The sequence below is a fragment of the Streptomyces sp. C genome, from assembly GCF_000158895.1.
In the GTDB taxonomy this organism is placed as follows: Bacteria; Actinomycetota; Actinomycetes; order Streptomycetales; family Streptomycetaceae; genus Streptomyces; species Streptomyces racemochromogenes.
In genome coordinates, this window is the sequence record NZ_GG657751.1 from 56,840 (window position 1) to 99,825 (window position 42,986).

The following is a 42,986-nucleotide window of genomic DNA, read 5'->3' on the forward strand; positions in this document are numbered from 1 at the left end:
CTGGAGACGATCGCCGACGCCGACACCGTCGTGATGCTGGACGGAGGACTGATCGTCGAACAGGGCATACCCGCCGAACTGCTGGCACGGCCGGGGAAGTTCGCCACGTTCTGGCAATCCCGGCGTACGACGGAAGACGACCGGGCCACGACCCTGGCTGACGTACCGCAAGGAGACGAGCTCCGATGATCCGCATGCTGCTGCGCGTGCTGGGCCGCGAATACGCCCGGCCGGTGCGTCGCACCGTGGCCCTGATGACCACGACCGCGGTGGTCGAGGGCCTGTCCTACGCCCTGCTGGTTCCCGTGCTGCGAGCCCTTTTCGGCAGTACGCCCGAAGACGCCCGCCTCTGGCTGATCGCGTTCGGGGCCGCGGTCGCGGGCTACGCGGTTCTGCGTTACGCCGGCGACCGGTCCGGTTTCCACGCCGGGACCACGCTGTTGCGCGGCACGTACCACCGTCTCGGCGATCACCTGGCGCGGCTGCCCCTCGGCTGGTACGACGCGGGCCGCGTCGGAGAGCTGTCCGTGCTGGCCGGCCGCGGCGTCCTCCAGGCGATGAGCGTGATCGCACACCTGCTGGGCCCGTTCATCTCCGCCTGCGTGACCCCCCTGACGATCGTCGCCGTGATGCTGGCCTTCAACTGGCAGATCGGTGTGGCCGCGGCAGCCGCCGTACCGATCGTGGCGGTGATCCAGGCCCGGACCGGCCGCTCGACGGCCGCCGCCGACGCCGAGCGGCACCAACGCGACCACGAGGCAACCGGACGGGTCATCGAGTACCTCCAGGCGCAGCCGGTGCTGCGCGCCGGAGGCCGGACCGTGGAACGCTTCAGGCTGCTCGACGACTCGCTGCGGGACGTCGAGCGCGCGTCCAGGCGCTCCGCGCTGTCGGCGCTGCCCGGCGTGGTGGGGTTGACGCTCGTGGTGCAGATGACGTTCACCGTCGTGCTGGCCCTGGGCGCCTATCTCGCGCTCGGCGGGGACATCGGTGCGGCGGAGGTCCTGTCGATCCTGGTGCTGGCCGCCCGCTGCGCGGATCCGTTGCTGTCCCTGTCGGACATCGGAGGCCAGATCCGCGGCGCGCGTTACGAACTGGCCCGACTCGAGGCGGTGTTGCTTACCGAGCCGCTACCGGAAGCTCCCGAACCGGTCCAGCCGGTACGGCATGACGTGGAGTTCGAGTCCGTCTCCTTCCGGCGCGGCGAGCGCACGGTGATCGACGGCCTGTCGTTGTCCTTGCCGCAGGGACAGCGGCTGGCCGTGGTCGGGCCCTCGGGTTCCGGCAAGAGCACGTTCCTGCAGTTGCTCGCGCGGTTCCATGACGTGGACGCGGGCGCCGTGCGTGTGGGCGGTGTGGATGTGCGTGCCGTCGACCCGCGGGTGTTGATGGAGCGGTTCGCCATCGTCTTCCAGGACGTCTACCTCTTCGACGGCACGATCGAGGAGAACGTGCGTCTGGGCCGCCCCGACGCCGACGAGGCCGAGGTCCGGGCGGCGGCGACGGCGGCCCGGTTGGACGAGGTGATCGAGCGTCTGCCCGGTGGATGGTCCACGCGTGTCGGCGAGGGCGGGGCGCTGCTCTCGGGTGGTGAACGCCAGCGCGTGTCGATCGCGCGGGCACTGCTGAAGGACGCGCCCGTGGTGCTGCTGGACGAGGTGACCTCGGCACTGGACCCGGTGAACGAGGCAGCCGTCCACGAAGGCATCGAACGCCTGATGGCCGGCCGCACGGTGGTGATGGTCGCGCACCGGATGCGCACCGTCCGACGCGCCGATCGCGTCGTCTTCCTGGACGGCGGCCGGATCGTGGAGGAAGGCAGCCACGACGAACTGCTGCGCCTCGGCGGCCGCTACGCCGCCTTCTGGGACGTCTCCCTGACGCCGGGCGGCGCGTGACGAGCCGGACCACAGCGGTCGGACCGTGCCGACGGCCCTGCCGGAGCAGGTCCGTCGGCCGTCCCCGGGCTGGAAGGCGCTGACCGTGCTCAGGCGGGCCACCGCCCCGTACGCAGTCGATCCGGCACGCACGACGACCAGCCTGGTGCTCGGCCGGTCCGGTGACGGGCTGACCACCAAGGCCCACCTCGCCTGCGACGGCCGTGGCTGCCCCCGGCCGTCATCGTCGCGCCCGGCAACGTCAACGATTCCACCGTCTTCGACGACGTAATGGACGCCTTGAGGGTGCACCCGTCCGGCGCCGGACGGCCTTGCCGCAGGCCCGACGCGGCCATCGCGGACAAGACGTACTCGTCTCAAGGGAACGCCCGCTCTTCGCCCCCGGGACCGGGGAGCGCGGTCCCGCTGTCGGCGTCCGGGAAGACGTTCATCTCACCGAACACACCTCGATCGCCCTTCGTCGTGAGGGGCCGTGGCCCGCTCCTGACGCCTCGGGGTGTACGGGGCTCCCCCGCACGGGGGAGAGCCGGTGCATCCTCCGGACTGACGATCTGGGACGCACCGGTGCTCACACTCGTTCCATGAGCGACACGAAAGCCCACGGGAACACGAGTCAGGAACCGCAGGCCCGCGCGGAACCGAACAGCCGGACCGGAGCCGAGGTCACAGCAAGTCTGGGCAACACTGCCCGCCCAGTCGCCCGCTGGGCTGAGCGGGCCGCGCACGCGATCCCGCTGCTGATGCTGCCCGTGTGCCTGTGGCGGCTGGCCTTCGCCTTCCACTTCCCGATGGGACTGCGGGACGACGGCCCCTTCCCGGACTCCCTGTGGCTCAGCGTCCCGTACGTTTTCGGGCTCAGCATCCTGTCGGAGCTTGCGGCGCTGTCCTGTTTCGCCCTCGTGCGTGGCTGGGGCGAGGTGGTGCCGGACCGGGTACCGCTGATCGGCGGCCGCCCGATCCATCCCGCCGCGGTGCTCGTCCCGGCGGTGCTGGCGTCCCTGGGCGCGCTCGTCCTGCTCGTCGACTGGGTCCTCGGCACGTTCGGCCTCGCGGGCGTGCCCGCACCGCACTTCGTGAACGGATGGTGGGCGTTGCTGGCTGCGGTGACCAGCGGCCTGTTCGTCCTGTGGGGACCGCTGCTGACGGCCCTGACCTGGCAGTACTACATCCGACGCTGCCGCTGACCGCACGCGTCGGCGAGGTGGGGTACCCCCGGCGGCGTTCCCGCACCCCGGGCGGTGCCCGGCGACACGGGGGCATCGAGAGCGGCACCGCCGCCCCTGGCCGAGACCGCCGCCCGGCCCCGTGCAGGCCGGGCCCCAGGGCGCCCCGCGTGGGTTCAGCTGCCAGGGAGCATGCTCTGGGGGGCCTGGAGCCGCTCGGTGCAGTGATGATCCGGCAGCGATTCCGGATTCGAGCACCGCACGATCGTCCCGCAGTCCGCGCACTCCAGCTCGCCCGTTCACAAGCCACTGCCGGAGTGGTTCCAGGCGGGCGGAGGGTGGGGTGAGGTCGCCCAAGGCTTGCCCTGACGCTCGGGCTTCTTCGTCCTGCACCCCCCGCACGGGATACGCCCGCCCGGTGCCATGGCAGTGGCGGCGCGATCCGTCGCCTCCGAAGGAGCCATGCGCGTTGATGTTGTCGACGGCATCGTGCAGGAGCCGGGCGAGGGGCTGCCCCAAGCCGGCGATGCATCAACGGGTCTGCCGCACGATCGGGTGACATCTGATCTGGCTTGCCCTGTGGGGCAGGTGGGAAGGATGTCGCTGTGCCCAAGCCCTATCCGGAAGAGTTCCGCCAAGACGTCGTGCGGGTTGCGAGGAGTCGTGGTCCGGGCGTGACGGTCGAGCAGGTGGCCACCGACTTCGGCGTCCACCCGATGACGTTGTGGAAATGGATGCGCCGGGCGGACATCGACGACGGTTCCAAGCCCGGAACCTCCAGCCAGGAGAGCGCGGACCTACGGGAAGCACGTCGGCGGATCAAGCTGCTGGAACAGGAGAACGAGGTCCTGCGCCGGGCCGCGGCCCATCTGTCGCAGGCGCATCTGCCGGGAAAAGGATCTACCCGCTCGTGAAAGAGCTGGCCGTGGAGGGGGTGCCCGTCACGGTGACGTGCCGGGTGCTCAGGCTCGCCAGACAGCCCTACTACCGCTGGCTCGACAAGCCGGTGCCCGAAGCCGTTCCCGAGGAGGCGTATCGCGCGAACGCGCTGTTCAGTGCCCACCGTGAGGACCCGGAGTTCGGCTACCGCTTCCTGGCCGACGAAGCACGCGATGCCGGGGCCGCGATGGCGGACCGGACCGCGTGGCGGATCTGCCGGGACAACCGCTGGTGGAGCGTGTTCGGCAAAAAGCGCGGCCGGGGCAAGAAGGCCGGCCCGCCGGTGCACGACGATCTCGTGAGCCGCAACTTCACCGCGAGTGGCCCGAACCGGCTGTGGCTTGCCGACATCACCGAACATGCCACCGGCGACGGCAAGCTGTATCTCTGCGCGATCAAGGATGTCTTCAGCAACAGAATCGTGGGCTACTCCATCGACGCGCGGATGAAGTCCCGCCTGGCCGTGACCGCCCTGGACAACGCCGTGGCCCGACGTGAACATGTCGACGACTGCATCCTGCACCGACTGCAGGAGCAGCGCGCTCAGCCCGCCCACGAACATCGACGCGTCGCCGTGCACGCGGCGGATCGGCTCCCCTGGCTCGAACCACCTCGGGCCGGGCGTGCCGTGAATGCGCGCCCGGTTCTCCGGGCCGGACGGACCGGCGACACGGCTGAAGAGGGCGTCGCCGAGCCGCGCGCGGACCCCCGGCGCGAACGGTCGGCCCGTTCCTCCCCATCCGTCCATGTTCCGATTGTCGCCCGCCCGGTACCTGCCGGGAAGTCCCGCGCCTTTCCCCGCCGGGGGCTGACCTGGTGGAGTCCCGACTCCGCCGGTGGTGGGGTGGCGCCGTAGCGGACGAGGCGGGACGGATGGCCCAGCCCCGCAGCCCGCGGGCCGCGGGCCGCAGGCCGCGAGCGGACGGGCCAGGACGGGGAACGCGGCGCACAAGGCGAGGTAGCCGACCGTCCCTCCGATCATGTGGCCGGGGCCTGGCCGCTCGTCACGGTCGTGCCGGGTGCCCCTGTGGGAAAACCCGCCCCGGGATCGACCGGGGCCCCCCGTGCCGCCGCCGCAGCGTCGATCGTCTCCCGGGCGCAGCGGAGACGGCCGGTGTGCGCTGGATCGCCCTTTGCGATCAGTTGCGCCTGGCCGGGATTTGGAGCCGACGGGTGGGGTAGGCGACCGCCACTTGATCGTCACCGACGGAAGGAACCCACCATGCTGATGGCGCACCCGGCCGTGCTTCCTGGGCTCATCGATCGCTACTGGGCTCTGGCCGTACTCGACGCAGCCGCCGATGACGAGTCACCCGTTCGGAAGGAGCTCGAGGACGCCGAGCGCGCGTTGTGCGTGGCGACCGGCACTGCCGACGTGCACGCGGCGTTGTTCTCGGCGCGCCATCGCCTTCCGGGAGCTCGCGTCCTTGACGATTCCGCTCTTGCCTCCACCTGAGCCGGCGGGTCCTCTCTCGCGGAGAGCCGGCGAAGGATCCGCGTCCGGAGCCGTCCAGCGTCGTCGGCTCACGCGAAAGGGTCGGCCGTCAACGACGGCCGACCCTTTGAGCGAGCCGCGCGTCAACACGGTTTCGCTGTGAAAGCCCCGGTCATTCGGTTGCAGACCAACAGCCTCACCCCGCAGAACACCGAGCGCGAGACCCCGGTCCAGGGACCGGCCCGCCTCAACCTCCCCCACGTGCTGCTCGGGGCGACCTGCCCCGACCTGACTCCTTCGGGTCGGGGCACGGCCGCGTCCGTCGCGTGCACGCCGGTCCGTCCGGCCCCGCAGCGGCCGTGCGACCGGGGGTCAGTTGGCCAGTTGCGCGATCGGACCGCTCAGGTCGCCGGTGACGACGAGCGCGAAGTCCTGGGGCCCGGCCAGCAGATTGCGGGCGAAGACCTGGACGAGGTACGTGCCGGCCGAGGGCGAGTCGATGCGGACGACCTCGACGTTGTTGGTGCAGTCGCTCCCGAGCAGCCGGTTGGGCAGCCCCGTGTTCCCCACGTGCTTGGTGCCGTCGGGAGCCTGCACGATCACGCTGATGTCGTTCTGGAGACCGCGGCCGGGCAGGTCCGTGTACGCGAGGCAGAGCCGGAAGGGCGTGGCCGGTCCCGCCGTCACGTGGAAGCGCTTGCGCTCCCCTGTGCGCCGGAACTGCTTGGCCGGCTTCTGCCACGTGTCGACGAACTCCAGCTCGAAGCCCGCCGCCCCGTCGTGGGGAAGGGTTGTGGGCATGTGGATGGCGCCGAAGCCCTGGTGGTAGTACGGATCCTTGGCCGATGAATCAGGCCCGGAGAGCGTACGCGCGCCGTTGATCAGGGTGGCCTTGACGAGGGCGGCGCTGGGCTCGGCACTGCGCTGGTCGGCGTAGTACTGGCGTACGAGTGCGGCGCAACCCGAGACGAGGGGGGTCGCCATGCTGGTCCCGCCCATGTAGGCGTATCGGGGGTTCTGGGGGTGCGGAGGGCCCCAGAAGTGGTTCGAGGGGGCGAGGGAGGACCGGGTGGACAGGATGTCGGTACCGGGGGCGAGGACCTCCGGCTTGATGCGGAAGTCGTCGCAGGGGCCGCGGCTGCTGAAGGCGGCGAGGGATTCCGGGTCACCGGAGACGCGTTCGGCACCGATGGGCGGGTCGGGGTAGTCGCCCGGCCACAAGCTGTTGTAGGTGGCCTGGGAGAAGCCGCCGCTCGTACGGTCGCTGCGGCTGGCCCCTACGGTGAGGGCGTTCTTGCAGGAACCGGGAGAGCCGATGGACGCCCAGTCGACGAAGCCCTTGGGCGAGTTCAGGCGTACGCCGGCGGTTCCTTCGTTGCCGGCGGCGATGACGACGAGCATGTCGCGCCGCTGGTGGACGTACGAGTCGACGTCGTCGGAGTCGATGGTGTACGCGGATTCGGTGGCGGCGCCCCAGCTGTTGCTGTGGATGCGGGCGCCGGCCTGGTAGGCGGGCTCGAAGAGGTCGGCGAGGGAGAGGGGAAGTCCGCCGAGGTTTCCCGCCGCGTCCATGATCGATTGGAAGTAGAGCTTCGCTTCGGGAGCGGCGCCGCGGATCCGGCCCTGGGAGGCGGAGCCGTCTCCCAGTACGGAGCCCGCGACATGGGTCCCGTGCCCGTCCGGATCGTCGCTGTCGCCGGGGCGGCCGAGCGCGACGACGCCGACGATGCGGCCCTGGAAATCGGGGTGCGTCTGGTCGAGTCCGGTGTCGGCGACCGCCACGATCTGCCCCTTGCCGGTGAACGGCACGCCGCTGCCGCCCGCTCCGTCGGAGACGATGCCCATCAGGCGGACGGCGAGGTCGTTGCACAGCTTCGGCGGGACGTACTCGACCATGTCGAGCACGTCGGGGAGTTGGGGGATCTCCATCTCCAGCGGGGACCCCTCGGGGAGCTTGAGCCGGAGGCGGTGCGAGGCGGAGGCGATCAGACGCAGGCTGGAGGAGTCCTGGTGGTCCTCGAGCCATGCCATGACCGACTCGCGGGCGGCGGGCGTCTCTGCCAGGCGCAGGTCCCAGATGCGGCCGTCGGTGGCCGCCCTCGGTTCGCCGGCGGTGGGCGGGGCCGGCGATTCGCCCGCGCGGAGCCGGACGGGGGCCGCCACCTGGGGACCGTAGCGGTCGACGGAGACCACGAAGTCGAGGTCGGCCAGTTGGCTCGCCTGGGATTCAGTGGCGACCGCCACGTAGGCGTTGACCGGGACGCTGCGCTGGAGCTCCACGCCGGTGGAGGCGATCTCGTCCCGGTACCGCTCGACGAGCGGTTCGCCGAGCTGGACGATCCACGAGGCGCGGTCGCCGGGTGCGACGGCCAGGGCCTCCGCGTCGCCGTTCCCGTCGGGGAAGGCGGATCTGCCGGTCACGCGCCCGCGGGCCATGGCCGACGTCTCGCCGCGGACGTCGTCCAGTCTGTCGACGGTGAGTCCGGCGCCCTCTAGCTGGGGAATGGCACTTTCGGCGATGTCTCCGATGACGTAGCTGTCGGTGGCGGTGGGGTTGACGAGGAGGTCCAGCGCGGCCTGTTCCTCGTGCTCGTGCATGAAGTATGCGATGACCCGCATGGCGGTTCCGTTCCTGGGCGCGTTCGCACGCCCGAGCAGGAAGCTGGGTGAAGGGGAACTGGCGCGGATCCACGCGGAGGACGTGGCGGCTGCACCGGGCACCGGACGTCCGAGCCCAATCTAACTGCGGAGAGTGACGAGGGGGTGGGGGGACACGCCTCCGTCCGGGGATTTGAGCGCAGGGTGCCGGAGGTATCGATTCAGCACCCCCGGCTGGACGTGGCGAACTCGCCGTACGTGGGCGCCCCCGGGCTGGCGGCGGCGCTGCTCGTACGGGCCGGGGCTCCTGGCAGTGGGCTTGAGGCTTGAGGAGGGGTGCGGAGCGCGTCGGGTCACGGCGGGGAACCGGGCCGTCTCTTTCGGATCTTGCCCAGCACCGCGCCGCCGCCGGGGCCTGGCGAGGCCCCGGCGGCGGCCATCCGATCGGTGGCGGTGGCCGGTGGCCGGGGTCGGTGGTCGGGGTCGGTGGTCGTGGGCTGCCCGCTCAGGCCGGCTGGTGGTGCCGTGGCAGTCTCGATGCCGCCAGTGCGCTGATCAGGGCCCCGGCCGAGACGAGCAGCGCGGTCACGAAGACGGCGTGCGCGGAGGAGCCGGGCGCCTGGCCGTCGGTCGCGCCGAGATGCACGCTGCCGTACGCCGCGACGCCGAGGACCTGCGCGATCTGCGCCGCTGTCGTCATCACGCCGCTGGCGTCCGCCGCGTCGGTCGGCTTGACCTGAGCCAGCGCCACGGTGAGCAGCGGGCTGGTGATGTAGCCCATCCCGAGGCCGACGACGAGCTGCAGTGCCGGGAGCGCGGTGCCGCCATGGCCGCCCGAGCGCATGCCGAAGCCGATGGCCGCGTAGCCGGCGGCGGCGAGGACGCACGCGGTGGCGATCATCCACCGGCGGAGCCGCTCGGGCACTTTCTGCCAGGTGAGACTACCGGTCGCGACGCCGATGGCGAGCGGCGCGAACGTCAGACCGGTACGGGTTGCGGACTCGCCGAGCCCTGACTGCATGTGCTGCGAGAAGGCGAACAGGAAGCCCGCGTACCCGGCCATCGCGAAGAAGTTCGCGGACGCCGCCGGTACCAGGCCGGGCGTCCTCGGCACCCGGCCGCGCCGGGTGCGCCGCGGGCAGCAGGGCGTCGAGGGCCCGCTGGAACACGTCGGCGACCAGGCCGTGCGGGACGGTCACCGGCCGGCCGTCCGAGGCGGCCAGCAGGTGGGCCAGGCCCGGCCCGCTGCCGCCTCCCATTGCGGGCTCCAGACCACCAGCGGTCCAGTCCGAGCAGCGAGCTCCGGCTGCTGATCGGCACGCACGAGGGCGTGGCCTTCCCCTCCGGCAGGAGCTCCGCCCAGGAGAGGATGGCGGTGTCGGGGTCGTCGACGGGCGGGCGGTGCACGGCGTCCGGCGCCAGCCCTCCGCCACCCCGAGCGGGCTCAGGAACCCGAGGCCGCACGCAGGCATCCATCCAGCGCTCGATGTCGTGGTGCGTGGCCTGGTCCCAGAACTGACTCCCCGCGGGCGAGGTCCAGTTCACGGGCGACACCCTGTTCGAGGTCGTCAAGAAGCATGCACCCCGCCCGGCCTTACGGCGCGGCCAGGGCTGCACCCTGCGCGTCAGCGTCACCCCCGCGGTCCACCACCAGCCCTCATCCGCTGCCGGTCCCCCGGCGGCACCTCGGGCGCCCCTTCAATCGCAGCTCAGCGCAAGTCGCGCCGCGAGTACGAGAACCGCGTCACCATCACCCCTTGATCGTGCCGGTCGGCCTACCCCCGAGAAGGGCGGGACCCGGCCGTCTGGGGGCTGCAACCCAGGGGTGTTCAGCGGGTTGCGGCACTGTCGATCGGATGCCGTGCACCGCGATTCGGCGGCGGCTGGGACCACGAGGAGCACACGGCTCGAAGAGCTGCGCGACCGCGAGCGCGATCGCCACCTGCGTCACCGAGCAGCATTACGGCGATCTCCTGTGCCTCGGGCGCCGGCGCCCGAGGCAGGGCGGGCAAGCCGTTCCCGCGGGCGGCTTGCGCAGGGCTCGCCCAGGCTGTCAGGCCTGCCGCTACTTCAGAAGGGTGCGGAACTCTTCGAAGTCGAGGACCCCGTCGTGGTTCGCGTCGGCCGTCATGGCCTTCCTGACCTCTTCCGCGAGGTGTCCCTGCGCCCCCTCGGCCTTGAACCCCTCCGCCAGTTCGACGATGCTGATCCGCCCGTCGCCGTCCGTATCGATCTCGGCGAACAGCGCCCTGAGCTCGGTCTCGTTCATGACATACCCCTCTCGCGTTCACAGGCCCCGAAGGCCCACCCCACCACCCTGCCACACCGTCAACATCAGGCTGACGGAAGGTGGTCGTTCCGGGCTCTCCAGCCGGAACGCCTCGGCGACCGAAAGCGCGGCCCGGTCCCCCGCACCATGACCGTCCCCGACGGGAGGCCAGTGCGGGTAGGCAGACCGTCGTGGTAGTTACCGCCGTGAACACGGCCTGGACGGCAGGGTCCCGTGTAGCTGACGCAACACCCCGACCTGGTTCCGGCAGCGAGGGGTCGGCCTCGTGCGCCCGGTCGTCGATCGAGGCTCCTTCGACCTGGAGGAAGAAGCCCCTGCCGGTGGCTCCGGGCCGGTCGCCGCGGACGGTCAGCAGGTCCAGCGCGGCCTCGGTGGATTCGGCCAGGGTGGGGGTGCCGGCGGGCCGGGCGGGGTTCGCGGGCGTGCAGCGCCCGGGCGCGGTGCCGCCGGTGGAGGCCGCCGACCCGGTCCATTCGACCGGCACGTAGTCGGGTGCGAACAGTCCGAGGACGGGTCGGCCGGGTCGGGCCGCCGCCAGTTCCGTCCGGTCGCGCACCAGCGGGTACCCGGCCGCGTGGGCCTGTTCCAGCACGGTGCGGCCGCGGTACGGGCCGTCCGTGACGGCCTGGGCGAAGTGCTCGGCCCCGCCGCCGAGCAGCACGTCGGGGCGGGCGGCGACGGTCTGCTCCGCCGCGGAGCCCGCGCCACCCGCGGCCCGGGTGTCCGCGGGGCAGGCGGCCATGTCCGCGGGACCTTGCAGGAGCGGTCGGTGAGGTGTGCGGTGCGGCGGGGGTCGCGTCGACGACCGAGGCGGTGGTGACGCTGTCCGTGGCGTACCCCTGGCGGCGTGCCTTCTCCAGGAGGGTGGGCAGCGGCCGGTCGGTGTCGGGGGTCTTGGACACGCGTCCGTTGACCGTGCGCCGGCCGGTGGCCCAGGCGGTGGCGCCTGCCGCAGAGTCCGTGACGTAGACCGGCCGGCCGCGTTCGTCGAGTCGCTTGCTCCTGGTGCCCTCGGTGCGCTCCCGCGCACTTTCAGTCAGGACCGGCCGACCGCCTGGCAGGCGGGCGTTCCGGGGCTGGGGCGCGCGGCGGGCCGGTCAGCGCAGAGAGGGGGCTCACACGGGGTAACTGGATGGCAAGGTGGTGAGCCTGATCGTCACTCGGGGTAGCGAAGGGGGCGACGGATCCAGGACCAGGTCCGTACGCGCCGACCGCAAGGAGCAGTTCCGATGAGCTCGACCGTCGCACGTCTTCGCACCGCCGTCCGTGTCGTGGCCCCGGCGGTGGCCGCACTCGCGCTGACGATGGCCCACGCCAGCCCCGCGTCCGCGAGCCCCGCGCTCGTGGCGATCGTCAACGGCCGGCTCACGTTCACTGCTCTGCCCGGGGAGACGAACAACGTCACCTTCGACACCTTCAGCGGGGGAACGCTCCGCGTCACTGACACGACGAGCAATCTCGTCGCGGGCGCGGGGTGCACGGGACCGGTCACACGGTGCTCTGCGCGGGCGAGGGCGTGACCCGGATCGTCGCGGACCTCGGCGACCGCAACGACACGGCCCAGAACGACACCGACCTCCCCAGCGACCTGGTGGGCGGGCTGGGCAACGACATCCTCGTCGGCGGCGACGGCCCCGACCGGCTCACCGACTCCGACGGCTGGACCACCGCGACGGTGATCACCGTGACCATGGTCGGGCGCGGTGGCAACGACACCGTCATCAGCCGCAACGGCGGCTTCGACCGGATCAGCTGCGGTCCCGGCTTCGACGTCCTGGTCGCCGACCGGGCTCCCCGCGACTCCCTCGTCCTGCCCAACACCTGCGAGTTCGTCCAGCGCTTCTGAGCAGGCCGCCCCCACGCCGTGTCCCTGGCGGCGGGGCTGGCTGCGGACGCTCTGGGTCAGTTGGTGAGTGTCACGCAGGGCAGCCCGACGCTCTGCCCGCCCCGGAAGCCTTCCGCGCACAGCCGGGTGCCTGCCGGGAAATGGCGCTGGGGGTACGCCTGGTCGCGGTAGGTGCGGAACTTGGCGACGTCTTCGACCTTGGTGTTGGCGCTCCAGCCGTTGGTGGTCCACACGCGTGCGGAGATCCGGTTCGGCTGGTTGGTGTTGGTGACCGACACCTCCACCCTGCCCAGGTATGTTCCGGAGTCGTAGGTTTCGATGCAGACGGAGTGGTTGCACCACTTGCCGTCGGCTACCGCGGAGGGGCCGGCCGTGAGGACGCCGCCGAAGGCCGCAGCAATGGTGGCAACACCCGTGATGATCTTTCGGAATGTGGTCATGACTGCGATAACGACCAGGCCAGGCTCTTGTAACCGCCTCTCGATCGCGCGACTGGCCAGGTAGTCCCGCGGTGCCGAGCTGCCGCCCAGCGGAATCCCCCGGCCGAAGCACCCGCCGGGCCGGCTCAGGACGGTCAGCACCTCGTAGCCGTCCTCGCGGGCCCGGCGTGGATCACGCCGGGCCCGCGGTCCGGTCACGGTACTGGCTTGTGCCGTCCTCAGGATGCCGGATCGTCATAGGCCGGGCGGCGAGGAGGCCGGGCCGCCTCCCGTGGGCGGGCTACTGCCTGTCGACGGCGTCGGTTACGCCCTTCCAGCCGTCCAGGTCGGCGATCCGTGCCTCCAATGCGGGGCGCATGCCCGTCGCGCTGGAGGCGCCGAGGGCCAGGCGGAGCGGAGGGTTGGGGCTGTCGACCGCGGTCCGGATGCCGGCGGCGATCCGCGCGGCGGCGGAGAACGCGGACGGCGGCAGCTCCCCGATGCTTTTGTGGACCTCGCGCACGGTCTGGTCGTAGTCGCCGAGGCCGGCCGCGACGTCGAGGTTGGCCAGGAAGGGGGTCGCGGTCATCCCGGGCTGGATGATCGTGACCTTGATGCCGAGTGGTGCGACCTCGGCCACGAGCGCGTCCGACAGCCCCTCGACCGCGTACTTGGTGGCGGCCAGCAGACCCACGCCGGGATGGGCGGACTGCCCGTAGACCGACGAGCCCTGCAGGACGTGCCCGGACCGCTGGGCGCGGAGCACCGGCAGCGTCGCGCGGAGCACGTTGAGCACGCCGAAGACGTTGGTGTCGAACACGGCGCGGACCTGGGCGTCGGACGCCTCCTCAACGGCTCCGAACAGTCCGTATCCCGCGTTGTTGGCGACGACGTCGATGCGGCCGAACCGTGCGAGCGTGCTGTCCACCGCGTCCCGGACGGCCCGCTCGTCACGTACGTCCGCTCGGAGGAGAAGCAGGCGCTCGCCATGCGCTCGGGCCAGTTCGTCCAGGGAGGAGGTGTCCCGGGCGATGGCGGAGACCGAGTCGCCGTTCTCCAGTGCCTGGAGCGTCAGTTCGCGGCCGATGCCGGACGTCGCGCCGGTGATCAGCCATGTGCGGAGGGGGGCCTGGTGATTGGTTGTCATGTTGCGACCGTAAGTCGTTAGGTCGCAACCAGTCAACCTGATCGGTGAGGGAGGTTGCCGACTAGCCGGATTAGCGCCTTTGACGCTGATGTACTGTGGGAGGATGATCAATGCGCCATCCGGATCCCCGACACCCAGCCCGCGCACCGTCACGCCGACCGTGGAGACCGTCCTCGCGTTCGTGAACACGCGCGCGGACGGATCGGGTCGCCAGGAGCGGTTCGAGGACGGGGACTCGTTCGCGGCGTGGCTGACGGAGCATGACGAGTTCGGCGGCGAGACCCTGGTGACCGACGCCGACGCCGCGGTCGCGCGCGAGCTGCGCGATGCCCTGGTCACCCTGCTGCTCGCTCACTCGGGCGACGAGGAAAGCCTGGGCGAGCCGCTGCTGCGTGCCGAACGGCACCTGCGACGCGTGGGGTCGCTCTACCCGCTGGCGACGGTGGTCACGGCCGGCGGTGTGGAACTGACCTCGCCGCAAACGGGAGTGCCGCGCGTGATCGGAACCGTACTGGCCGCGGTGACGACGTTCGCGCAGACCAGCGACTGGGGGCGCATCAAGGCGTGCCGGAACCCGCCCTGCCATTTCGGGTTCCTCGACCGCACCCGCAACGGGGGCGGGCTGTACTGCAGTACCGGCTGCGGCTCCCAGGTGTCCATGCGCAAACACCGCCGGCGACAGCGCCATGGCAGCGGTACGCCGTCCGAGGCATGACCCCTCTTGCAGACCCCGCTCTCAGCGCGGACGTGTCGGTCCGGGTCTGAAGTCGTTCCCGGGCCTTGGCCAGGTCCGGGGTCGTCGGGTCCTCCCGGAGGAGGAGGCCGGACCGGGCCGCAGGTCCCGGACCAGGGGTGGACGGGACCTGCGTCCTCGTGCCCTTGGGCGATGTGCCGTACCAGGGCGGGTTCCTAGCCTCGGGGCATGCGATCACACGAAGCGGACGATGCTCAAGGAGACCCCGTGACCACTGTCAGCCCCGCCGCACGCCGTGCCCTGGCCGTGGGCCTCGCCCTGGCCGCCTGCCTCACGTCCTCCCCCGTCCTGGCCGCGGCCGCCGAAACCCCCGCCCGGGACAGCTCCGGGGCCGGACTGGACCGGTACTACCGCCAGTACCTCGACTGGGGCAGCTGCGTCAAGGGTCCCGACGACACCACGGGCCGCGACCTGGACCGGGCAGGCGTGCAGTGTGCGGACGTGACCGTGCCCCTGGACTACGCCGACCCCCGGGGGCGCACGATCACCGTGGCGATCTCCCGGCTGAAGGCCACCGACACCCGCCACCGCATCGGCGCGATCCTCCTCAACAACGGCGGTCCGGGCGGTCCCGCGCTGCAGTCCCCGCCGCAGGCCCGTGCGTCGATGAAGGAGGTCGGCACGCGCTACGACATCGTCGGCTTCGACCCGCGCTTCATCGGGCGCAGCACCGCGCTGGACTGCGGCTTGCCCGTCGGCATGACCTGGCTGTCCGCCGGCACCGGCCGGGCCGGTTTCGACCGTCAGGTCGCCCTGCAGAAGAGCGTGGCGGACAAGTGCCGGGCCGCCGACGCCGCGGTGCTCCCGCACATCACCACCCGCAATACGGCCCGCGACATGGACGTCATCCGCGGCACGCTCGGCGAGCGGCAGATCTCCTTCCTGGGCTACTCGTACGGCACCTACCTGGGCACGGTCTACACGCAGATGTTCCCCGGCCGCCACGACCGGATGGTGCTGGACGGGGCGATCAACCCGAGCGACTACCGCCCCCGGCTGCTGAAGGGCACCGAGCGTGAGAACGAGAAGGCGCTGTCCGACTGGGCGGCCTGGGCCGCGGAGCACCACGACACCTACGGCCTCGGCCGCAGCCGCGCCGAGGTGCTCGCCGCCGTCGACCGCGTCGTCGCGGCGGCCGCGCGCGGTCCGCTGACCATCGGCGCCGGCACCGACGCCTTCCGGATCGACGACAGCCAGGTGCCGCTCCTCCTCTTCTCGGGCATCGCGGACGACACCGCCCCGGCGCGGGCGTCGTTCGGCGAGCTGGTCTCCACACTGGCCAAAGCCGCGGAGGGCCGGCCGACGACGGTGCCACCGGCGCTCGTCCCGGAGCTCCGGTACGTGCTGCGCGGTGAGGGCGAGCCCACCGGCGCGCAGTCCGCGGTCATCTGCGGGGACGTGGCCGCCGCGCGCGATCCCGAGCTCTACTGGCGGGACATCGAGCGCAACCGCGCCGCGCACCCGCTGTTCGGCGCTCTGACCAACAACATCAACCCGTGCGCCTTCTGGGACCCGCCGCGCGAAGAGCCCACCCGGGTGCGGCGCGATGCCCCCGCGCTGATCGTCGCCGCCACCGGTGACCCGCGTACGACGTACAAGGGAAGCGTCGAGCTGCGCAAGCAGCTGCCGAGCTCCAGGCTGGTCACCCTCGAGGGCGCCAACCGGCACGCCCTCTTCGGGCGCTACGGCAACGCCTGCGTGGACGACCAGGTCAACCGGTACCTGGCCACCGGCAAGCTGCCGGCGAGGGACCGTACCTGTGTCAAGCAGGCGGGGTAGCGGCCCACGGGGCCCGTTGGCAGCGGCCGGCCCCAGACGGCTACTCCGCTCGGCGCGCGCCCTGGTCGAGGTGACGCAGGGCGACGGCCGCGTGGACGGCGGCCCCGGCCGCCATGGTCTCCTCGTCGAAGACGACCCGGTTCGAATGGCAGTCATCGGCAGCATCGGGGGGCGTGCCCGGCGGGCGGGCGCCGAGGAAGGCCATGACGCCCGGCACCCGTTGCAGGACGTAGGAGAAGTCCTCCGCGCCCATGAAAGGAGCCGGCAACCGCGCCACCGCGCCCCGGCCCAGGACGGACTCGGCAGCGCCGGTGACCGTCGCCGTCATGGCGGGATCGTTGAGGACGGGCGGGTAGCCCTCGGTCAGGTCGGTCTCCGCGTGCGCGCCGTGGACTGCGGCGATCCCCGAGGCGAGGCGACGGACCGCAGTACGTACGGCCTGCCGGGCGTCGGGGGTCAGGGTGCGCATGGTGCCGTGGAGTTCGGCCCGCTCGGGGATGACGTTCGAGGCGGTACCCGACTCGAAGCGGGTGATGGTGACCACCGCGGGCTCGCACGCGTCCACCGTGGCCGGCACCAGGCCCTGCAACGCCTGGGTGATGGCGCACGCCACCGGGATCGGGTTGAGCGCCAGATGCGGTGCGGAAGCGTGTCCCCCGCGTCCCCGGACGGTGATGCGGATCCGGTCCGACGCCGCGAACATCGCTCCGGGGCGCAGGTGGAGCGTGCCGGTGGGGAAGCGGGTGGTGACGTGGAGGGCGAACGCCGCGCTGACGCCGTCGAGGACGCCTTCGTCGATCATGCGCAGGGCTCCTCCCCCGCTCTCCTCCGCCGGCTGGAACATGAACACCACCCGGCCGGCCAGCTGCTCCCGGCGGGCGGCGAGCAGCCGGCACGCGCCGTAGAGCATCGCGGTGTGCAGATCGTGCCCGCAGGCGTGCATCGCCCCGGCCACCGTGGACGCGTACGGCAGGCCGGTCTCCTCGGTCAGGGGCAGGGCGTCCATGTCGCCGCGCAGCAGGACCGTCGGCCCGGGGGCTGTTCCTTCCAGGACCGCGGTGACCGAGCTGAGTGCGGTGCCGGGCGCCACCGACACCGGAAGCCCCTCAAGCGCCGTGAGCACGGCTTGCTGCGTGCGCGGCAGGTTCGGCCCCAGCTCCGGAACCCGGTGCAGCGCGCGGCGCACCGCCGTCATGTGCGGCAGCAGGCTCTTCGCCTCTTCCAGCAGTCCGGTCACCGTGATGAGTCCTCTTGGGGGGAAGTCGGGGGAGGTTCTTCTCCATGGCTGCCACGCCTGGACCACACACTGTTCTCCCGGCGGTCGTGAGTGGCGCTGGAATGCCCGACCCCGGAACAGCCCGCCGCGGACGGCGTCGCTGGGGCCAGGGGCCTGGGTAGTAGCCGCCCCTTGACCGTGCGAGGAGACGGTAGTCGCGTACCGGCGCGGCCCGGCGCGGCCCGACGCGGCCCGACGCGGCCGCCGTCCGTTGCCCTGCCCGCCCACAGCGCGCACTCCTTCCGCCACCTCGCCGCGGGCGACTCTGGTGCATCGCAGAGCACGCCGACCATCACGAGGGCACCAACAGCCGCGTCCACACCCGAGCAGCCCTGCTGCTCCCGGCGCGTACCCCGCGCCGGGAGCAGTAGGGCTGCCGCCCCCGCGGGGCAGTGCCTTCGGCCGCTGGTCAGACGCTGCCGCGCCAGGCACCCGTCTCCTGGCCGCGGTCCTCGATGAAGTGCTTGAACCGCTTCAGGTCGCCCTTGACCTGCCGGTCGACGAAGCCGAACTTGTCACCGATGTTCTCCGCCATCCCCTCCGGATCGAAGTCCATCATCAGCGTCACTTCCGTATGCGCCGGATCGATCGGCCGGAACGTCACCAGCCCCGACTGCTCCGTCTCACCTCCCACCGTCACCCAGGCGACCTTCATGTCCGGGATCTGCTCGGTGATCTCAGCGTCGAACTCCCGCTGGACGCCGCCCACCTTCGTCACCCAGTGCGTGAGTGTGTCGCTGCGCTGTTCGATCCGCTCCACGCCCTCCATGAACTGCGGGAACGACTCGAACTGCGTCCACTGGTTGTAGGCGGTCGTCACCGGCACGTCAACCTCGATCGACTCCTTGACCTGCGACATCAGATAGCTCCTTCCAGCTACGGCACGCCGCCGGCGGACGCCGGCGGCCAGGACATCCCTGCCCCGCAACCGCCCCTGCCCCGCCCCGCCCAGCCGACACCACCCGCCCGGGGAACGTTCTCCTGGCGTGTCCCGGGCAACCAGCCCACCGACCGAGCGCGCCCGAGACGGAGCCGCTACAGGCAGACGGCTCGGGGAGAGCAACCAAGGGACACGGCCGGGCGTTGATCCCGCATGACCACCCCACACGAAAACATCACCCCCCTGAGCGGCCCGGTCCTCCTGTCCCAGGGATGTCTCGATGCCCTGCACCATCTGAAGGAGAAGAGGGACGTCAACACGGCGCTCCTGCGTCTGGAGGACGACGTCCTGGCGGCGGAGGCGGAGGCGAACTGGACCCATGACGAACTCCTCCAGGCCCTGCCCGCGGCCGAGCCACGCCTGGTCGTGCACGAACTGTCCTTCGCCACCCCCACCGGCACCCGCAGACACGAACCCCTCCTGATCCTGTGGATGCCCCCGCCCGCCGGCACGCGGGAAGAGGCCTACACCGCGGCCTACACCACCCTGCAAGAAGCCCTCACCGAGGTCCGCGTACACCTGACCGCCCGCCACCGCGACCAGCTCGCCTACCTCCGCCTCGTCCACCTCGCCGACTGAACTCCGGCAGCAGGCCCCGCGCGTTGGACACCCGCCCCGGGGAAGCGCCGGGCCAGGACGGGAAGGGGCGCGCGGGCCCGGCCCGCGGGCGGCGAGCTCCAGCAGGTGCCACGCCGGGGCTGTCTGGCGCTGCTGTTGAAAAGGCGTGGCTGCCCGTCAGTCGTGATGCGACAATCCGTCCGCATCTTGATCCCATCCGCGCTTCGGAGGTCCGCATGGACATCGTCTCGCTGCTGCCGCTGACCACGCCCCGCTTGTCGCTGCGGCTGTTCACTCCCGGCGACGCCGACGACCTGTACGCCTACCAGAGCCTGCCGAGCGTGGCACGTTACCTGTACCGGCCTGCGCACACGCGGGAGCGCAGCCGGCAGGTTGCGGCCGAGCGCGCGGCGCACTCGGTTTGGCGCGCCGACGGGGACAAGCTGGCGCTCGCCGTGTGCCGACGCGATGAGCGCGGCGTCCTCGGCGAGGTGACGCTCACCCTGGCCGATGCCCGCGCCGCCCAGGCCGAGATCGGCTGGACTCTCGACCCACGTCACCAGGGGCACGGCTATGCGACCGAGGCGGCCGGGGCACTGGCGGGGTTCGCCTTCGACAGGCTGGGCGTGCACCGGCTCTACGCACGGCTGGACGTGGAGAACACCGGGTCTGTGCGGGTCTGTGAGCGCCTCGGGATGCGTCGGGAGGCGCACCTGGTCGAGAACGACCTCGACGGGGACCGCTGGGGCAGCGAGTACGTCTACGCGGCGCTGGCAGCGGACATTGGCGGTCAGTCAGGCAGTTGAGCCGGACGCCGCCTGCTTCGACAAGCAGCCGCCCGACGGCGAACCCACGCTGCGCGATGTCTTCGGGAAACGGCAGGCCGTGGCCACCGGCGAACGCCCGCATGGGGGTGCCTGCTGCTGGTCAAGGATGATGTGGGGATGACTGATCAGGTTGCCGTCGTGATTCCGGCGCAGGTGTTCGACGAGGAGCGCATACCCGACCTCGTTGGCGACTCCGCGATGGCCGAGCGCTTTACCGTGGGTGGTGCCAGCGTCGTCATGGGTCCTTCAGGGATGCTGATCATCGCGGAAGTGGGTGACGACCCGTCCAGGAGCGGTGTGTGGAACGCGGAGGAGGTCCGTCTGTTCGGGCCCGCCCCGGCACCGGTGACCGACCGACTCATGGGGGCGCCCTGGGGCGCGGGCGAGAGCTCGTTGCCGATCCACATCGCGGTCCGTCTGGAGGAACAGGTCCTGTACCTGGGCAGTGCTCAGGTGAGCCAGGTCGGCACGTCCGACGGTGTGCTGACCGACTGCGAACTGCTCCTTGAATCGCCGCTGACCAGGGACCTTCTGGACAGGGTGCGTCCGCCCCGTCCGCCCCTTCCCCCGCTGGACCTGCCCGGCGTGGAGTGGCTCAGGCATGTGAACGGCGACCGTGCCGCAGCCCTGGACGAGTTCGTCACGGGCTGGTACCCCGCCGTCGCCGAATCGCCGTCCACTCACCCGGTGTCCCCTCTGCCTGGCGGCCTGAGACAGCTCTACCGGCTCGCGGAGAAACGGCCAGAGGTACTGGGAGTCCAGAACAGGATCCTGCCCGCACCGGACCTGCACACCGACCACCTCGGGGAGATGCTCGTCTTCGGCGTCGAGAACCAAGGAGGCTTCTCCTGGTCGCTCCAGTGGACGCTTGACGAGCACGAAGCCGATCCGACCATCTGGTTCCGTGAGTTCGACGAGGAGCCCATTGCCGAGAAGGAGCCACTCAGTGGCTTCCTGATCCAGTTCTCCCTCTTCGAGGCTTCCATGGGCGCCGGCTACCTGGCCCTGCCCCCCAGACTCACGGCACCACAGGTTGACCGACTGACCCAAGCACTGCACCTTGTGCCCCTCCGGCCTTTCCTGCCCTGGGCCTCCACGCACTTCTACGTGGCCCCCGGCCTCGTCATGCACGTCAGCACCGAGGACGGAGAGGAATTCGAGGCCTGGGCCGGCGCTACCGACCGGAGCGCCCTGGCCCCGCTGGCCGACGTTCCCATCGACTGGAGGCGCTTCGACGGCTGACCGTCACGGGAGCGCTCGCTCCGCAGTCGGTCCGCACAGTCCAGCGCGCCCGTCACAAGCCACTTCCGGTACTCCTGCTCCTCCTCGGGCCCCTGCCTCGTCGCGGCCGGCGGGTCGGGGACCTCCACCAGGTGCGTTTCCTGCTCGCCCGCGTGGAACAGCTCCGCCTCCACCGTCGCGGGCTCGCCGCTGCGGCGTTGGAGGGGTGCTGGGCATGCGGTGTCGAGGCGGTCACGGGGCCGGCGCCAGGGTCAGCGGTCGCGACGTGCTCCTGTCGCCAGCCGCTCCGGAGCCTGACTGCCGTCCTCCTGGGTGTGGACGACGGCGCCGGTGACGGTGAACGCGATGTCCAGACTGCGGCACATCCGCTGCGTGCGAGCCATGGCGCTGAGCGTGGCGGGACCCGGTTCACCGGCGGGCAGTTCGAGGACGACCTGCTCCGGGTGGTGGGTGGTGACGAGCGCTTCGATCTGGAAGGCCACCGCCGCCCGGTTGGTGATGTCCAGGCCGTGGAGGACCTTCACCGTGAGGGTGCCGCGGTCGAGAGCATGGGTGATCAACATCCACAAGCCTCCAAAGAGCCCGGGCGGGACGCGAAGCCCACCACACCTACCTCCAGCATGCAGGCGTGCGGGTCGTCGGCGCACGAACCACGCAGGGGCACGCCCAAGCCGGCCCGGGAACCGAGCCGGGAACCGAGCCGGGAACCGAGCGGGCATCGTCGACGTCGGGCCGAACGACTGCGTCGCTGGTCACGGTCGTGGTTCAGCGGGCGGCCAGGAGCCGGTGGATGGGCGTCCAGTCCATGTGCTCCTCCTCGGTACCCGGGGGGACGAGGGTGTAGGTGATCTGCAGCCACGCGATCAGCTGCGTCCGGTCGAGACTGAGCAGGGCGTGATCAGGATGGGGGCCGAGGCGCAGCCACAGCCGGCCACCGTCGACCGGGTCGGGCCAGCCGACGACGTCGCTGCTGCCGACGAGTGAACGGGTGGCGGCGGCCAGCAGGTCGCGTCCCAGGACCCAGATGATGTCCTGCCGGCAGTGGAAGACGGCTTTCACACACAAGGGGTCGTCCGACCGATAGGTGAAGGTCACCGGCACCGTGAGCGGGTGAGAAGGGTGGGGGAGGTACTGGCGGGCGAACGTGGACCAGCGGGCATCGCGGCGGGCCGCGCCGGGGCGAGGGGTGATCTCCACGGGATCCAATCCTGGGCGGGAGCGTGGTGGGCGATGCCCCCCGTCTGCCCCCTGCGAGCGCTCTGACGCGTCGCTGCTGTCCGCCGACCGGGTGGAACACCGCAGCCAGACCATCCGCGACCCGGTGTGGATCTCGTAGCTTGATCATTCCGCAGGGGGCCGGCCGTTTCGTCGCTGTGCTGGGGTGCGGGGCGCACGGCAGTGGTCCGCACGGGGCACCGGGCGCAGATGAGCGAGCGCTGTCGGCGCCGCGGGAGTCTGTGCAACACACCGCCGCGGGCCGGGCGCGGTATGCGCGCGATGTCGTCGCACCGCCGTACCCACTCGTCGCCGGTTACCGCCTTGAGACTATGTTGGCTGTGGGTGACGGCGCCGACCAGTAGCAGGGCCAGTAGTCAGGTCACAGCGCGCGGGCCTGAAGCCGTAGCCGACGGTCACGTCCTGGACGTGTCCCCCAGCAGCGCCAGGATCGTCCGGGCCGCAGCCCGGCACCGCCTTCCCGGCACCCACCCTGGACGGCCTGGCGGACCGGCTCCGGACGGCCGGCCGCCCCGCCGACGCTAGGCGTACTCGGGACGGGTGAGAAGTGCCGTGCGCGGTACTCGCCGCAGGGCGAGGGCCGGTGCTTCACCCGGCCCTGGAGACCGCGAGCCGCCTGGTAGAGCGGTGACCGGGGGTTGACGCTGGCGGAATCCACGCTTCGGGTGCAGGCTGAGGGCCCCGGGGGAGGAGGGTGCCGTGCTCGTCGTCAACGCCGTCTCGGCGGCAGGGGCGTGGCTGCTGTTGCTGATCGCCGCCGTCCTGCGCCTTCGCCCGGGCCGCGGCCCGCTGGACCTGCGGCTCTCCCCCGTCGAGACCGGCCTGCTGCGCGGCGGTGCGCGGGGTGCGGCCCAGTGCGGGCTGATCGAGCTGTACCTGGCCGGTTCGGTCGAGGCCGGATGGCGGCGGACCGTGGAGCCCGGCAGGGCCCGGCTGCCGCGCGGCTGCTCCGAGGTGGCCCGCGCCCAGTTCCACGTACTGTACAAACCCCTCCACCCGCGCCGCCTCCAGAACACGGAGCGGGTACGGCGGGCCGTCCGCGGGGTGTCGGAAGAGCTGGAGCGGGCCGGGCTGGTGGTGTCCCGCAGGCGGGTGCGGGCCGTACGGAGCCTGCTGCTGCCGGTCTTCGCGGCCGCGCCGCTCGCCGCCGCGGCGGGCGGGCCGGACACGGCGGTGTGGCTGGCGCTCGGTCTCCTCGCCGACGCGGGCGCGGTTGCCTTGTGGGTAGGGCCCCGCCGCACCCTGCGCGGGGCGGCACTGCTCGCCCGGCTGCGCCGCGACCACGCGGGAGTCCGCACGGCGACCCGGAGCCGGCCGGACGAGCTCCTGCTGAGCATCGCCCTGTTCGGCGCCCCGGCCCTCCGCGCCCAGCTCCCCCGGTTCACGGAGGAGAGCGGCCTGCTGACCCGCCCGCCGGGAACGCCGATGAACCGGGGCGGCGGAGGCTCAGGCGAAGCGTTCGCGAGCTGCGGGGGCTAGAGCCTGTCTGACAAATGATCATCGGGCGGTTCGCGGCGCCACAACATCACAGCTGCCAGGACGATTCCATCCCAACAGAGCTTGGTGCGCAGACTGGCCGGACGCCCTGCCGTCCGCGGTCCCGGCGCGCTACGGTTCGGAGTGTTGCGGTGACCGATGACGCTCAGGGGGCTGGCGTGCAATGGCATACGAAACGCGCGTGGTGGGGGACGGCCGTTGCAATCGGCTTGGCGGCCGGGCTGGCCAGCTGTTCCAGCGGGGAGGCACAGGGCCCCTCACGGCAACCGACTGCGGCGGCGGGCGCGCCGACTGCGAAGCCGAGCGCGCAGCCATCCCCAAGTGGCCGGCTTGATCTGATGATGCCCACGGCAGAGGAACTGCCCGCAGGCTGGCGGCTCTCCGGGGAGGACTCTGTTGGCTGGCGGGACGCCGCCCCGGCCATAGACGATGGGGGGCTGCTGACGTGCGGTGCCCTGCCCCAAGAGGCCGCCGAGCGCTCCAGCGGGCCGTACCAGCTGGTTCTGAGTGTGGGCAACGAGGACGGCGGTGACGGCGCGCACTTCCGTCTGAGCCTGAACAACGAGGAACAGGCCAAACGGAATCTGGGCCTCGTCCGCAAGCTGTTGAATTGCTGGAATCCGAAGGACGCCGGAGTCGGAGATGAGAGCCTGAGCTTCACAGCCGAGCGGTTCACGCATGTCGTGCTGCGCGTGGGCGGCATAGAAGCGCAGATCGACACGCCGAAGGAAGGCGCGAGCCCGTCGGCGGAGGCGTGGGCGGACGTGATGGCACGACGGATCCGCTCGGTGTTGGCGGGCGACCATCCGACAGGGCGGATCACGACGGGCTAAGGCGTGTCGGACAAATGATCACCTCGCTGGTTCGCGGAGCCAGAGGATCAGTGAGGCCAGGACGATTCCGGCGCGGTAGCGGTTGGCGAGCTTGTCGAACCTGGTCGCGATCGCACGGAACTGCTTGAGGCGTGCGAAGCAGCGTTCGACCACGTTGCGGTCGCGGTAGACCTCCTTGTCGAAGGCGGGCGGCCGGCCGCCGAGGCGCCCCCGGCGCCGGCGGTTGGCCGCTTGGTCGCGGCGCTCGGGGATCGTGACGGCGATGCCCCGACGCCGCAGCAGGTGCCGGATCGCCCGGCTGGAGTAGGCCTTGTCGCCCAGGACTCGGATCGGTGTCGTGCGCGGGCGGCCGGAGTGGGCCCGCGGAACACGGATCCCGTCGAGGACGTCGGCGAACGCGGTGGCGTCGTTGACGTTGCCGGGCGTGAGCACGATGGACAGGGGCAGGCCCCGGCCGTCGACGGCGAGGTGGACCTTGGTGGTCAGCCCGCCTCGGGACCGGCCGAGGGCTTGGCGCGTCTGCGAGCGGCCCGGATCTTCCAGTTCGTCGCGGTTTGCGTCCCCCTTTTGCGTGCGTCGGCGGCGTGCTGGTGGGCTCGGTTGACGGTGGAGTCGACAGCTACGGTCCACTCCACCCGGCCCACCGCGTCGTCGCGGACCTGGACGTGCTCCAACAGCCTTGCCCACGTGCCGTCCGCCTCCCAGCGGGCGAACCGCTCGTAGACGGTCTGCCACGGCCCGTACCGCTCAGGCAGGTCACGCCACGGAGCACCGGTCCGCAACCGCCACAGCACACCATTGACCACCTGCCGGTGATCACGCCACGGCCGACCACGCCCGTCCACCAGCGGCAACAAGGGCGCTATCCGCTCCCACGCCGCATTCGTCAACTCACCTCGATCCGACACAAGATCAATTATCAGACAGGCCTTAGGCCGATTCTGTCGGATCATCTGCTCGTTGGTTGATGCGTTTCGTTGGCTGACGCCGTCTGCTCCGAGCGGGGGGTGAGGTTGTCAGTGGTGGTTCGTAGGCTGCCCGGGTGAACGTCGATGATCTTTCCTGGCAGTCGCTGACCCTGGGCGGCGTCTCCCCGCGACTGGTGCGCGCCCTTCTCGACCTCGGCCGGCTGGAGTTGCTGGTCCAGGCGGCCCGCGAGGGCGGGGACTGGCACTGCGCGGAGGCCGCCGCGCGGGCCTTGTGCGCGGCCGGCGAGTTCGAGCGGGCGCTGGCGCTGACGGGCCCGTTCGCGGACATCGGCTGGAGGCCCGCCCAGTGGGTCACCGCCGAGGTGATGATCCAGCAGGGCCGGGCGGAAGAGGCGCTCGCGGCGGTGCGACCGGACGGATCCGGCCTGGGCGACGGCCACGTCTGCGCCCGCTACGCCGAGCTGGCGGTCATGGCCGACCGGGTCGACGAGGCCGTCGACGTGCTCGCACCCCACCTCGGCGAGCCCTGGCTGCTGAGGCACCTGGTCGAGGTGACCGAAGGCCGGGACGGGGACGACCGGGTGCTGGACCTGCTCGCCCGCGCGGAGGAGCGGGCCGGCCGGCTGCCGGAGGCCCTTGCGCTCCTCCGCTCGTCCAGCCACAGCCGGGCCGCCTCCGAGCTGACCTACATGCTGGTCAGGCACGGCCGCCCGGCCGAGGCCCTGGCCGCCGTCCCCTCGATCGCCGAACAACGCGCGGCCATGGAGCGGCAGCCCCGGACGGACGACCCCTGGGCCGGTGCGGCCGGCATCTCCGCCGAGCCGCCGCCGCTCTAGGGAGGGATGGTCTACCGCATCAAGTACCGATCCCAGACGAGGAAGATGCCCTGCCCCCTGATGGGGGTCGGGCGCGTGTGCCTGACCCCCATGAGGCAAGTGCCGGCGAGGTGCCTGGCCGGCCTGGGCCGTTCGGGCGCCCTGGGGACCGATGGTGGGGAAGCGCGTCCACCGCGGTTGCCCGAGGGCGAGCCCCGAAGGTCAGGCCAGGTTGATGTTCTCGGCCTGGGGGCCCTTCTGGCCCTGCGTGACGTCGAACGTCACGGCCTGGCCCTCCTGGAGCTCACGGTAGCCCGTCGAGTTGATCGCCGAGTAGTGGGCGAAGACGTCCGGGCCGCCGCCGTCCTGGGCGATGAAGCCGAAGCCCTTCTCCGCGTTGAACCACTTCACAGTTCCGGTAGCCATGTTCATGCCTTCCAGTCGACGGACGCCTCCCGCCCTATGCGGAAGACGGAGGTGATCGCCCTGGTTCCTGCGGCACAGCACAGCAAAACACCCACGCCGAAGGCGTGGGCAAGGGAACTTCCGAACCACGACAGCTGACACAGACGATACCGTCGGCAACGGCTTGTCACCAGAGGAATCGAGCCGGTGCGTCCTGGCGGAGCGGGTCGGGGGCCGTCTCAGGCCGCAGCGTCCGGGCCGGCCGAATCGGCGGCGCGACGGTACTCGGCGTTGAGGCGCTGGGCCTCTTCGAGCTGGTCCTCGAGGATGATGATGCGGCAGGCGGCCTCGATGGGGGTGCCCTGGTCGACGAGTTCCCGGGCGCGGGCGGCGATGCGCAGCTGGTAGCGGGAGTAGCGGCGGTGGCCGCCGGCGGAGCGGAGCGGCGTGATGAGGCGGGCCTCGCCGATCGCGCGGAGGAAGCCCTGGGTCGTGCCGAGCATCTCGGCGGCCCGGCCCATGGTGTAGGCGGGATAGTCGTCGTCGTCCAGGTGGCCGCCCAGCGGGCCGGCCGGGTTGTCTGCTGTCATGGAACCTCTCTCATAAAGCGGGTGAACGCGTTGAGGGGCCCTGGCGCCATAGCGCCAGGGCCCCGAAGGAACAGCTACACCATCTGCCGGCCCTGATGCTGCGCCGGCTTTCCGTTGCCGCTCGCCCGACCTGAACGGCGTCGGGAGTGCGGGGATCGCGGTTGCTTGACCGGAGACCACCTCACTATCGATGTCCTGCGGTACCCGGGCTCTGCTTTCCGCCCGGGCGATCCTGATGGCGCTCGGCTCCTCCGTTCTTTCCCTCTCGGACAAATCACTTACGGGTACTGCTGGGTACTGCCGGGTACTGCACCACTGCGTCAACTGCTCGCGGCGGCCCCTGATGACTGCGGGCCACCCGGTGCGGCCGTCAGCCCCGTCGCCGGGAACCGCTCCGGCTTCGACGCTCCACGGCCGCACCGTCCTGCAACTGCGGGTACTGCTGCCCGCCAGTTCATCTCTGCCGGGCCCTTCGTTCTCTCTGGCTACGAGAGAAACCATACCTAGACCACCGGGGAATGTCTACTCCGGCCGTCATAGATTTTGGGTGGGCGGCACAGAAGGTAATCGGAGGTCCGCGCGCCAGGGCTCGTCCGGGTCTGATCCTCGCCGGGGAGGCTCAGTGGGTGCTCGCGCGTCGGCGCCGGCGGAGCACGACGGCTCCGCCCGCGAGGGCGAGTGCGGCGCCGGAACCGCCGGCGAGGAGCAGGGTGGCGGACGGGGCGTCACCCTCCGCGCCCTGGAGGCTGTAGCCGCTGGAGTAGCCGGCGGTGTCGTACTCCGAGCCGGGCAGCTTGTCGGCGTAGCGGGCCTTGACCAGTTTCTGGTAGTCGGTGAGTGACACCGATGCCTGGCCGCCGAGTCCTTGCCGGGCCTGGTCGTTGAGGGGTTCGACGGTGGTGAGCTTGAGCTGGTACCAGCCGCGGATCTGCGGCTCGGTGAAGACCAGTGTGCCCAGGGTGGCCTTGCCGGCGTATGTGGCGTCGTGGTCGCCGTCGCGCACGCCTGCCAGGTGCCAGCCGCCGCCCTGGGTGGGGGCGAGCATGACGGTGGCGTTGCGGCCGTTGACGGTGGTGCTGAGCGAGGAGACCAGCTGTGTCAGCTTGAGCGCCTCTGTGGGCAGTGGCTTGGCGGTGCCCGCGACGAACCCGGGGGTGATCTCGTTCAGTGCCACCGGGTCTTTGATCGTGAAGGCCGGGAGGCCCTGGCAGGGCTCGGTCGTTTCGGGGATGGTCTGCACCGGCCCGCCGGCGCCGTCGGTGGGCACCGGAGTGCGCAGGAAGCGGCAGACGGTGTTGCGGACGTCGGTGGATTTCACCGCGTCGAGGGCGGCCTGGTAGTCGGGGATGTCGGCCGGGAGGGGGTCCCTGGCGGTCGCCGCGTGCGTGGGACCGGGACCGACGACGGACAGCAGCGCGGACGCACTCACTGCGATGACGAGAGACAGGCGGGAGGAGCGGGAGGCCGCCCGCTCGTTGGGCGTTTCGGTGTCGCGCATGTCGCCTGCCTTAGCGGGAGATGCCGATGCGGGAGTGTGTCCACTTGGACGAGCTGTTGCTCACGTAGTCGTTGTAGTTCCACCACGTGTACGTGGTGGTGTCCGGCCACGGGTCGGCGACGGCGATCCTGTTGTTCGACGTGTCGAAGCCGTAGACCACGTTCATGTGGCCGCCCCCGGACGTCCACCCGATGCGGGCACCGATCGGCCGGGCCGCCTTGACGTCGGTGTACACCTGGTTGAACGTGGCCGCGCTGCTCAGGCCGGAGCCGGTGTGGGTCATGCCGAGACTGCTCCAGCCCTTGGCCATGTCGTCGAGCGTGGCCGGCTGGTTGTTGCAGCCGTAGTAGGGCTGGGCCCGGTTGCAGAAGTCCGTCTGCGTGGAGCCGAACCCCTGGAACTTGGCGATGGTCAGCCCGGAGGCGACCCAGCACCACTGGGTCTTCTCCTGCTTGTACATGTTGATGTTGTCCTGACCGGCTTCCGCGTGAGCCGTGCCGCCGGCGGCCGCGAGCGATCCCAAGGCGGCCAGCGCGATGGCCGCCGCCGCGGTTCCGCACCTGAATTTGCCCATGTTCCTGCCTTCCCCCTGACGGGTGCAACGAGATGAGCGGAAAATCTGGCACGAATATGACAGCGCGGCATGTCGACGTCATAGGGGATGCGCATCAATTCAACCCCGGCTGATTAATTGTCGTTTCATCAGGCTGTGAATGCTGTTTCGGTTGAGACGGGTGTTGCCCTGCGGGCGAGGAAGCCGGGGCCGGCGAGGCGGGTGAAGGCGGGGAACGTCGCTGGTTCGGGGTCCCGCCGGTGGCGTCGGCCGGTCAGGTGGGCTGGGGGTGGCCGAAGAGGAGGTCGTAGCCGGGCGGGAGCTGGAGCAGGGCTTCGCGGGTGAGGACGTCTCCGGCCGCGGCGGCCACGGTGGACAGGACCGCGCCGATGTCCCACAAGGCCGTCTTCTCGGTGGCGCCCTCGATCCAGGCCGCGGTCGCGCGGACGAAGCGTTCGGGAGAGAGCGGCTCCGCCGCCTGCAGGGGGTTGAGGAGGATCAGGGCGTAGGTCTCGGGAAGGCGGGCGGCGAGTGCCGCTCGCACGGCTCCGACCAGGTGGGCGCCGAGCAGGGCCAGGACGACGCGGGCCGCCCGTTCGGCTTCCTCCCGGGTCTCGTACTCGCCGCGCTCCTGGACGTGGTCCAGAAAGGCTTCCCTGCGCATCGACATCTCACGTCACCTCCAGGGGAGGGGCGAAGGAAGGGGAGGGGGCGGAGGGCGGGGTGCCGGAGGGGGATCGGTTCCCCGTCCTCCGCTGCTGGTAACGGGTGGTGCCGGGTGGTGCCGGGTGGTTGCCGGGACGGTCAGCCGGAGATCTGCTTGCGGCCGGAGTCGCCGCCGATCGCGATCTTCCGCGGCTTGGCGCGCTCGGCGATCGGGATCCGCAGGGTCAGGACACCGGCGTCGTAGTCCGCTTCGATGTGCTCGGTGTCGAGTGTGTCGGCCAGCACGACCTGGCGGGAGAAGACGCCGAGGGGCCGCTCGGAGAGCTCCATCTGCACGCCGTCGGACTTCTCCGCGGGCCGGCGCTCGGCCTTCACGGTCAGCATGTTCCGCTCGACGTCGATGTCGATCGCCTCGGTGCTCACGCCCGGGAGGTCGAAGGCGATCACGTACACGTCGCCCTGGCGGTAGGCGTCCATCGGCATCACGGACGGCTTCGACCACGTGCCGGACGCGCCGGACAGCTGCTGGACGATGCGGTCCATCTCGCGGAACGGGTCGGTGCGCATCAACATCGCGAAACACCTCCAGTCGGTTCAGGCAGGAACTGCCAATGCGCTTCAACGTGCTCCTGTTGTAACATGTCATCGAAACGATGACAAGCAGGAAGTCATCTGGAGGATGACAGACAACGGAGATCGTCATGAACGAGGCCGCAGAGCCGACCGCACCCGTCACCTTCCTGGCCGCCGCTGCGGCGCTGGAGACCATCAACCAGGCCGTCAGGGAAGCGCAGGAAGCCTCCACGGACACATCGGCAGCGCCGCCGGCAGCGGGCGCGGGCCCCCACCCGGCCCTGGCCGCTCTGCTGATGCTGCGCGAGGTCCGCGAGCAGCTGGGCGGCTGGGAATCCGGCCTGATCGAAACCGCCCGCAGCGAGGGCGCCAGCTGGGCCGACCTGGCCGGCCCCCTCGGAGTCGCCAGCCGCCAGGCCGCCGAGCGCCGCTACCTGCGCCTGCGGCCGGGGAAGGCCGGAAGCACGGGCGAGGAACGCGTCCAGGCCATTCGCGACGCCCGCGCCGCCGACCGCAGCGTGGACGCCTGGGCCCGCGACAACGCCGCCGACCTGCGCCGACTCGCCGGCCAGATCACCGCCCTCACCGGCCTCGCCGACGACGCCGAGGGCGCCATAGGCGACCTGAACCAGGCCCTCGCCGACAACGACACCGCCCGCCTCGTCCGCCCCCTGACCGGCACCCGCGCCCACCTGCGGCCCGAGGACGCCGAGCTCGCCGAACGCATTGACGCCATGACCCGACACGCCGACCAGCTCCGCCGGGACGCCCGCGATCAGCGCAGTACGTGACCCGTACCCGGGAGGCGGCGGGTCCGAGAGGGCCGGACGCGGCCTGCGGACCGCTCTCGGGCGGGGGTGCCGGCGGCCCGGTGGGGGCCGTGCCAGTCCAGGCACAGGACGGTGGCGTCGTCCCGGGGCGGACGGCCGTCGTGGGCGTCGGTGACGGCGCCGACCAGGGCACGGACCGCTTCCCGGGGGTGCGCGGCCGCCGTCTCGCGCAGCAGGCCGGGCAGGTCGACCGTTTCGGCGTCGCGTTCCTGCATGCCGTCCGTGTGGAGCAGCAGGCGGTCACCGGGCCGCAGGTCGATGTCCTGGACCCGGTAGGCGCCCTGCTGGGCGATACCGAAGGGCAGGTCCACCTCCAGGCCCAGTTCGGTCACGGCGCCCTCGCGCAGCCGCAGCGGCCAGGGGTGGCCTGCGTTGACGAGCTGGGCGCGGGTGCCGTCCAGGGCGATGCGCAGGAGCTGGCCGGTGGCGATGCTGTTGCGGCCGTGGTCGAGGAGGGCCTGGTGGAGCTGGCGGGCCTGTTCGGCGAGGGTTTCGCCGGCGCGGCGGGCGCCGCGGGAGGCGTTGACGAGGAGGGTGGCCATCAGGGACGCGCTGACGTCGTGGCCCATCGCGTCGGTGATCGACAGGTGCAGGGTGTACTGGTCGAGGCTGAAGTCGTAGGTGTCGCCGGCGATGTCGGACGCGGGTACCAGGGCGCCGGCAAGGGTGAACTGGGGCGCCTCGCAGGCCGAGGCCGTGGGCAGGAGCTGGCGCTGGATCTCCGCGGACGGGCTCACCCTGGTGGTGCGGTTGGCCCAGTGGTAGAGGTCGGTGAAGCGCCGGTCGGTGACGATCACGTACGCCAGCGCGTGCGCGGCCTCCTGCACCTGGGCGAGCACCTCCTCGGTGGCCTCGGTGAGGAAGAGTTCCAGGACGCCGATGGTGTCACCGCGGTTGGTGACCGGCGCCAGCACCCGCTGACCGTGGCCGCCGTCCGGCGCCAGGACCAGGCGCTGGTAGCGCAGGACGTCGTCGTAGACGCTGCTGCCGGCCAGGGGGATCCGCTCGGCCCGGTCCTCCTGCCGGCGGGTGGCCGTGTCATGGACCCGCAGCAGACGCCGGCCGACGACATCGACGAACAGGAACGACACGTAGCGGGCACCGAACCGGTCCCGGAGGTTGCGCGCCACCACATCGAGGGAGTCCACCGGAGCGGCTGCCTCCGCCGCGGCCAGCACCTGCGCCAGCCCGATCCGGTCGTCTGCCACACCAGCCTCCAAGAAGTCACCGCCCTCGTGGCGCCCGCCGACACAATCACAACCGCAGCGTCCCGCGCGCGCCTGGGCATGTGACATGCCGAGGACCGGCCGCAGCAGCCACGGTGCGGAGGCCCGGTGCGGGGGCGGGTGGTGACGAGTGTGGTGGGCGGGTGAATCGCCGGACACGGGCAGCGGGGCCGGGGTGCGCTCTGGCGTGCCCGGGCAGACGATGGACGGCGTACCCCTCCCCTGCTGTCAGGAGTCCCCCTGTGCTGGAGCGCACGCTGAAGAAGGACCGCACCGAGGTCACCTTCGTCCTGCCCGCCGATACCCCGCCCGGCCCCGTCAGCGTGGTCGGCGACTTCAACGGCTGGCAGCCGGGTGTCCACGCGCTCCGACCCCGGAAGGACGGCAAGCGCGCGGTCACCGTCGAACTGCCGGGCGAGAGCGTCCACTCCTTCCGTTACCTCGCCGCCGGCGACTACTGGTTCAACGACGAGACCGCCGGCGACCAGGACGGTCCCAACAGCCGCCTGCACACCTGACCACCACCGGGCTGTTGACGAAGACGGAAGCAGGATGCGATGCCGCTCTACCTCTCGAGGTTCAGCTACACACCGGAAACCTGGGCCAGACTGACCGGTCACCCCGAGGACCGCGCACAGGCCGCCCGGTCGTACATCGAGTCCGTCGGCGGAAAGCTCCACGGCTTCTGGTACGCCTTCGGCACACACGACGGCTACAACCTCTGGGAAGCCCCGGACAACGTGTCCATGGCCTCCGTCGCGCTGGCGATCAGCGGCGGCGGCGCGCTCAGCTCGTTCGAGACCACCGTTCTCCTGAGCGTGGACGAAACACTGGACGCCCTGCGCAGAGCCGGGCAGATCCGGTACCGGGCTCCGGGCGCGTAGCGCTCCGGCGAGGAGGACCGCCCGCCCACGCAGAGCCGCGCCGGCCGGGGCCGTTCGTCACCGTGGGAGGCCCCTCGTCACACGCTCACGCTCCCCCGCGCCCCGGGGACGGGGTGGTGGCGGGTGATGTTGTTGGTCAGCAGCCGGGTCGACTCGCCGACACCGACCTCGTCACGCCCGCTCGTCGCGGGCAGTCGCCCGTCGGAGCGCCTCAGGTCGGCCAGGGCCTCGTCCATGGCCCTGTGCGCGGCGAAGAGACAGGGCGTGCTGTAGATGGCCACGTCGACGCCGAGGTCGGTCAGTTCGCCGAGGGACAGGCGGGGCGACTTGCCGCCGGCGATCTGGTTGAACAGCAGAGGCTTGTCGCCGACCGCCTCACGGATCCGCTCGATCCACTCCACGCTGCGGACGCCGTCGACGAGCACGACGTCCGCGTCCGTCGCGGCCAGCGCCTGGGCGCGGGTGATGATGTCGGCTTCCTCCGTGGCGTCGGTACGTGCGACGACGACCAGGTCCTTGCGGGTCGCCAGCACCATTTCCAGCTTCTCCAGGTACTCCGCCAGCGGCAGTACCTGCTTGCCGTCGGCGTGTCCGCACCGTCGCGGACGTTTCTGGTCCTCGAGGATGACGCCGGAGGCGCCCGTCCGTTCCAGAACCTCCACGACGTGGCAGGCCACTTCGGGGTCGACGTACCCGTCGTCGATGTCGACGAGGAGGTGGTGGCGGGGGAAGGCGCCGCGCAGCCGCTGTACGAAGGCCACCATGTCGGGCCAGGCGATGAAGCCGATGTCGGGCAGGCCGTAGTACGAGGCGGCGAACCCGAAGCCGGACACGAACATCCCGTCGTAGTGCTGCGCCGCCACCGAGGCCGAGTACATGTCGTACACGCCGATCAGGGGTGTGGTGCCCGGCTTCGCGATCTGCTCCCGCAGCTCGTTCCCGTAGGTCATCGTCGACTCCTCCAAAGGGGCGCATCGGCACAGGGAGGGGGAGGAGCCGCCGCGGCGCGACGCTCCTCACCCCATGTGTCAGATGTTCCCTTGGCGAAGCCGTTGCCTTTTGCTTGCACATCCTTTACTCATGCGGATGGCTCAACGAACCCCGTCGGGGTGGCCGTGCTGTTCGTAGAGGCGGTCGGCGAGGAGGGCGTGGGCCAGGGTTCCGCCGGCCCGGACCGAAGCGGTGACGAACGCGGTCTCGGCGAGTTCCTCGGCGGTCACGCCGTGCCGCCGGGCGGCCGCGGTGTGGACGTCGAGGCAGTACGCGCACTGGGTGACGAGGGCCACGGCCACGGAGATCAGCTCGCGGTAACGGCGCGGGACGGCGCCGTCCTCGCGGTCGACCGCTTTCTGGAAGGCGAGCCAGGCCTCGAACTCGGGGGCCGCGGCGGCGCCGACGGAGCGGGCGCGGTGGAGGTCGTCGGGGTGGGCGTACATGGGTGCTCCTCGCGGAAGTCGATGGGGTCGGACGTCTCCACCTCATCCCGGGTCCCGCCCCGGCGTCCAAGACCGGTTCCCTGGGGGGGGGGGGCCCGTTTTTCGGTATCGTGGCCGGGTCCTGGGACTTGAGGGCGTTTGCGCTGTTTCGTCGCGGGCCGCGCTGTTTCGTCGCGTTCTCGGAGGAGGGCCACTTCGGCCGCGCCGCCGTGCGGCTCCACCTCGCCCAGCCGCCCCTCAGCCGCCGGATCCGCGATCTGGAGGCGGACTTGGGGTGCCGTCTGTTCGACCGGATCCCGACCGGTGCGCGCCTGACGGCGGCGGGAAGGGTGCTGCTCCCGGAGGCGCGCGACCTGCTGGCGCGGGCCGAGCGCGCCCGTGAGCGGGTGCGGGCCGCGGAGTCCGTACGCGAGGTCGTCCTGGGCGCCGTCGCCGGCGCCGGCCTGGACTCCTGCCCCGCGGCGCTCGCGGTGCTGCGCGACACGCGCCCCGGACTGCGGCTCAGGCTGCACGAGGCGCCGGTGACCGATCCGACGGGCGGACTGCGCGAGCGCCGGGCCGACCTGGCCCTGACCCGTCTGCCCTTCGACACCTCGGGACTGGCCGTACGTCAGCTCGGCGTCGAGCCCCTGGTGGCGGCGCTGCCCGCGGACGACGCGCTCGCCGCGCGGTCGCGGCTGCACGTGCGGGAACTCGCGGGGAGGCCGCGCTTCCGGCTGCCGGCCGGGACGGACGCGCGGTGGCGCGCGTACTGGCTCGCCGCTGACGAGGACACTCCCGGCCCGGTGGTGGCGTCCGTCGAGGAATGCCTGCACGCGGTGGTGTGGGACGGGGTGACCGGGATACTGCCGGCCGGGGCCGCGCGCCGGCACGCGCGCCCCGGCATCGCGTTCGTCCCGGTCGACGGCCATCCGCCGAGCCGCGTGGTGCTGGCCCGCCGCGCGGACGCCCCCGACCCGCTCGTGGACGCGGTGGCCGCCGCCCTGGCGGACGCCCACGCTTCGGCGGATCCTCCGGCCGGTGTCCGCGCCACCGTCCCGGTCGCGCACCCGGGGCCGAGCGCTCGTACCGCGCCGTCCTCGTAGCCGGACGATTCCGCCTCGCGGGCCGACCGGTCGAGCGGGGCGACGCCCTCGGCCTCGTCCCCGAGCCCCGGCAGCGGCCCTCCTCTCACCATGAGGAGCAGGATCGACCTGCCTGGGGGCGGCGCGGATGTGCGGGCGCACCCCCGGCCGGGCGGGAGCGTCCCCGACGCCCGGAGGATCTGCGGCGATCCGCGTCATCGGCCGTCGGTCTTCGCGAATTCGCCCTCGGGTCGGCGGCGGTTATGCTCCGGGCCGGTGATCTCCGCCGGTCCGGCCCGCCGGCCGGCTCGCGCGGAGGCCGTGTTCCGTACGAAGAGTTTCAGGAGTTCCGTGGTGATCGGACGTCAGGAAGCACGGGCGTTCATCGCCGAGGCGCTCTCCCCCCGCGGGTCTTCGGCGGTGCTGCTCCTCGGGGAGGCGGGGGTGGGCAAGACCCTGCTGCTGGACACCGCCGTCGAGGAGGCCGTCCGGGCGGGCGCCCAGGTGCTGCGCGTGCGGGGCAACGCGGCCGAGTCCGAACTCGCCTTCGCCGGCCTGCACCAGCTGCTGCTGCCGGTCCTGGACGGGACCGGCGGCCTGCCGCCCCGTCAGCGGGCCGCCCTGCTGGCGGCGTTCGGCCTCGGGGACGACCCGACGCCGCCCGACCTGATGATGATGAGCCTGGCGGTGCTCACCCTCACGTCCCAGGTCGCCTCCGTCGCCCGGCTGGTGCTGGCCGTGGACGACGCCCAGTGGCTCGACCGCGGCAGCTGCCAGGTGCTCGGTTTCCTCGCCCGCCGCCTGGACGGCGAGTCGATCGGCCTGGTCGTCGCCGCCCGCGGCTGCCGCCCCGACTGGCTGGACCCGGCCGTCCCGGAGCTGGTCGTGCCCCCGCTCCCGCCCGCCGAGGCGGAGGAACTCCTCGCCGCGCAGCCGGGCGCACCCGTCGGCCCGGCCCGCCGCCAGCTCCTCGACACCGCCGCCGGCAACCCGCTGGCACTGGTCGAGCTGGCGCGGTCCGCCGCCCGCGACGGCGGCCGGCTCCCCGCCGTCGGCCCGGTACCGGTCACCGATCTGCTGGAGCGCACCTTCGCCTCCCAGGTCGACGAACTGCCCGCCGCCACCCGTGCGGCGCTGGTGGTCGCCGCCGCCGCCGAGGGCGCCGCCCTCGCCGATGTCCTCGCCGCCCTGCCGTCCGGTCCGGACACGGACGTGTGGCTGCCCGCCGAGCGTGCCGGACTGGTGCATGTGCAGGCCGACCGCATCAGCTTCCGCCACCCCCTGATCCGGTCCGCCATCTACGGAGCCGCCCCGTTCACCGAGCGGCGCCGCGCCCACCTGGCGCTCGCGGCCGCCCTCGGCTCCGACCCCGACCGGCGGGCCTGGCAGCTGTCCGCCGCCGCGGTCGAACCCGATCCGGCGGTCTCGGGCGAGCTGGAGGGCACCGCCATGCGCGCCCTCGCCCGCGGCGCCATCGCCGAGACCGTCGCCGGACTCGAACGCGCCGCGCAGCTGCACCCGGTGGCGACCGAGCGGACACGGCTGCTGTCGACCGCGGCCTACGCGGCCGTCGTCGCCGGTGACACCGACCGGGCCGAAGCCCTCGCCGCCGATGCCTCCCGCCTCGAAGCCGGCCCGGAGGCCCGGCGCTGGATATCGGCGCTCGGCGGCCTCGTCGCGATGCTGACCCTGCGCATGGAGCGCGCGTTCGCCCTGGTGGTGCCGGACGAACTGCCGGGTGCGGCGCAGATCGACGCGGGTGTCAGCACGATCGCCACCGGCATCGTCTACCACTCGGGTCTGCCCGCGCAGCGGGAGCGGATCCGCCCCATGCTCGCGGCGCGGGCCGATGACGAGGGCATGGCCGGCCACCCGTTCCATCTGTGGGACACCGGCTGCACGGACCCGTTCGTCCACGGCCCGGCGATCCGCGCCCTGCTGCCCGTCGTGACGGCCGCCCCGGGCCTGATCCCGACGGAGAGCCACACCCTGGGCGTCCTGTGCATGCTGCTCGACGAAACCGAGACGTCCGTCAGCCTGCTGGGCGAACTGGTCAACCCGCAGTGGGAGGGAGCCGCGGACTTCCACGCCGGCACCGCCGCCGCCGACCTGGCCTTCGCCAACCTCGACGGCGGGCGGTGGGCCGACGCCCGTCTCGGCGTCGAGCGGCCGGCCGAGCGGTTCCTCGCCGGCCGGCACACGCTCGGGCCCGCGCGTGCCCTGGCCGCCCTCGCCACGGTGTGCGCCCTGACGGGTGAGCCGGAGACCGCCCTGCGGCACGCGGCGGCCGTCCTCGCGGTCACCGAGCCGGCCGGAGCGCTCGCGACCGCGGCGCGCGCCCACCGCGCCGCCGGCCTGGCGGCCACCGCCCTCGGCGACCACACCTCCGCCCACCGTCACCTGCGCGCCCTGTACGACGAGGCGGGGGCGCCGCTGCACTACCACCTGTCCTGCTACGGCGTCGCCGATCTCGCGGCCGCCGCCGTGCTCACCGGCCGGACCGAGGACGCCCGTCTCGTACTCGCCCGGGTCCGCACCGAAGTCGGCGACGGGGCCTCGGTCCGGCTGCGTCAGATCCTGCTGCGCGCCACGGCCCTGCTCGCCGCCCCGGCCGACGCCGGAGCGTACTTCCGGGAGGCCCTGGAGGACCGGGAGGGCGGGCGCTGGCCCTTCGAGCGGGGCCAGGTGTGGCTGGAGTACGGCGAGTGGCTGCGCCGGCGGCGGCAGATCGCCGACGCCCGCGGGGCCCTGACCAAGGCGCGCGAGGTCTTCGAGGGGCTCGGCGCCGGATCCTGGGCGGCCCGCGCCGAGGCGGAACTGCGCGCGGCCGGCGTCTCCGTCGAATCGGCCCGCACCAGTGCCCTGCGCTCGCTGACCCCGCAGCGGCAGCGGATCGTCCGTCTCGCCGCCCAGGGGCTGACCAACCGGGAGATCGGCGAGCGGCTGTTCCTCTCCCCGCGCACCGTCGGCACCCACCTCTACCAGGTCTTCCCCGTCCTGGGCGTGTCCGCGCGCGCACAGCTGCGCGACGTGGTGGAGCAGGAACCGGGGGACTGAGACGGTCCGGTGCCACGGCGTACGTCACGTGACGGATGGCCGCGGGGCGCGGGGGGCCGAGAGTGGGAGCGGAACGACCCGTACCCCGTTCGGAGCCCCTCATGTCCCTCGTGGAATCCACCATCCTTCCGCTGCCGCCCGGTGAACGTGCGGGATACTGGCACGAGTTGGTATCCGGTACCTTCATCCCGCTCGACGTCCGGCTGCACGAACCCGTGCCCTCGGCCGGGACGATCACCAGCAGGTCGCTCGGCCCGCTCCAGATCTCCGAGGTCGAGGCCGGACCCCAGACGGTGGACCGCAGCGCACGCCGGATCGCGCAGGGCGGCGAGGAGTACCTGACCGTCACCCTCCAGCACCGGGGAACCGCGCGGCTCACGCAGGACGGCCGTCAGGCCCTCGTGGAGCCCGGCTCGTTCACCTGCTCGGACGCCGGGCGGCCCTACCGGCGCGAGCAGCACGATGCCTTCCGCTTCACCGCCTTCCGGGTGCACAAGACGAGCCTGGGCGTCTCGGACGACGATCTCCGGGCGGCCACCGGCACGTTGTTCGACGGTGTGTCCGGGACGTCCGGCCTGGTGGCGGCGTTCCTGGGCCGGCTCGCCCGGCAGGCGGCCGGCTTCGACCCGCACACCGGCCACCGGCTCGCCCTGACCGCCTCCGATCTGCTGGCCCTCCTGGTCCGCGAGCGGCGCGGCCGGCTCGATCCGCAGGCACCGGAGCACGCGCGCGCCATGCTGACCCGCGTGCAGGAGTACGTCCTGCTCCATCTGGGTGATCCCGGCCTGTGCCCGGAACGGGTCGCCGCGGCCCACCACGTGTCGGTGCGGTACCTGCACAGACTGTTCCACGCCGAGGGCACGACATTGGGGCGCTGGGTCCTGCGCGAACGGCTGGAGCGCTGCCGCCGGGAGCTGGCCCGGCCCGGCCGGGCCGGGCCGGCCGTGGGGGCCGTCGCCCAGCGCTGGGGGTTCGTCAGCCCCTCCCACTTCAGCCGTGCCTTCCGTGCCGCCTACGGCATGTCGCCCCGCGAATGGCAGGCCGCCGCCGGCCTCCCCCCGGCCGGGGGGTCCGGTGACCGGGTGGGCGGGTCCGCGGGCCCCGTCACGGGTGCGTAGCCGGTCCGGCGGACGACGGGTGCCGCCGGCCGGGCGACGGGTGGCGGGTGGCGCCCGGCGGGCGACGGGTCACAGGGTGCGGCGTACGCCCGCCTGTCGTTCGAGGTTGCGCAGCTGCAGGGCGAGGTCGCCCTCCACGGCGCGGTGCGCGGGTCCGGTGCGGCCGAGGGGCAGGACTTCCTCGCCGCGCACGTCTTCGAGCATGAGCGCGAAGGCCGCGTAGCCGGCGGCGAGCGCCACCAGGATCCCCAGGCCGCCGGCCGTGCGTGTCAGCCACTCGGCCCCGGTGATCCCGCCCAGGCCGGTGGCCGCCCAGCGGGGCAGGGAGACCACGAGCACCAGCCACAGGGCCCGCTTGGGCCTGGTCACCGCGGCCATGAGGGCCCCGAAGCACAGGAACGCCATGTTGAAGACGCCGAGCACCCTGGGTCCGCCGGGCGCGCCGCTGCCCATGACCAGGGCGTACGCGAGCCAGCTGCCGGCGAACGTGCCCATCAGGGTGGCGGCGATGACGTCCCGTGCCCCGAAGGCCAGCACGCTGACGACGAGTTGCAGGGCGAAGGCGGGCAGTACGCACAGCGCCACGGCCTGCCGGTCGGCGGGACCCAGGACGCCCAGTTGCAGGCAGCCTGTCATCACGGAGGCGATGGCCACCGTGAAGAAGCCCAGCGGCATCGGCGAGGCGATGGGGTGCAGCGTGATCCTGGTCATCGCCCGGAGGTCGGGCTCGAAACGGCGGCCGGCCCCGGCGTCCGAACCGGGGTCCCGGCCGGCGCCGGGTGCGGTGGCCCCTGCGGCGGGATCGGTGTCCATCCGTCTGCTCCCCTCGTTCAGTGCCACAGGCACGGGTCGACGGGCTGCGCGGGTCGTGGAACGGGTCCGGAATCCGGGCGGGCGGCCCGCCAGGCGCGGTGCCGTTCGGATTCGGCGGCGGCCTCGGCCACGGCGTCGGCCTGGGCGGCCCCGTGGCGGTCGCCCGGGGCGGCGTAGCCGCCGAAGCGGGCCACGGGGCTCCACGCCGGGGAGACCGGAGGTGTGGACTCCGCCGGGCCGGTGTACTCCGCGGTCGCGTGCACGATGCGTCCGCCGACGACCGTGAGCACCGATTCGATGGCGGGGATGACCTCGTCCGGGACGGTGAAGTAGTCGTGGGAGAGCACGGCCAGGTCCGCGAAGCAGCCCTCGCGCAGGACGCCCTTGACGTCCTCCTCTCCGGTCAGCCGCGCCCCGCCCCGGGTGTACAGGTCGAGGGCCTCGTGCCGGTCGAGGAGGCCGGCGGGCGGATAGAGCGGCGTGCCGCCAACGGTGCGGCCGGTCACCAGCCAGTGCAGGGCGACCCACGGGTTGTACGAGGACACGCGGGTGGCGTCGGTTCCGGCGGCCACCGTCAGGCCCCGGTCGAGCATGGCGCGCACCGGCGGCGTGCGGGAGGCGGCCTCGGCGCCGTAGCGGTCGAGGAAGACACTGCCCTGGAAGGACATGCGGTTCTGCACCGACAGTGAGCCGCCGAGGGCGGCGATCCGGTCGAGGCTGTCGTCGCGCACGGTCTCGGCGTGGTCGAACAGCCAACGGTTGCCGGCGGGGAACAGGCCTTCGGCGGCGAGTTTCTCGAAGACGGCCAGGTCACGGCGGATGGTCTCGTCGTAGGTGGCGTGCAGCCGGAATCCCCAGCCGTTCTCCATCAGCAGCCGGACGGCCTGCTCGAACTCGGTCTCGTAGTCCGCGGCGAGGGCGGGTCGCGGCTCGGCGAAGTTCTCGAAGTCGGCCGCGGCCCAGGTGAGGTTCTCGCCGGCTCCGGCCAGGCGCAGCCATGCGTCTCCGTCGCCGGGCCGGACCGTCTGCGTCCAGCGGCGCAGGTCGTCCAGTTCCTGGCCCGTGGTCTGCGGGAAGAGGTAGTAGGCGATGCGCAGGGTCAGTTCGCCGGAGCGGGCGAGGTCGGTGACGGTGCCGTAGTCGGTGGGGAAGTTCTGGAAGCCGCCGGCGGCGTCGAGCGCCGAGGTGAGGCCGAACCGGTTGAGTTCGCGCAGGAAGTGGATGGTCGAGGTGCGCCGGTCGGCCGGGTCGAGCCCGGGAGCCCGGGCGAGGGTGGAGTACAGCAGGAGGGCGCCGGGCGCGGCCAGCAGGACGCCGGTCGGTTCTCCGTCGCGGCCGCGTACGATCTGCCCGCCGCGCGGGTCGGGGGTGTCGCGGGTGAATCCGGCGGCGATGACGGCGGCCCGGTTCATGAGCGCGGACTGGTACAGGTGCAGGACGAAGACGGGGGTGTCGGGTGCGGCCGCGTTCAGCTCGGCGACCGTCGGCATGCGGCGTTCGGCGAACTGCTCGGGCGTCCAGCCGCCGACGACGCGGATCCACTGCCCCTTCGGTGTGCGGCCGGCCTGCTCGCGCAGCATGGCCAGGGCGTGACGCAGGCTGCGCACCCCGTCCCACCGGAGCTCCAGCACGTAGTTGAGGCCGCCGCGGATGACGTGCAGGTGCGAGTCGTTCAGCCCGGGGACCACGCGGCGGCCGAGCGCGTCGACCACGCGGGTGGCGGGTCCGATGAGCCCGGCCAGTTGGTGATCGTCCCCGAGGGCCAGGATCCGGCCGTCGCGGACGGCCACGCCGGCGGCCGCGGGACGGGCGGGGTCCCCGGTGGACACCTTGGCGTTGCGGACCACGAGGT

The 42,986-nt window shown here is 72.1% G+C and carries 43 protein-coding genes and 3 pseudogenes (1 of these 46 cut by a window edge); 23 read left to right on the forward strand and 23 right to left on the reverse strand.

The genetic code is table 11. The annotated features are described in order from the left end of the window. From SSNG_RS33475 to SSNG_RS33500, 7 genes and pseudogenes are all read left to right on the forward strand, one after another. A protein-coding gene (locus tag SSNG_RS33475) for an ABC transporter ATP-binding protein (protein WP_007268397.1) crosses the window boundary here: on the forward strand, positions 1–189 show its 3' portion. Its footprint begins 1,650 nt before the window's first position; only the last 189 of its 1,839 coding nucleotides appear in the window; its start codon lies beyond the left edge, outside the window; it ends in the stop codon at positions 187–189. Continuing rightward, positions 186–1,898: an ABC transporter ATP-binding protein gene (locus SSNG_RS33480; protein ID WP_007268398.1), complete on the forward strand. Its 1,713-nt coding sequence runs from the start codon at positions 186–188 to the stop codon at positions 1,896–1,898. Before SSNG_RS33475 ends, SSNG_RS33480 begins: the two co-directional genes overlap by 4 nt. Before the next feature lie 91 nt (positions 1,899–1,989). Further along, positions 1,990–2,258: pseudogene (locus SSNG_RS40645) on the forward strand (transposase); the annotation flags it as partial. 221 nt (positions 2,259–2,479) lie between these two features. Beyond that, positions 2,480–3,082 (forward strand): hypothetical protein, encoded by a 603-nt coding sequence (locus SSNG_RS33485; RefSeq protein WP_241695296.1) that lies wholly within the window; start codon positions 2,480–2,482, stop codon positions 3,080–3,082. Positions 3,083–3,666: 584 nt separating this feature from the next. Continuing rightward, complete coding sequence (locus SSNG_RS33490; protein WP_042804592.1) at positions 3,667–3,975, forward strand: IS3 family transposase; 309 nt, start codon at positions 3,667–3,669, stop codon at positions 3,973–3,975. Beyond that, the gene (locus tag SSNG_RS42645) at positions 3,972–4,856 is read left to right on the forward strand and encodes a DDE-type integrase/transposase/recombinase (protein ID WP_007268401.1); all 885 of its coding nucleotides are present in this window, start codon (positions 3,972–3,974) and stop codon (positions 4,854–4,856) included. Before SSNG_RS33490 ends, SSNG_RS42645 begins: the two co-directional genes overlap by 4 nt. Positions 4,857–5,222: 366 nt before the next feature. Continuing rightward, entirely contained in the window at positions 5,223–5,456 is a 234-nt protein-coding gene (locus SSNG_RS33500) for a DUF5133 domain-containing protein (RefSeq protein ID WP_007268402.1), read from the forward strand. Positions 5,457–5,807: 351 nt separating this feature from the next. On the opposite strand, the gene SSNG_RS33505 is transcribed toward SSNG_RS33500, so the two are convergent. From SSNG_RS33505 to SSNG_RS40660, 5 genes and pseudogenes are all read right to left on the reverse strand, one after another. Continuing rightward, positions 5,808–8,054 carry a S8 family serine peptidase gene (locus SSNG_RS33505; protein WP_050779975.1) on the reverse strand — a complete coding sequence of 749 codons (2,247 nt, stop codon included), beginning with the start codon at positions 8,052–8,054 and terminating at the stop codon, positions 5,808–5,810. A 484-nt stretch (positions 8,055–8,538) separates the two neighbouring features. Continuing rightward, positions 8,539–9,147, reverse strand: coding sequence for an MFS transporter (locus SSNG_RS33510; protein WP_007268404.1), 609 nt, complete (start codon positions 9,145–9,147; stop codon positions 8,539–8,541). A 19-nt stretch (positions 9,148–9,166) separates the two neighbouring features. Next, positions 9,167–9,455 (reverse strand): annotated as a pseudogene (locus SSNG_RS44435) (hypothetical protein); the annotation flags it as partial. Positions 9,456–10,098: 643 nt separating this feature from the next. Continuing rightward, a complete protein-coding gene (locus SSNG_RS33515) occupies positions 10,099–10,302 on the reverse strand; it encodes an EF-hand domain-containing protein (RefSeq protein WP_042804593.1) in 204 nt (67 codons plus the stop codon). A 274-nt stretch (positions 10,303–10,576) separates the two neighbouring features. Then, a pseudogene (locus tag SSNG_RS40660) lies at positions 10,577–11,315 on the reverse strand (alkaline phosphatase); the annotation flags it as partial. Positions 11,316–11,552: 237 nt separating this feature from the next. Here SSNG_RS40660 and SSNG_RS33525 point away from each other — a divergent pair. Together SSNG_RS33525 and SSNG_RS33530 are read left to right on the forward strand one after the other, a co-directional pair. Beyond that, positions 11,553–11,843: a hypothetical protein gene (locus tag SSNG_RS33525; RefSeq protein ID WP_007268406.1), complete on the forward strand. Its 291-nt coding sequence runs from the start codon at positions 11,553–11,555 to the stop codon at positions 11,841–11,843. Then, on the forward strand, positions 11,840–12,169 hold the full coding sequence (locus SSNG_RS33530; RefSeq protein WP_129593407.1) for a hypothetical protein: 330 nt from the start codon (positions 11,840–11,842) through the stop codon (positions 12,167–12,169). The genes SSNG_RS33525 and SSNG_RS33530 overlap by 4 nt, the downstream gene beginning before the upstream one ends. 56 nt (positions 12,170–12,225) lie before the next feature. Here the strand turns inward: SSNG_RS33530 and SSNG_RS33535 are convergent, their stop codons facing one another. Together SSNG_RS33535 and SSNG_RS33540 are read right to left on the reverse strand one after the other, a co-directional pair. After that, positions 12,226–12,609: a hypothetical protein gene (locus SSNG_RS33535; RefSeq protein WP_042804596.1), complete on the reverse strand. Its 384-nt coding sequence runs from the start codon at positions 12,607–12,609 to the stop codon at positions 12,226–12,228. Between the two features lie 280 nt (positions 12,610–12,889). After that, positions 12,890–13,735 carry an SDR family NAD(P)-dependent oxidoreductase gene (locus SSNG_RS33540; protein WP_007268409.1) on the reverse strand — a complete coding sequence of 282 codons (846 nt, stop codon included), beginning with the start codon at positions 13,733–13,735 and terminating at the stop codon, positions 12,890–12,892. Positions 13,736–13,838: 103 nt separating this feature from the next. Here SSNG_RS33540 and SSNG_RS33545 point away from each other — a divergent pair, with 103 nt between their 5' ends. Both SSNG_RS33545 and SSNG_RS33550 read left to right on the forward strand, forming a co-directional pair. After that, complete coding sequence (locus SSNG_RS33545) at positions 13,839–14,450, forward strand: CGNR zinc finger domain-containing protein (RefSeq protein ID WP_128637597.1); 612 nt, start codon at positions 13,839–13,841, stop codon at positions 14,448–14,450. Between the two features lie 246 nt (positions 14,451–14,696). Then, positions 14,697–16,268, forward strand: a complete 1,572-nt coding sequence (locus tag SSNG_RS33550; protein ID WP_007268411.1) for an alpha/beta hydrolase — start codon at positions 14,697–14,699, stop codon at positions 16,266–16,268. Positions 16,269–16,308: 40 nt separating this feature from the next. On the opposite strand, the gene SSNG_RS33555 is transcribed toward SSNG_RS33550, so the two are convergent. After that, positions 16,309–17,505, reverse strand: a complete 1,197-nt coding sequence (locus tag SSNG_RS33555) for a M20 family metallopeptidase (protein WP_007268412.1) — start codon at positions 17,503–17,505, stop codon at positions 16,309–16,311. 448 nt (positions 17,506–17,953) lie between these two features. Further along, positions 17,954–18,403 (reverse strand): SRPBCC family protein, encoded by a 450-nt coding sequence (locus SSNG_RS33560; protein ID WP_007268413.1) that lies wholly within the window; start codon positions 18,401–18,403, stop codon positions 17,954–17,956. A 234-nt stretch (positions 18,404–18,637) separates the two neighbouring features. Between SSNG_RS33560 and SSNG_RS33565 the strand changes: the two genes are divergently transcribed. The 3 genes from SSNG_RS33565 to SSNG_RS33575 all read left to right on the forward strand — a co-directional run bounded on the left by SSNG_RS33565 (position 18,638) and on the right by SSNG_RS33575 (position 21,111). Continuing rightward, entirely contained in the window at positions 18,638–19,063 is a 426-nt protein-coding gene (locus SSNG_RS33565) for a cofilin family protein (RefSeq protein WP_241695298.1), read from the forward strand. 215 nt (positions 19,064–19,278) lie between these two features. Beyond that, a complete protein-coding gene (locus SSNG_RS33570) occupies positions 19,279–19,848 on the forward strand; it encodes a GNAT family N-acetyltransferase (RefSeq protein WP_007268415.1) in 570 nt (189 codons plus the stop codon). Between the two features lie 138 nt (positions 19,849–19,986). Continuing rightward, a complete protein-coding gene (locus tag SSNG_RS33575; RefSeq protein ID WP_042804597.1) occupies positions 19,987–21,111 on the forward strand; it encodes a hypothetical protein in 1,125 nt (374 codons plus the stop codon). 251 nt (positions 21,112–21,362) lie between these two features. On the opposite strand, the gene SSNG_RS33580 is transcribed toward SSNG_RS33575, so the two are convergent. Further along, complete coding sequence (locus SSNG_RS33580; protein WP_050779976.1) at positions 21,363–21,674, reverse strand: hypothetical protein; 312 nt, start codon at positions 21,672–21,674, stop codon at positions 21,363–21,365. Between the two features lie 202 nt (positions 21,675–21,876). Then, the gene (locus SSNG_RS38350) at positions 21,877–22,308 is read right to left on the reverse strand and encodes an SsgA family sporulation/cell division regulator (RefSeq protein WP_050779978.1); all 432 of its coding nucleotides are present in this window, start codon (positions 22,306–22,308) and stop codon (positions 21,877–21,879) included. Positions 22,309–23,046: 738 nt separating this feature from the next. On the opposite strand from SSNG_RS38350, the gene SSNG_RS33590 reads away from it, so the two are divergent. Further along, a complete protein-coding gene (locus SSNG_RS33590; protein WP_007268419.1) occupies positions 23,047–23,826 on the forward strand; it encodes a TIGR04222 domain-containing membrane protein in 780 nt (259 codons plus the stop codon). Between the two features lie 149 nt (positions 23,827–23,975). Continuing rightward, positions 23,976–24,677: a hypothetical protein gene (locus SSNG_RS33595; RefSeq protein ID WP_129593408.1), complete on the forward strand. Its 702-nt coding sequence runs from the start codon at positions 23,976–23,978 to the stop codon at positions 24,675–24,677. 18 nt (positions 24,678–24,695) lie between these two features. Here the strand turns inward: SSNG_RS33595 and SSNG_RS40665 are convergent. After that, a protein-coding gene (locus SSNG_RS40665; RefSeq protein WP_128637599.1) for an IS5 family transposase occupies positions 24,696–25,630 on the reverse strand; the annotation gives its coding sequence in 2 pieces (ribosomal slippage) (positions 24,696–25,228 and positions 25,228–25,630; 936 coding nt in all). An 89-nt stretch (positions 25,631–25,719) separates the two neighbouring features. On the opposite strand from SSNG_RS40665, the gene SSNG_RS33610 reads away from it, so the two are divergent. Next, positions 25,720–26,442 carry a hypothetical protein gene (locus tag SSNG_RS33610; protein ID WP_007268423.1) on the forward strand — a complete coding sequence of 241 codons (723 nt, stop codon included), beginning with the start codon at positions 25,720–25,722 and terminating at the stop codon, positions 26,440–26,442. Positions 26,443–26,643: 201 nt separating this feature from the next. On the opposite strand, the gene SSNG_RS33615 is transcribed toward SSNG_RS33610, so the two are convergent. The 6 genes from SSNG_RS33615 to SSNG_RS33640 form a co-directional block, all read right to left on the reverse strand. Continuing rightward, the gene (locus tag SSNG_RS33615) at positions 26,644–26,847 is read right to left on the reverse strand and encodes a cold-shock protein (RefSeq protein ID WP_007268424.1); all 204 of its coding nucleotides are present in this window, start codon (positions 26,845–26,847) and stop codon (positions 26,644–26,646) included. 218 nt (positions 26,848–27,065) lie between these two features. Next, on the reverse strand, positions 27,066–27,416 hold the full coding sequence (locus SSNG_RS33620; RefSeq protein WP_007268425.1) for a MerR family transcriptional regulator: 351 nt from the start codon (positions 27,414–27,416) through the stop codon (positions 27,066–27,068). A 619-nt stretch (positions 27,417–28,035) separates the two neighbouring features. Beyond that, complete coding sequence (locus tag SSNG_RS33625) at positions 28,036–28,914, reverse strand: hypothetical protein (protein ID WP_007268426.1); 879 nt, start codon at positions 28,912–28,914, stop codon at positions 28,036–28,038. Between the two features lie 10 nt (positions 28,915–28,924). After that, a complete protein-coding gene (locus SSNG_RS33630; protein WP_042804598.1) occupies positions 28,925–29,488 on the reverse strand; it encodes a papain-like cysteine protease family protein in 564 nt (187 codons plus the stop codon). A gap of 253 nt (positions 29,489–29,741) precedes the next feature. Then, on the reverse strand, positions 29,742–30,137 hold the full coding sequence (locus tag SSNG_RS33635) for a DUF2267 domain-containing protein (protein ID WP_007268428.1): 396 nt from the start codon (positions 30,135–30,137) through the stop codon (positions 29,742–29,744). A 134-nt stretch (positions 30,138–30,271) separates the two neighbouring features. Then, on the reverse strand, positions 30,272–30,706 hold the full coding sequence (locus SSNG_RS33640; RefSeq protein WP_007268429.1) for an Hsp20/alpha crystallin family protein: 435 nt from the start codon (positions 30,704–30,706) through the stop codon (positions 30,272–30,274). Positions 30,707–30,834: 128 nt separating this feature from the next. On the opposite strand from SSNG_RS33640, the gene SSNG_RS33645 reads away from it, so the two are divergent. Next, positions 30,835–31,497 (forward strand): hypothetical protein, encoded by a 663-nt coding sequence (locus SSNG_RS33645; RefSeq protein ID WP_007268430.1) that lies wholly within the window; start codon positions 30,835–30,837, stop codon positions 31,495–31,497. Here the strand turns inward: SSNG_RS33645 and SSNG_RS33650 are convergent. Then, positions 31,482–32,744 carry a PP2C family protein-serine/threonine phosphatase gene (locus tag SSNG_RS33650; protein ID WP_007268431.1) on the reverse strand — a complete coding sequence of 421 codons (1,263 nt, stop codon included), beginning with the start codon at positions 32,742–32,744 and terminating at the stop codon, positions 31,482–31,484. The two genes, SSNG_RS33645 and SSNG_RS33650, sit on opposite strands and share 16 nt — an antisense overlap. A gap of 260 nt (positions 32,745–33,004) precedes the next feature. Between SSNG_RS33650 and SSNG_RS33655 the strand changes: the two genes are divergently transcribed. Continuing rightward, the gene (locus SSNG_RS33655) at positions 33,005–33,280 is read left to right on the forward strand and encodes an isoamylase early set domain-containing protein (RefSeq protein ID WP_042804599.1); all 276 of its coding nucleotides are present in this window, start codon (positions 33,005–33,007) and stop codon (positions 33,278–33,280) included. A gap of 39 nt (positions 33,281–33,319) precedes the next feature. After that, positions 33,320–33,646, forward strand: a complete 327-nt coding sequence (locus tag SSNG_RS33660; protein WP_007268433.1) for a GYD domain-containing protein — start codon at positions 33,320–33,322, stop codon at positions 33,644–33,646. 77 nt (positions 33,647–33,723) lie between these two features. Here the strand turns inward: SSNG_RS33660 and SSNG_RS33665 are convergent, their stop codons facing one another. Both SSNG_RS33665 and SSNG_RS33670 read right to left on the reverse strand, forming a co-directional pair. After that, the gene (locus SSNG_RS33665; protein WP_007268434.1) at positions 33,724–34,596 is read right to left on the reverse strand and encodes an isocitrate lyase/PEP mutase family protein; all 873 of its coding nucleotides are present in this window, start codon (positions 34,594–34,596) and stop codon (positions 33,724–33,726) included. Between the two features lie 141 nt (positions 34,597–34,737). After that, positions 34,738–35,082 carry a carboxymuconolactone decarboxylase family protein gene (locus SSNG_RS33670; RefSeq protein ID WP_007268435.1) on the reverse strand — a complete coding sequence of 115 codons (345 nt, stop codon included), beginning with the start codon at positions 35,080–35,082 and terminating at the stop codon, positions 34,738–34,740. A gap of 110 nt (positions 35,083–35,192) precedes the next feature. On the opposite strand from SSNG_RS33670, the gene SSNG_RS33675 reads away from it, so the two are divergent. From SSNG_RS33675 to SSNG_RS33685, 3 genes are all read left to right on the forward strand, one after another. Then, the gene (locus tag SSNG_RS33675; RefSeq protein ID WP_241695299.1) at positions 35,193–36,167 is read left to right on the forward strand and encodes a LysR family transcriptional regulator; all 975 of its coding nucleotides are present in this window, start codon (positions 35,193–35,195) and stop codon (positions 36,165–36,167) included. 333 nt (positions 36,168–36,500) lie between these two features. Next, complete coding sequence (locus tag SSNG_RS33680; protein WP_050779980.1) at positions 36,501–39,203, forward strand: LuxR family transcriptional regulator; 2,703 nt, start codon at positions 36,501–36,503, stop codon at positions 39,201–39,203. A gap of 101 nt (positions 39,204–39,304) precedes the next feature. Then, on the forward strand, positions 39,305–40,321 hold the full coding sequence (locus SSNG_RS33685) for a helix-turn-helix domain-containing protein (protein ID WP_042804601.1): 1,017 nt from the start codon (positions 39,305–39,307) through the stop codon (positions 40,319–40,321). A gap of 69 nt (positions 40,322–40,390) precedes the next feature. On the opposite strand, the gene SSNG_RS33690 is transcribed toward SSNG_RS33685, so the two are convergent. Next, positions 40,391–41,134, reverse strand: coding sequence for a GPR1/FUN34/YaaH family transporter (locus SSNG_RS33690; protein WP_007268439.1), 744 nt, complete (start codon positions 41,132–41,134; stop codon positions 40,391–40,393). 17 nt (positions 41,135–41,151) lie between these two features. Further along, a partial coding sequence (locus SSNG_RS33695; RefSeq protein ID WP_063749976.1) for an amidohydrolase occupies positions 41,152–42,986 on the reverse strand: 1,835 nt, incomplete at its 5' end.

What these genes read in the sequence shown, in the direction of transcription:
- SSNG_RS33505 (WP_050779975.1), bottom strand. Translation starts at nt 8,054, where the DNA reads ATGCGGGTCATCGCATACTTCATGCACGAGCACGAGGAACAGGCCGCG.
- SSNG_RS33645 (WP_007268430.1), top strand. Translation starts at nt 30,835, where the DNA reads ATGAACGAGGCCGCAGAGCCGACCGCACCCGTCACCTTCCTGGCCGCC.
- SSNG_RS33575 (WP_042804597.1), top strand. Translation starts at nt 19,987, where the DNA reads ATGACTGATCAGGTTGCCGTCGTGATTCCGGCGCAGGTGTTCGACGAG.
- SSNG_RS33535 (WP_042804596.1), bottom strand. Translation starts at nt 12,609, where the DNA reads ATGACCACATTCCGAAAGATCATCACGGGTGTTGCCACCATTGCTGCG.
- SSNG_RS33685 (WP_042804601.1), top strand. Translation starts at nt 39,305, where the DNA reads ATGTCCCTCGTGGAATCCACCATCCTTCCGCTGCCGCCCGGTGAACGT.
- SSNG_RS33545 (WP_128637597.1), top strand. Translation starts at nt 13,839, where the DNA reads ATGATCAATGCGCCATCCGGATCCCCGACACCCAGCCCGCGCACCGTC.
- SSNG_RS33540 (WP_007268409.1), bottom strand. Translation starts at nt 13,735, where the DNA reads ATGACAACCAATCACCAGGCCCCCCTCCGCACATGGCTGATCACCGGC.
- SSNG_RS33660 (WP_007268433.1), top strand. Translation starts at nt 33,320, where the DNA reads ATGCCGCTCTACCTCTCGAGGTTCAGCTACACACCGGAAACCTGGGCC.
- SSNG_RS33560 (WP_007268413.1), bottom strand. Translation starts at nt 18,403, where the DNA reads ATGTCGCAGGTCAAGGAGTCGATCGAGGTTGACGTGCCGGTGACGACC.
- SSNG_RS33620 (WP_007268425.1), bottom strand. Translation starts at nt 27,416, where the DNA reads ATGACAGCAGACAACCCGGCCGGCCCGCTGGGCGGCCACCTGGACGAC.
- SSNG_RS33630 (WP_042804598.1), bottom strand. Translation starts at nt 29,488, where the DNA reads ATGGGCAAATTCAGGTGCGGAACCGCGGCGGCGGCCATCGCGCTGGCC.
- SSNG_RS33525 (WP_007268406.1), top strand. Translation starts at nt 11,553, where the DNA reads ATGAGCTCGACCGTCGCACGTCTTCGCACCGCCGTCCGTGTCGTGGCC.
- SSNG_RS33665 (WP_007268434.1), bottom strand. Translation starts at nt 34,596, where the DNA reads ATGACCTACGGGAACGAGCTGCGGGAGCAGATCGCGAAGCCGGGCACC.
- SSNG_RS33580 (WP_050779976.1), bottom strand. Translation starts at nt 21,674, where the DNA reads ATGTTGATCACCCATGCTCTCGACCGCGGCACCCTCACGGTGAAGGTC.
- SSNG_RS33635 (WP_007268428.1), bottom strand. Translation starts at nt 30,137, where the DNA reads ATGTCGATGCGCAGGGAAGCCTTTCTGGACCACGTCCAGGAGCGCGGC.
- SSNG_RS33515 (WP_042804593.1), bottom strand. Translation starts at nt 10,302, where the DNA reads ATGAACGAGACCGAGCTCAGGGCGCTGTTCGCCGAGATCGATACGGAC.
- SSNG_RS33670 (WP_007268435.1), bottom strand. Translation starts at nt 35,082, where the DNA reads ATGTACGCCCACCCCGACGACCTCCACCGCGCCCGCTCCGTCGGCGCC.
- SSNG_RS33500 (WP_007268402.1), top strand. Translation starts at nt 5,223, where the DNA reads ATGCTGATGGCGCACCCGGCCGTGCTTCCTGGGCTCATCGATCGCTAC.
- SSNG_RS33640 (WP_007268429.1), bottom strand. Translation starts at nt 30,706, where the DNA reads ATGTTGATGCGCACCGACCCGTTCCGCGAGATGGACCGCATCGTCCAG.
- SSNG_RS33615 (WP_007268424.1), bottom strand. Translation starts at nt 26,847, where the DNA reads ATGGCTACCGGAACTGTGAAGTGGTTCAACGCGGAGAAGGGCTTCGGC.
- SSNG_RS33480 (WP_007268398.1), top strand. Translation starts at nt 186, where the DNA reads ATGATCCGCATGCTGCTGCGCGTGCTGGGCCGCGAATACGCCCGGCCG.
- SSNG_RS33570 (WP_007268415.1), top strand. Translation starts at nt 19,279, where the DNA reads ATGGACATCGTCTCGCTGCTGCCGCTGACCACGCCCCGCTTGTCGCTG.
- SSNG_RS33690 (WP_007268439.1), bottom strand. Translation starts at nt 41,134, where the DNA reads ATGGACACCGATCCCGCCGCAGGGGCCACCGCACCCGGCGCCGGCCGG.
- SSNG_RS33485 (WP_241695296.1), top strand. Translation starts at nt 2,480, where the DNA reads ATGAGCGACACGAAAGCCCACGGGAACACGAGTCAGGAACCGCAGGCC.
- SSNG_RS33565 (WP_241695298.1), top strand. Translation starts at nt 18,638, where the DNA reads ATGACCACCCCACACGAAAACATCACCCCCCTGAGCGGCCCGGTCCTC.
- SSNG_RS33625 (WP_007268426.1), bottom strand. Translation starts at nt 28,914, where the DNA reads ATGCGCGACACCGAAACGCCCAACGAGCGGGCGGCCTCCCGCTCCTCC.